Annotated in this window: 60 protein-coding genes and 1 pseudogene; 20 read left to right on the forward strand and 41 right to left on the reverse strand. The window is 55.6% G+C overall.

From position 1 onward, the window contains the following. The 16 genes and pseudogenes from JO226_RS05620 to JO226_RS05695 all read right to left on the reverse strand — a co-directional run. Positions 1 to 1,452: pseudogene (locus tag JO226_RS05620) on the reverse strand (hypothetical protein); the annotation flags it as partial. Between the two features lie 88 nt (positions 1,453 to 1,540). After that, the gene (locus JO226_RS05625; RefSeq protein WP_293494594.1) at positions 1,541 to 1,963 is read right to left on the reverse strand and encodes a hypothetical protein; all 423 of its coding nucleotides are present in this window, start codon (positions 1,961 to 1,963) and stop codon (positions 1,541 to 1,543) included. Continuing rightward, positions 1,960 to 2,373 (reverse strand): GPW/gp25 family protein, encoded by a 414-nt coding sequence (locus JO226_RS05630; protein WP_293494596.1) that lies wholly within the window; start codon positions 2,371 to 2,373, stop codon positions 1,960 to 1,962. The genes JO226_RS05625 and JO226_RS05630 overlap by 4 nt, the downstream gene beginning before the upstream one ends. 9 nt (positions 2,374 to 2,382) lie before the next feature. After that, positions 2,383 to 3,843, reverse strand: coding sequence for a phage baseplate assembly protein V (locus tag JO226_RS05635; protein WP_293494599.1), 1,461 nt, complete (start codon positions 3,841 to 3,843; stop codon positions 2,383 to 2,385). Then, complete coding sequence (locus JO226_RS05640; RefSeq protein ID WP_293494602.1) at positions 3,840 to 4,541, reverse strand: hypothetical protein; 702 nt, start codon at positions 4,539 to 4,541, stop codon at positions 3,840 to 3,842. The genes JO226_RS05635 and JO226_RS05640 overlap by 4 nt, the downstream gene beginning before the upstream one ends. Further along, positions 4,538 to 4,717 carry a DUF5908 family protein gene (locus tag JO226_RS05645; RefSeq protein WP_293494604.1) on the reverse strand — a complete coding sequence of 60 codons (180 nt, stop codon included), beginning with the start codon at positions 4,715 to 4,717 and terminating at the stop codon, positions 4,538 to 4,540. The genes JO226_RS05640 and JO226_RS05645 overlap by 4 nt, the downstream gene beginning before the upstream one ends. Then, on the reverse strand, positions 4,714 to 5,241 hold the full coding sequence (locus JO226_RS05650) for a phage tail protein (RefSeq protein WP_293494606.1): 528 nt from the start codon (positions 5,239 to 5,241) through the stop codon (positions 4,714 to 4,716). Before JO226_RS05650 ends, JO226_RS05645 begins: the two co-directional genes overlap by 4 nt. Positions 5,242 to 5,269: 28 nt before the next feature. Next, positions 5,270 to 6,424, reverse strand: coding sequence for a phage tail sheath C-terminal domain-containing protein (locus tag JO226_RS05655; RefSeq protein WP_293494609.1), 1,155 nt, complete (start codon positions 6,422 to 6,424; stop codon positions 5,270 to 5,272). Positions 6,425 to 6,496: 72 nt separating this feature from the next. Continuing rightward, the gene (locus JO226_RS05660) at positions 6,497 to 7,543 is read right to left on the reverse strand and encodes a phage tail sheath C-terminal domain-containing protein (protein WP_293494612.1); all 1,047 of its coding nucleotides are present in this window, start codon (positions 7,541 to 7,543) and stop codon (positions 6,497 to 6,499) included. Between the two features lie 123 nt (positions 7,544 to 7,666). Further along, positions 7,667 to 8,740, reverse strand: coding sequence for a phage tail sheath C-terminal domain-containing protein (locus JO226_RS05665; RefSeq protein WP_293494615.1), 1,074 nt, complete (start codon positions 8,738 to 8,740; stop codon positions 7,667 to 7,669). A gap of 36 nt (positions 8,741 to 8,776) precedes the next feature. Continuing rightward, complete coding sequence (locus JO226_RS05670) at positions 8,777 to 9,226, reverse strand: phage tail protein (protein WP_293494618.1); 450 nt, start codon at positions 9,224 to 9,226, stop codon at positions 8,777 to 8,779. Positions 9,227 to 9,350: 124 nt separating this feature from the next. Then, complete coding sequence (locus JO226_RS05675; RefSeq protein WP_293494621.1) at positions 9,351 to 9,845, reverse strand: transcription termination/antitermination NusG family protein; 495 nt, start codon at positions 9,843 to 9,845, stop codon at positions 9,351 to 9,353. Positions 9,846 to 10,135: 290 nt separating this feature from the next. Next, on the reverse strand, positions 10,136 to 10,576 hold the full coding sequence (locus JO226_RS05680; protein ID WP_293494624.1) for a lysozyme: 441 nt from the start codon (positions 10,574 to 10,576) through the stop codon (positions 10,136 to 10,138). Further along, positions 10,566 to 10,847: a phage holin family protein gene (locus JO226_RS05685; RefSeq protein ID WP_293494627.1), complete on the reverse strand. Its 282-nt coding sequence runs from the start codon at positions 10,845 to 10,847 to the stop codon at positions 10,566 to 10,568. The genes JO226_RS05680 and JO226_RS05685 overlap by 11 nt, the downstream gene beginning before the upstream one ends. Next, a complete protein-coding gene (locus JO226_RS05690; protein WP_293494630.1) occupies positions 10,844 to 11,218 on the reverse strand; it encodes a putative holin in 375 nt (124 codons plus the stop codon). The genes JO226_RS05685 and JO226_RS05690 overlap by 4 nt, the downstream gene beginning before the upstream one ends. Positions 11,219 to 11,257: 39 nt before the next feature. After that, positions 11,258 to 11,677, reverse strand: a complete 420-nt coding sequence (locus JO226_RS05695) for a hypothetical protein (RefSeq protein ID WP_293494633.1) — start codon at positions 11,675 to 11,677, stop codon at positions 11,258 to 11,260. Between the two features lie 487 nt (positions 11,678 to 12,164). Here JO226_RS05695 and JO226_RS05700 point away from each other — a divergent pair, with 487 nt between their 5' ends. The 3 genes from JO226_RS05700 to JO226_RS05710 all read left to right on the forward strand — a co-directional run bounded on the left by JO226_RS05700 (position 12,165) and on the right by JO226_RS05710 (position 12,865). Continuing rightward, a complete protein-coding gene (locus tag JO226_RS05700; protein ID WP_293534627.1) occupies positions 12,165 to 12,398 on the forward strand; it encodes a faeA-like family protein in 234 nt (77 codons plus the stop codon). Positions 12,399 to 12,486: 88 nt separating this feature from the next. Further along, positions 12,487 to 12,624: a hypothetical protein gene (locus JO226_RS05705; protein ID WP_293494636.1), complete on the forward strand. Its 138-nt coding sequence runs from the start codon at positions 12,487 to 12,489 to the stop codon at positions 12,622 to 12,624. A gap of 28 nt (positions 12,625 to 12,652) precedes the next feature. Beyond that, the gene (locus tag JO226_RS05710) at positions 12,653 to 12,865 is read left to right on the forward strand and encodes a hypothetical protein (RefSeq protein WP_293494638.1); all 213 of its coding nucleotides are present in this window, start codon (positions 12,653 to 12,655) and stop codon (positions 12,863 to 12,865) included. A 49-nt stretch (positions 12,866 to 12,914) separates the two neighbouring features. Here JO226_RS05710 and JO226_RS05715 read toward each other — a convergent pair whose 3' ends face one another. Together JO226_RS05715 and JO226_RS05720 are read right to left on the reverse strand one after the other, a co-directional pair. Next, the gene (locus JO226_RS05715) at positions 12,915 to 13,217 is read right to left on the reverse strand and encodes an adenylate cyclase (RefSeq protein ID WP_293494640.1); all 303 of its coding nucleotides are present in this window, start codon (positions 13,215 to 13,217) and stop codon (positions 12,915 to 12,917) included. A 181-nt stretch (positions 13,218 to 13,398) separates the two neighbouring features. Continuing rightward, positions 13,399 to 13,641, reverse strand: coding sequence for a hypothetical protein (locus tag JO226_RS05720; protein WP_293494643.1), 243 nt, complete (start codon positions 13,639 to 13,641; stop codon positions 13,399 to 13,401). A 282-nt stretch (positions 13,642 to 13,923) separates the two neighbouring features. Here JO226_RS05720 and uspF point away from each other — a divergent pair, with 282 nt between their 5' ends. Beyond that, complete coding sequence (gene uspF / locus JO226_RS05725) at positions 13,924 to 14,358, forward strand: universal stress protein UspF (protein ID WP_293494646.1); 435 nt, start codon at positions 13,924 to 13,926, stop codon at positions 14,356 to 14,358. Between the two features lie 107 nt (positions 14,359 to 14,465). Here uspF and icd read toward each other — a convergent pair whose 3' ends face one another. Beyond that, complete coding sequence (gene icd / locus JO226_RS05730; protein ID WP_013366640.1) at positions 14,466 to 15,716, reverse strand: NADP-dependent isocitrate dehydrogenase; 1,251 nt, start codon at positions 15,714 to 15,716, stop codon at positions 14,466 to 14,468. Between the two features lie 172 nt (positions 15,717 to 15,888). Here icd and rluE point away from each other — a divergent pair, with 172 nt between their 5' ends. The 8 genes from rluE (at position 15,889) to JO226_RS05770 (ending at position 23,701) form a co-directional block, all read left to right on the forward strand. Beyond that, a complete protein-coding gene (rluE, locus tag JO226_RS05735) occupies positions 15,889 to 16,536 on the forward strand; it encodes a 23S rRNA pseudouridine(2457) synthase RluE (protein WP_293494653.1) in 648 nt (215 codons plus the stop codon). A 14-nt stretch (positions 16,537 to 16,550) separates the two neighbouring features. Then, positions 16,551 to 17,024 carry an NUDIX hydrolase gene (locus JO226_RS05740; RefSeq protein WP_293494656.1) on the forward strand — a complete coding sequence of 158 codons (474 nt, stop codon included), beginning with the start codon at positions 16,551 to 16,553 and terminating at the stop codon, positions 17,022 to 17,024. 40 nt (positions 17,025 to 17,064) lie between these two features. Continuing rightward, entirely contained in the window at positions 17,065 to 18,174 is a 1,110-nt protein-coding gene (gene mnmA / locus JO226_RS05745; RefSeq protein WP_293494659.1) for a tRNA 2-thiouridine(34) synthase MnmA, read from the forward strand. A 44-nt stretch (positions 18,175 to 18,218) separates the two neighbouring features. Beyond that, positions 18,219 to 18,860: a high frequency lysogenization protein HflD gene (gene hflD, locus JO226_RS05750; RefSeq protein WP_293494661.1), complete on the forward strand. Its 642-nt coding sequence runs from the start codon at positions 18,219 to 18,221 to the stop codon at positions 18,858 to 18,860. A 3-nt stretch (positions 18,861 to 18,863) separates the two neighbouring features. Further along, positions 18,864 to 20,234: an adenylosuccinate lyase gene (gene purB, locus JO226_RS05755; RefSeq protein WP_293494663.1), complete on the forward strand. Its 1,371-nt coding sequence runs from the start codon at positions 18,864 to 18,866 to the stop codon at positions 20,232 to 20,234. 125 nt (positions 20,235 to 20,359) lie between these two features. After that, positions 20,360 to 21,034 (forward strand): two-component system response regulator PhoP, encoded by a 675-nt coding sequence (phoP, locus tag JO226_RS05760; RefSeq protein WP_293494664.1) that lies wholly within the window; start codon positions 20,360 to 20,362, stop codon positions 21,032 to 21,034. Then, on the forward strand, positions 21,031 to 22,494 hold the full coding sequence (gene phoQ, locus JO226_RS05765) for a two-component system sensor histidine kinase PhoQ (protein WP_293494665.1): 1,464 nt from the start codon (positions 21,031 to 21,033) through the stop codon (positions 22,492 to 22,494). The genes phoP and phoQ overlap by 4 nt, the downstream gene beginning before the upstream one ends. An 85-nt stretch (positions 22,495 to 22,579) precedes the next feature. After that, a complete protein-coding gene (locus JO226_RS05770; protein ID WP_293494666.1) occupies positions 22,580 to 23,701 on the forward strand; it encodes a cupin domain-containing protein in 1,122 nt (373 codons plus the stop codon). A 49-nt stretch (positions 23,702 to 23,750) separates the two neighbouring features. Here the strand turns inward: JO226_RS05770 and pepT are convergent, their stop codons facing one another. Next, positions 23,751 to 24,974 (reverse strand): peptidase T, encoded by a 1,224-nt coding sequence (gene pepT, locus JO226_RS05775; RefSeq protein ID WP_293494668.1) that lies wholly within the window; start codon positions 24,972 to 24,974, stop codon positions 23,751 to 23,753. Positions 24,975 to 25,217: 243 nt separating this feature from the next. On the opposite strand from pepT, the gene potA reads away from it, so the two are divergent. From potA to potD, 4 genes are read left to right on the forward strand one after another with little or no spacing between them, the layout of a single operon-like run. Then, entirely contained in the window at positions 25,218 to 26,354 is a 1,137-nt protein-coding gene (gene potA, locus JO226_RS05780; protein ID WP_293494671.1) for a spermidine/putrescine ABC transporter ATP-binding protein PotA, read from the forward strand. Then, entirely contained in the window at positions 26,338 to 27,195 is an 858-nt protein-coding gene (potB, locus tag JO226_RS05785; RefSeq protein WP_293494674.1) for a spermidine/putrescine ABC transporter permease PotB, read from the forward strand. The genes potA and potB overlap by 17 nt, the downstream gene beginning before the upstream one ends. Beyond that, the gene (gene potC / locus JO226_RS05790; RefSeq protein WP_293494677.1) at positions 27,192 to 27,983 is read left to right on the forward strand and encodes a spermidine/putrescine ABC transporter permease PotC; all 792 of its coding nucleotides are present in this window, start codon (positions 27,192 to 27,194) and stop codon (positions 27,981 to 27,983) included. Before potB ends, potC begins: the two co-directional genes overlap by 4 nt. Further along, entirely contained in the window at positions 27,980 to 29,014 is a 1,035-nt protein-coding gene (gene potD / locus JO226_RS05795) for a spermidine/putrescine ABC transporter substrate-binding protein PotD (RefSeq protein ID WP_293494680.1), read from the forward strand. Before potC ends, potD begins: the two co-directional genes overlap by 4 nt. Before the next feature lie 36 nt (positions 29,015 to 29,050). Here potD and cobB read toward each other — a convergent pair whose 3' ends face one another. From cobB to lolC, 5 genes are read right to left on the reverse strand one after another with little or no spacing between them, the layout of a single operon-like run. Next, positions 29,051 to 29,869, reverse strand: a complete 819-nt coding sequence (gene cobB / locus JO226_RS05800) for a Sir2 family NAD+-dependent deacetylase (RefSeq protein WP_293494683.1) — start codon at positions 29,867 to 29,869, stop codon at positions 29,051 to 29,053. A 13-nt stretch (positions 29,870 to 29,882) separates the two neighbouring features. Next, on the reverse strand, positions 29,883 to 30,794 hold the full coding sequence (gene nagK / locus JO226_RS05805; RefSeq protein ID WP_293494686.1) for an N-acetylglucosamine kinase: 912 nt from the start codon (positions 30,792 to 30,794) through the stop codon (positions 29,883 to 29,885). 46 nt (positions 30,795 to 30,840) lie between these two features. Then, a complete protein-coding gene (gene lolE, locus JO226_RS05810; RefSeq protein ID WP_293494688.1) occupies positions 30,841 to 32,085 on the reverse strand; it encodes a lipoprotein-releasing ABC transporter permease subunit LolE in 1,245 nt (414 codons plus the stop codon). Next, entirely contained in the window at positions 32,085 to 32,786 is a 702-nt protein-coding gene (gene lolD / locus JO226_RS05815) for a lipoprotein-releasing ABC transporter ATP-binding protein LolD (protein WP_293494691.1), read from the reverse strand. The genes lolE and lolD overlap by 1 nt, the downstream gene beginning before the upstream one ends. Then, positions 32,779 to 33,978: a lipoprotein-releasing ABC transporter permease subunit LolC gene (gene lolC, locus JO226_RS05820; RefSeq protein ID WP_293494694.1), complete on the reverse strand. Its 1,200-nt coding sequence runs from the start codon at positions 33,976 to 33,978 to the stop codon at positions 32,779 to 32,781. Before lolC ends, lolD begins: the two co-directional genes overlap by 8 nt. A 174-nt stretch (positions 33,979 to 34,152) precedes the next feature. Between lolC and JO226_RS05825 the strand changes: the two genes are divergently transcribed. Beyond that, a complete protein-coding gene (locus JO226_RS05825) occupies positions 34,153 to 34,785 on the forward strand; it encodes a DUF2238 domain-containing protein (protein WP_293494697.1) in 633 nt (210 codons plus the stop codon). A 60-nt stretch (positions 34,786 to 34,845) separates the two neighbouring features. Here the strand turns inward: JO226_RS05825 and melB are convergent, their stop codons facing one another. After that, entirely contained in the window at positions 34,846 to 36,267 is a 1,422-nt protein-coding gene (gene melB / locus JO226_RS05830; RefSeq protein ID WP_293494700.1) for a melibiose:sodium transporter MelB, read from the reverse strand. Positions 36,268 to 36,355: 88 nt separating this feature from the next. Then, on the reverse strand, positions 36,356 to 37,711 hold the full coding sequence (locus JO226_RS05835; RefSeq protein ID WP_293494703.1) for an alpha-glucosidase/alpha-galactosidase: 1,356 nt from the start codon (positions 37,709 to 37,711) through the stop codon (positions 36,356 to 36,358). Positions 37,712 to 37,981: 270 nt separating this feature from the next. Between JO226_RS05835 and melR the strand changes: the two genes are divergently transcribed. The 3 genes from melR (at position 37,982) to JO226_RS05850 (ending at position 43,582) form a co-directional block, all read left to right on the forward strand. Then, complete coding sequence (gene melR / locus JO226_RS05840) at positions 37,982 to 38,908, forward strand: transcriptional regulator MelR (protein ID WP_293494706.1); 927 nt, start codon at positions 37,982 to 37,984, stop codon at positions 38,906 to 38,908. A gap of 117 nt (positions 38,909 to 39,025) precedes the next feature. After that, positions 39,026 to 42,472 carry a transcription-repair coupling factor gene (gene mfd / locus JO226_RS05845; protein ID WP_293494709.1) on the forward strand — a complete coding sequence of 1,149 codons (3,447 nt, stop codon included), beginning with the start codon at positions 39,026 to 39,028 and terminating at the stop codon, positions 42,470 to 42,472. A gap of 144 nt (positions 42,473 to 42,616) precedes the next feature. Continuing rightward, a complete protein-coding gene (locus tag JO226_RS05850) occupies positions 42,617 to 43,582 on the forward strand; it encodes a L,D-transpeptidase family protein (RefSeq protein ID WP_293494712.1) in 966 nt (321 codons plus the stop codon). Positions 43,583 to 43,639: 57 nt separating this feature from the next. Here JO226_RS05850 and JO226_RS05855 read toward each other — a convergent pair whose 3' ends face one another. From JO226_RS05855 to pabC, 14 genes are all read right to left on the reverse strand, one after another. Beyond that, positions 43,640 to 44,179: a glycine zipper 2TM domain-containing protein gene (locus JO226_RS05855; protein WP_293494715.1), complete on the reverse strand. Its 540-nt coding sequence runs from the start codon at positions 44,177 to 44,179 to the stop codon at positions 43,640 to 43,642. 190 nt (positions 44,180 to 44,369) lie between these two features. Then, complete coding sequence (locus tag JO226_RS05860; RefSeq protein WP_293494718.1) at positions 44,370 to 45,674, reverse strand: NAD(P)/FAD-dependent oxidoreductase; 1,305 nt, start codon at positions 45,672 to 45,674, stop codon at positions 44,370 to 44,372. A 239-nt stretch (positions 45,675 to 45,913) separates the two neighbouring features. Beyond that, entirely contained in the window at positions 45,914 to 46,456 is a 543-nt protein-coding gene (gene ycfP, locus JO226_RS05865; RefSeq protein WP_293494721.1) for an alpha/beta hydrolase YcfP, read from the reverse strand. A gap of 39 nt (positions 46,457 to 46,495) precedes the next feature. Further along, positions 46,496 to 47,521 (reverse strand): beta-N-acetylhexosaminidase, encoded by a 1,026-nt coding sequence (gene nagZ / locus JO226_RS05870; protein ID WP_293534629.1) that lies wholly within the window; start codon positions 47,519 to 47,521, stop codon positions 46,496 to 46,498. Positions 47,522 to 47,523: 2 nt separating this feature from the next. Further along, positions 47,524 to 48,354, reverse strand: a complete 831-nt coding sequence (thiK, locus tag JO226_RS05875; protein WP_293494724.1) for a thiamine kinase — start codon at positions 48,352 to 48,354, stop codon at positions 47,524 to 47,526. Next, complete coding sequence (gene lpoB / locus JO226_RS05880; protein WP_293534632.1) at positions 48,335 to 48,961, reverse strand: penicillin-binding protein activator LpoB; 627 nt, start codon at positions 48,959 to 48,961, stop codon at positions 48,335 to 48,337. The genes thiK and lpoB overlap by 20 nt, the downstream gene beginning before the upstream one ends. Before the next feature lie 22 nt (positions 48,962 to 48,983). Beyond that, on the reverse strand, positions 48,984 to 49,358 hold the full coding sequence (locus tag JO226_RS05885) for a YcfL family protein (RefSeq protein ID WP_293494727.1): 375 nt from the start codon (positions 49,356 to 49,358) through the stop codon (positions 48,984 to 48,986). A gap of 4 nt (positions 49,359 to 49,362) precedes the next feature. After that, complete coding sequence (gene hinT / locus JO226_RS05890; RefSeq protein ID WP_293494730.1) at positions 49,363 to 49,719, reverse strand: purine nucleoside phosphoramidase; 357 nt, start codon at positions 49,717 to 49,719, stop codon at positions 49,363 to 49,365. 208 nt (positions 49,720 to 49,927) lie between these two features. Then, positions 49,928 to 51,361 carry a PTS glucose transporter subunit IIBC gene (gene ptsG / locus JO226_RS05895; RefSeq protein ID WP_293494733.1) on the reverse strand — a complete coding sequence of 478 codons (1,434 nt, stop codon included), beginning with the start codon at positions 51,359 to 51,361 and terminating at the stop codon, positions 49,928 to 49,930. A gap of 299 nt (positions 51,362 to 51,660) precedes the next feature. After that, entirely contained in the window at positions 51,661 to 52,455 is a 795-nt protein-coding gene (locus JO226_RS05900; protein ID WP_293494736.1) for a metal-dependent hydrolase, read from the reverse strand. A 10-nt stretch (positions 52,456 to 52,465) separates the two neighbouring features. Continuing rightward, a complete protein-coding gene (gene holB / locus JO226_RS05905) occupies positions 52,466 to 53,470 on the reverse strand; it encodes a DNA polymerase III subunit delta' (protein WP_293494739.1) in 1,005 nt (334 codons plus the stop codon). Next, a complete protein-coding gene (gene tmk / locus JO226_RS05910; RefSeq protein WP_293494742.1) occupies positions 53,467 to 54,108 on the reverse strand; it encodes a dTMP kinase in 642 nt (213 codons plus the stop codon). The genes holB and tmk overlap by 4 nt, the downstream gene beginning before the upstream one ends. Then, positions 54,098 to 55,126 carry a cell division protein YceG gene (gene yceG / locus JO226_RS05915; RefSeq protein ID WP_293494745.1) on the reverse strand — a complete coding sequence of 343 codons (1,029 nt, stop codon included), beginning with the start codon at positions 55,124 to 55,126 and terminating at the stop codon, positions 54,098 to 54,100. The genes tmk and yceG overlap by 11 nt, the downstream gene beginning before the upstream one ends. After that, complete coding sequence (gene pabC, locus JO226_RS05920; protein ID WP_293494748.1) at positions 55,123 to 55,938, reverse strand: aminodeoxychorismate lyase; 816 nt, start codon at positions 55,936 to 55,938, stop codon at positions 55,123 to 55,125. The genes yceG and pabC overlap by 4 nt, the downstream gene beginning before the upstream one ends. Positions 55,939 to 56,097 lie beyond the last annotated feature (159 nt).

The raw sequence follows: 56,097 nt of genomic DNA on the forward strand, positions 1-56,097 counted from the left end.
GGCGGGCAGAGGTTCTTCCACCACCTGGCTGTCCAGCGTCGTGACATTGAGCAGCGTGGCGGTCATCCCGTTGGTGATAAGCCCGTTCAGCCAGGGATAAACAGCACTCCGGCTCCCCCAAATCTGATGGACAGGGGTGATATTGGCCCGGAACCAGTAACGCCCGGGCGGCATCGCCTGGGCCTGATGACTGGCATCATCCGGTAGAACAGTCGACCAGAGGCCACTGTGAAACAACCCCTGTGTCTCGTCCGTCAGTTGCGCATCCAGCGCCTGCCACTGGTTGTTCACCGTCAGGTACTGCCAGGTGAGAGTCAGACGCTGCGGACTGTTCAGGTTCCAGAACAGAGATAACGCCTGTCCGGGCTGAATATCCCGAATCCCTAGAAAAAGCTGCACGCTGTTCACCGGTTGCTCAGTGTCTGCATAACCGAAAGGGGTCATGACCTGCTGAGCAAAATCGACAACACTCGCTTCCGTTCCCATGGTAAAACCGGTGACCACTGGTATCACTTCGCCATCCTCACGCCACAACCGCAGGACCGGAACGGTAAAGGGGCTTCCCGGCTGCCAGTCCGGCGGGTTGATTTCACCGCTGCCCGCAGGCAGGGTCAGGATCAGAATCTCGGCTGAGGCACCAGCTACCAGCGTCAGGGGTAACCATGTGTCACCGTCGCTGATATCTGCAGACAGTCCCGATAGCGATATATCTTCGGCAAACGTGAGCGTAAATGTTTGATCACTTTCAGGTTCGTTGGTCAGGTCCGCAGAGGTCAGTACCCGCCCGGTCAGGGTCTTTGTGTCCTGATCGGTGGGTGCGAAAAGCAACATCCCTTCCCCGGGCCAGCTGTCCGGCTCCTGGTACACCATCGCGGAAATACCGCCAGTATCATCTGCTCTTTCATCTGGCGGCAGGCACCAGTACAAATCGCTCCAGCGGCTGTGGTTGGCCAGCAGATCCTCGTCCAGACCATATTCAACGGGCGTACCCTCGCGGTCCTGCCCGGCCGGAAACCGCGTGCCAGCCGGGACTAACAGGTCCTGCGTCGTGCTGTCCGGAATCAGGGAAAGCGCCACCTGGGAGGGCTCTGCCGGACGCTCCTGCAATCCCAGCAGTTGCCGGTAGTAAAGATCACAGTGCGCATCCGGAAAATAGTTCGTAAATGCCTGGGGGGTTTCCAGCAGTTTCAGCATTGCCAGCAACATTGCCTGATGGGGAGGCAGCAGTCCGTCCGCCAGAGACGCATCCTGGTATAGCGCCGCCAGTTTTTCCGGCGTATTGCCGTTCATAAACAGATAATCAGCCCAGGTGGTAACGGCGTCATAAGGCACGTTACGGGCATACTGTTCGATAAATTGCAGGTGGGAGAGCGCGGTCCGGTTATCCAGCATAAACCCCGTATCAGGGACCACGCTGGCTAACGCGTCCTGCAGCGCAGAATTATCAGCCATTCGGTTACTCACTTTTGTTAAAGGCATGCCGCCGGGGCAATGCACAATGAGAAATAAAAGAAGAGGGTGTATCTGACGGGTCAGGACCTTAGCCGGCTCTCACCCAGCGCTGGCTGGGTCGGAGAAAACCTTTTCCTTCACTCGGAGTGGGTGAATCGGGCACCCCGGATATCGTCGCTAAAATTGTCGGCGTAAAGAGAGCACTGAATTTCGTCAGCAGAGGACCACGCGTGATGACGGGTGCATCGCTGGTACACCAGAGCATCACCTGTTCTTCATCCAGTTCTTTGATGGTTATTAATCCCTGTCCGGGGGTATAACCCGGAATAAGATATATCGCCGGGACAACCACGTTGCGCTCATCCCCCAGCACACACACCTTTTTACCGTCGATGGTGGCGTGACCGCTCCCCAGGATTTTTGCCGTTCCGGGAGGAGGGATGACCGTGCGGTGACCGAACAACGGGATAAACGTCAGCGTATCCCCGTCCACCATCACGGGCGATCTCATGGCGTGATTCCCCGTCCGTCGGCCATATCCAGCTGTCCCGTCAGCTGTTGCTGCAGATCGCTGCCGCGCAGACGGTAACTGACCTGCACCCCCAGATGGCCACCCGACATAGCACTGGTATCAAACGCCAGGCTGTTAATATGTGCCCGGGGTTCATAGCGCAGGACGCTGTCGCGGATCTGTGCCTCAATATCCGACATCAGAGCATCATTGATACTGAGAAACATAAACTGGTTGAGATCGCAGCCAAACTCCTCACGCATAATACGTTCGCCAGGCAGGGTGCTGAACAGGATCCACAGGCTCTGGCTGACATCGTCAGCACCTTCCGCCATTTTCACACCCGCAGTAGGAAACTCCGGCGGAAATGCCCAGCCCCGACCGAATACTTTTGTCAGTTGATCGCTCATAACGTATCCTTATAGCCCTTTGGGTTTTGTCAGGTTAATTTTTGGCCCCATTATCTCAATCCCAGTCTCACCTTTATCGACAGGACCGGTATCGACCAGTAGCCGGAGGTCCTGAGAATGAAACAACCAGCCCTTCTTATAATTTCCCTGACTCATCTGGGCCGCAGACATCGTTTTTGGATTGTGCATTGAGCCAACAATCACCGGATAATCGGGATCATTGTCAAAAAAACCTACGACGACTTCATCATCAAATTCCGGATAGCAGAGAAAACTGCCCTCTTTTGAGGCATAGGGCATGGCAAAACGCGCCCAGACCTCATTCTGCCTGTCGCCCAGCGTGTTAAGGCGAACTCTGATCCGGTCAAATCGCTGATATCCTTCACCAGGCTCACGAACCACAACCCCTGGCAGAAACCCACTCTGTTGAACTGGTGCAACAGGTATCAGTCCCCGCTCTCCGAGGACGAGCGTCGTTGTCCAGCGAGAAGGCGTAATGCTGTGCAAAACGGCAGTAATGATGCCGGTACCATCAAAATACTCACCATACCCGGAAACCTTCAGCGTCTGGCCGGGTTGATATTCCAGCGTTCCCTTTACGGTAAATTCCCCCTGTACGCGGCGCAGTTGCAGTTGCTGCAGCATGCTGTTGGCCTTTTGCTGCAGAACATCTCTGGAAGGCGACGTCCCATAACCCAGCTCCCATTTCATTTTGCTGAGCGTGTCTCCTCCTTGAGGATCCAGCGCCTCGTTACCAAGAGACACAGTTTTGGCGTCAACAGAAAGATCTGTCTGTGTCGCGATATCCCAGGAACGAAGACACAGTTCTTTCGGCTGGTCTGACGCACTGAACTGCCAGTGGGCGATTTCCATCGGCTGGCTTTTATTCGGCCTCAGGGTATGGTCCGGTTGGAGGGATAAGCCCGGGCGAAAAATTTTTACCCGGGAGGGTTCGGCAATCAACCATGCGCCATTCGCGTCCAGACACTGGCGTAGCATCTGCCAGTCCGTGCAACGAAACTGGATCCGCTGCTCGTACCGGGTATTCATCTGAGCATCCTTGTCAATATCAATGGGAACTCTTAACTGACAAAGTGACTTAACAATTTCTGCGTCTGTAATATCCGTAAAAACCTGCGAGCGAACCACACTATCCAGCTTGACCAACGAATGTTTCAGGGTCAGCGCTAACTCTGACCGCTCCCGGGACAACGTCAAATCGCTGGTGGTAATAATGCCGGAAAAAAATTCAATGGTTTCCCGTTCATTTTTTATTCCCACAGACAGCCATTTCCCTGGCTGGCAAAGCGCAATTTCGCGCTCCTTGCTGAGCTCCTCCAGCGCATTACCAGGAACCGATAAGGTCAGTCTGGCCGTTGGGATCCCATTCACACGAAGTTCAGTCCGGACATCAAGAAACTGGAGTTTTTCCAGCCTGTCGGGACCTGAAAATACTCTCACGACAGTCATAACTGATCCCCCGGTGCGGGCGCCATCAGCGTCTGGCCCGGCTCAATGGCGTTCAGGCTGTCCAGATCGTTACTGTCGGCCAGCGTCAGGTAGTCCATTCCCCCCTTTAGCATCGCACTGCTCTGGGCGGCCAGCGACGGCAATGAGCTGCCGTCCGTCACCGAAATCAAGCTCACCGGTGGCGATTTCAGATCCATAATGGCTCGTTGCAACACCAGACTGGCGTCCGCAATCAGGGCCAGGGAGACTGACGCCCTCAGCGGTGTACCGTTGCGGTCAAACGAGGTATAGTTGATGGCAAAATCCGTCGCCCTGCCGGTAAAATCACGCCCGTCGGCTCCTCCTATCGGCATCCTTCCCCATGACACAGAGAGAAAATGGGGTTCACCACTGGCGGGATCGACGCCGTAACACAGCTCCTGTAGCTCTTCCAGTTGCACCTGCAGAGGGCGATCGTTGTCTGGCATCCGGGCGTCAAAAACGAGCTCCAGATTCAGCCCTCCCGGGCTGCTCCCTACGTAAGTGCTGCTCTGCCGGTCGTCATTAATGAAGCTATTGGTGTCATACTGTGTCCGGTAGTTCAGCGACAGGGTATCCGGGTTATACATTGCTTCCACAACGCCTGCCCGCCGTTTCATCTCCCGGTCGTGGTAAGCGCGGATGGTCAGTTTTGCCAGCGACCTTTCCAGAACACTCATAAGTACCTCCCCCACTCTTCCCGCAACTGTTCCATCACCCGCTGGCTGATAAGCGCTATCCAGCGGGCTTCTTCATCCTTATCCCGGTCAGTACGACGTTCCCGCCAGGGCGCGGAGCTCCCGCTGGCATCGCTTACCCGAGCCTCAATCACCAGCTCTCGGATTTCAATGGTCATACTTTTACCCCCAGCCAGAACATTTCCTGGTAACGTAATTCGATGGTGTTAATCAGTACCTTACTGCTGCTGGCATCAAAGGTATCCGTCTTCCAGCTCACCGGCAGGGCATTACTGATCCCCCAGTTAGCTGCCACACGTTGCTCCCCCCGCAAATCCGGGCGTAGCCTATTCGTCGTTATTAAATGGATAAAAACATTACAGTAAACCGGAGTTCCGTTACGCATCATGTGTTCGAATTGCGCCGCCATGGGGGTGACTGTCATCACTCCTCGCTCCAGCACCAGAGAACCATGACGGACTTTTGTCGCCAGATAGTTGTTACGGCAGTTTTCCCCACCTTCACTGAGCGGGTCGACCCCCAGCTCCCGGCTCAGACCGGAAATATTCTGGAACGCCGCATCAACAACGAGGGAAATAGGGAAGGACAGATACCCCGCCAGATTCTTAAAAAAGAAGGTGACCCGGAAGTGGTTCGCCAGCGAGGGTTCAAGCAGACTCGGGGCATACAGGTCTTGTGACATTGTCGTTGTCTCCGTGAGTGCCGCCCGTTCAGGCGGCGTTTTCGCCATTCATCATGAACACCAGGCTTAATTCAATAAACTCAGCCGGAGCAAGCAGCGCCAGCCGGATGTTCATGATCATTTTCCCGGCCTGGATATCCTCCTGCGTCATGGTTTCCTCCAGCCCCAGCAGGACCTGATAGGCCTGCGGCTCCTGCTCCCCATACAGGCCCCCCTGCTGCCAGAGCTCACGCAACCACATGATGGTAAACCCTTTCAGTTTGTACCAGGTCAGCTCAGTATTGGGCTCAAAAACCAACATGCGTCCCAGGTTACTGATGTTGGTTTCGCACCAGGACATCAGCCGCCGGGCCTGGACATAACGAAAGGAGGACTGGTTGTCAGAAGTCAGTGTCCGGCAGCCCCAGATCCGGGTTCCCCGCCCGGGGAAACTGCGGATCAGGTTGATTGATGCCCCCTCCGGATTAAACAGATCGACCGCATCCAGCCAGGAATACGCCGGGCGGGTGACCTGCGCCAGGGAGACATTAGCCGGTGCAGACCAGACTCCCCGGGCACTGTCTGTCTGTTGCATGGCGGCCAGCACCGCCCCCGAAGGGGGCACCGTCACCGGGCTGTCGTTTTTCAGGTACGGCGTCACCAGGCGTGGCCACCATACGCCACCCCACTCGCTGTGCGTCCCGTTGTAACTCGTCAGACACTGCTTTGCGGCCTGTGGAGTATCCGGCGCATCCAGCACGGCAAACAGGCCCGGGCGAAGCTGACACAGGGACAGCATGCTTTGCCAGATGTCCTGCCACTGCTCACTTTCTCTATCCGCAACCATCACGCAGTCAGGAAAAGCCAACAGAGTGATACTTTGTTCTGCCTCAATCGCCCGGGACAACGCCGGTATATCTAGTGTTACAGGAGGGGGGGCATTGTAGGTCGACAGAGAATAAACAAAGCCCCCCTGACCATCGTTATCAAAAAAATGTCTGACGGTATAATACAGCACCGCATTGCCGTCATGCGGGCCACCAAACTGGGCTTCAAATTCCGCAAACGTGGTCACATACACTGGTAATGTGGCCGGTTGTTTCTCAGTAAACCCGATAAATAAAGGTACGGCACTTTCTGCCGCCAGCTTCGGCACAGCGAAAGTGCCGGGTGTCACGCTCACACCAGGTTGTTGGATCCCCATGGCATCATCCTTCCGGTAAAAATATGAGGACGGTCAGGAGCCCACATTCCGGTACTCCTGGCCTGCCAGAGGTTACTGCGCCACGTCCTGGGTGAACTGCAGAATGATAAATTCTGCCGGGCGAACCGCCGCCATCCCCACCTGCACAATCATTTTCCCGTCGTTGATGTCATCGGGGCTCATGGTCACATTCAGACCAATTTTCACAAAATAAGCCTCCTCCTCGCGGGCCCCCGCCAGCCCCCCCTGTCTCCAGAGACTGTACAGGTAGTTACTGATGGCTGAACGTGCTCGCTCCCAGGTGGGCTGGCTGTTGGGTTCATACATCAGGGTCTGCATCGTATCCCCGATGTCCTTCTCCGCACTGTTGAACAGGCGGCGAACCGGCACATAGCGCCATTCCTCTTCAGTAGCCGCCTTACTGGTTCTCGCTCCCCAGATAAGCGGACTGCCGTTGTTGAACTGGCGGATCATGTTCAGGGCCTTATCCCCGGTGGTATGAGCCCCCTGAAACGTATCCGACACCCGGTACTTTGGCAGCACTCCGCCCTGAAGCGCCATATTGGCCGGCGCCTTCCACACACCGCGGGATCGGTCGTTCAGGCAATAGGCTCCGGCAACCGCCGCGCTGGGGGGGATATCCACCGTCGTCCAGCTGGCCTGTAGCCAGGGATAATAGATGGCGGCATATTCGTTTGCTGTTCCCGTAATGGCTCCGACACTTGCTGGCGGCTGGGTAGGGCCATCGAGGATCGCGAACAGGTTTTTACCTTCTGTACAAAGGGCTGTAACCGCTGTTCCGATTTCCTGCCCGGCGGCAACCAGCAGCGTGGCATCATCCAGTTTCGGTACTTCCAGCTCCATACTGCCTGTCGGCACCAGGTAGCAGGGGCCACCGCCATTTTCAAAATAGGTCCGGATACAAGCATTCAGTGTTGGGTCGCTGAATTCAGGGGTACTCGTGAACTCCAGCCAGGAATGGATGCGGGTGACCGCAGCCGAAGACGAATCACCGGCAAACGCAAATACGGGTACCGCGGTGGCGTTTGCTGACACAGACAACGCCGTACTTGCCAGCTCTTCAATATATACGCCAGGGTAAGTTGTGGTGACAGGCATAATGACTCCTGAGTCTTTCAGTTTTTAAAGGGAAATGCGTGAGGAAAATACGGGAGATAACAAGTGCCCGGCTGGCAAGAAACGCACAATCGTTCGTTCCCGCCAGCCTGGCGGGTCATCAGGTTATTGCGCCACATCCTGGGTGAACTGCAGAATGATAAATTCTGCCGGGCGAACTGCCGCCATCCCCACCTGCACAATCATTTTCCCGTCATTGATGTCATCCGGGGTCATGGTCACATTCAGGCCGATTTTCACAAAATAGGCCTCTTCCTCACGGGCCCCCGCCAGCCCGCCCTGCTTCCACAGACCGAACAGATAGTTGCTGATGGCCGAACGCGCACGCTCCCAGGTGGGCTGGCTGTTGGGTTCATACATCAGGGTCTGCATCGTATCCTTAATATCCTTCTCCGCGCTGTTGAACAGCCGGCGGACCGGTACATAGCGCCATTCTTCATCGTCTGCCGCCGTGCTGGTTCTTGCCCCCCAGATAAGCGGACTGCCGTTATTGAACTGGCGGATCATGTTCAGGGCGTAACCCTCAGTGGTATGATCCCCCTGAAACGAATCCGACACCTTAAACAGCGGCAGTACCCCGCCCTGAAGCGCCATATTAGCCGGGGCCTTCCACACACCGCGGGATCGGTCATTCAGGCAATAGGCTCCGGCAACAGCTGCGCTGGGGGGGATGATGACGTCTACCGCCGTCCAGTCCGCTTTCAGCCAGGGGTAATAGATGGCGGCATATTCCGTCTCGTTATACAGAGCAGCCCAGTCAGATGCCAAGTCCTCATCCTCCGGGCCATCCAGAATAGCGAACAGGTTATTTCCCGTAACGCACAGTGTGGTGACGGCTGCCTGAATATTTTCTCCGGCAGCTACCAGCAGAGTGGCATCGTCCAGGGCCGGAACCTCCGTCACCAGTTTGTCCGCCTTCACCAGATAGCAGTAACCCCCGCCATTTTCAAAATAGGTCCGGATGGCAACATCCCGGTTACTTTTCGAATCAAACCCGACAGACCCCAGATGGCTGACATATTCCAGCCAGGAGTTGATACGGGTGGGAGTGTTGGGAAAAACAGCATCAGTATTAGCAATGGCAAACACCGGTACAGCCGTACTGCTGCCGGACACGGACAGTGCCGTACTTGCCAGCTCTTCGATATACACGCCTGGGTAAGTCGTAATGACAGGCATAATAACTCCTCAATTTTCTCAGGTACGGGAGGAAAATCAGTAGGTCTGCATCGTGACGCGATCGGCTTCCAGGGTCAGTTCCTGAATCGCCACTTCGCTGCTGGATGCATCAAAGGACGGCGCAGTGAGCCCGGTGGGAAATGCATTCAGCACATTCCAGGTGACCAGGATTTCACTGCCGGACTCGTCGGTAAGGCTGATCATCAGATCTTTCTTCTCCACCCGGTTCAGGGAAATACCGTTAATCCAGTCATAAAGCGCATTCTGGCCACGGAAAACGCCCTTGCTGAGCGTAATAGAGACTTTCTGTAACAAGCCCGGCATGTAAAACAGATTGCCGGTACCATCACGGTAGTCGACGGAGTCGTATTTAATATCCAGCCCGGAGACCGATTTAAATGGGATCTGCTCGTCACCAACGGAGACAACGAAGCGATAGACCGGTACCGGATATTCAGCTGCAACTTGATCAAAAGTGGTAGACATAATCACCCCTTCTCTTGGTTATTGATAAATTAAGATGTGCGGTAAGGAACTTTCTTAGAGAAACGAGAAAATCAGAACATGAAATCGGCTACCTCCACTATTTCATTTATATGACAGACGAGAATTATTCGAACACGGACTGCGCAAAGGCATAAAGCATGGTGCTGCGGGTCAGACCATCCTTTTCCGCCACCACATTCATGAGTTCATCATGTTGTACCGTTGTCAGTACCGTTTTATTTTTTTGCTCCATTCTTTTGTTTTTTCGCTCTTTAATGACAGGTGAATGTACACAAACAGGTAATTGCATAATCTCCTCAACGATGCTGTCATTCACTGGCTTAATGGTATCCGCAAAACGAACAAGATGACTTACTCCCGGGCAGGTGGAAATTTTCGATGTATGAGTAATCTCTGGGTCAAAACAGATAAACATATATCCAGGAAAAAGGGGTTCTATCATTTTTTTTAATTGACCTGGACGATCTGTTCGAGGCCGGTAGCTACATATTTGAGGAATAAACACCATCGCATCTATTTGCGGCTGAGACAGAAACATCTGCGCTTTAAAAGCGTTGTGCTTTCCTGCCTTATAGCAGGCAAGGTACCAGTTTTCCATATTGTTACTCTGATAATTTCCGGGATTTTACTGAATAAAATGTCTTGCCATACATGATTATGATGATCCTGTTTGGTCTGACACTTCTCCTAACTGAGGTCATTACTGCTTACTATCAAATTGGATTTAATAGTCAATATGATATAAAGAAGACATTTTTCACATTAGTTTTCAGAGGAATTCACTGAAAATAAACAAAGCGTTACACCCGATAATACACCAGGTGAAAAGATGTTAGTCCTCTCAACAAGAACCAGTCCACTACTGCATAAGAGATAACCATTTTGAACTCAGCTAAGAAACAACTTTTGCTCAGCAAGTCGACGGGACGTCAACCCAGCCAAAACAACACCCCCAGCTTTATTCCATCGGGGAAATTCCATAGCGGCTCCCGCGTAATCTTGCTGATTCAGTTTTTTCAGCAACGTTGAATCAGCAAGCGAACGGCATCCAAGGTTATAAACAAAGCTCACCAGCGCATCAAACTGTGATTGTGAAACAGGTACACTGACCAGCCCTCCCACTCCACTTTCGTACTCTCCTATACCTGAAAGCAGCAATCTGTCCGCCGTCAGCTGATCAATTTGCATTCCCGCGTGAATCACCACCCCATCCACAGACTGGGTCCACCCATACCCTATAGTCCAGACACCAACCACATCCTGATAAGCCTCCAGACGGCACCCTTCAAAATGTTTAATTAATGCCAGTCCCTGCTCACTAGTGACCATGCGAACTCCCTTGAATTAATTTTTTCATATCCCCACGACAGGCATACAACGCGATACAAAAAATCATGTTAACCACCGCCTCAGACGGATTGACTTGCCAATATTCCCCCGACAGCATACTGACAAAGACATCAAAGTACGCCACCGCCAGTAACCAGGTTATCATCGAAATTCCGGCATGCTGTACTGTTCTATTGCGATTAACAAATATCAGCCGGAAGACAATGAGAAAGCAACTCATGGCATTCATGACTAACAGCAGCACATTCATTGTGATTTCCCCCGGATGAGTTTTACAAAATTTTCTATCAACCCGAACGGATCTCTGGCGACGACTATCAGGAATCTGACAGATACAGCCGCCGACAGCAATGCTCCCACCCGGGGAGAAATAACCATTACATCTGGCGTGAGGTATGTCAGAATATCTCCAGCTAATGTGCAGGTAAAAACTCCAGTGATAAATGAAATAATAAAAATCACAGACTGCTTAAAATATGAAAAATCAGAAGATGACAAGACCGAAATAGCTGCCCCGGCAAAAGCGCCGGTCGCAATATCTTGAAGTTCCCTGCTAATAATACACCCACTCAGGGTTCCGAACGTTAAGACACAACTTTCGGCTGAAAGACCCGTTGCCATATGCCCTCCGGAATAAAAACAGATTTACCCTGTATCAACTCAATATGTCATCAATATGATAGATATATCATCCCTTTGTATATCCTCAAGGATGCGTGGATCATAGCTATCAGTAAAAAAATGCTCAGGACGTTCCAGATACTCCTTCCCCACTATTTCATCAGATTCATGCTTCCTCTTCATAAATTTTCTTCTTACCGCTCTGTGACATCCTTTTTTTGCACTGGCGAAAAACCAGCACCTCTGTTTAAGCGACATGAAACCTCCCCGGAATGAGTGGCACTCCAGTGGTAATTCCTCAAGTATAAATAAGATATTCAGGAGTAGACAGGTGAACTTGTCGCTGCAACCACGATCTTCCGGGCAAGCTCCGCCATTTTTATTCCCTGTTGGGTATAAATAAAATTGAGTAAATCTTTTTGCAGATATAAGAATACTGGAGTCATCCAGTAACAGCATGCCTCAACATGCGCTCTTGAGCATCCATAATAAATATCTGAGCCGTTGAGTTGAAATCAGTATTGCATATACACACCGCTCATAAAAGAGCATTTTCGATCTTTTAATCTGTTAAAAATAAATTAAATAGAATTTAATTCTTTAAAATTGACATTGAAACCCATTTTTTTAGAATAAAAAAGATGTTCAACACCCATGCGAACAATACTTTCGTAGAGAAACTATAAAAAAACAGAATATTCAACTACCGTGATAAACATAGCAATATTGGCTTCAGTGACTTAGCGTTCAACCACCAGGACGTCGTGGCCATCGCTGTCAACAGTCATCTTCCGCGCTGTATGCGAAAATGTGATGGCATCGGAACAGAATGCCACCCGATACGGACCTCATTGTTCTAAACTAAGAGCAGCGGGTTTTACGAAATGAGTGGCGGTATGCAGTGAACGGAAATGACCATATATGGTTCAGCAAAAAGCAGATGATGATGAAAGCGCTGTATTCGCTATGTCAAAACGTACACCCCCCCCCGCCAGATCCGATCCTATGGCCAAAAACACGCCAGTTGGCCGATGCCTGTAATGAAGATATTTATACCGCCCGACTACTGCTGCTTTCGCTGGAGAAGGATGGAAAAGTACTATGTTCACATCGTAGTGTTCAGAATTCGCTACGCTGGTACCCAGTCAGCCCATGTGACGCTGAGGCGGAACAAAGGTAGGGCTTTATAAAGTTTGCGCTAAGTTGCCTTTCTGTTTAACCCACTGTCCATAAAGTATCTGCCATCTTTCAATTCATGGAACATACTCATGGTCAGGGCACTGGTGATTATCGTAATCAGCCTCATCCTGTCGGCCATCGCGGCATTTATGGCCTATGACACTGCCGATCGCGCCAGGACGATGTTACCCGAGTGTCCGCTAAGTCCGTCGATCAACTGCATCTGAGACGCAAAGACGCTGCGGAGGTGCTGTAATGAAACACTTGATGGTCGTTTTCGTGATGGCGTTTTTACTGACAGGCTGCGCGACAGGCAGCCCGGACGACAACACCGACGCTAAAGAACAAAAGTACGAGGCATCACTGCCGGACTGCACCGAAGATGGCGCAACGATCGATTGTGACTGGAAAAACGTGAGCGATAAATGGTCGACGGTATCCAGAGCGGACTTCAACAGCACGCATTGAGACAATGTGTGCTGTTATTTTTAATACCCAGTACCAGGAGAGCGGGTTCTCACGGCTTATGCGATTGCTGGAAGCCAGCAACATCATACTGAGATACGCTCTTAGGATTGTTGGAGTTCTGGGGTTGAGTGCCAGCGTAGTGGGTGCCAGCATTTCCGTCTGGATTAAACGCCGAACCCGGTGCGCTACTGGCATGACCCGGCGTGACGCTGCCCGTCTGAACGCTGCCAATCGTCTGACTCGGCTGCCCTTTCATCCCGGTAACAGAATGAACATTAAGGGCAAATACCGTCGCAACGGGTACGGCGAACAAAATAACGCCAACGATTGGGAGATAAGAGATACGGAACATTTTACCCTCCTCGACATAGAAGCTGATGCGGCCTCTATTCTCTGATCAGTATAATCCTCCCCTGTCTTTCTATCTGCAGAATGAGGAATGTTCCTGGAACACGTGGGTAAAAACAGACAGAGGATGGGTGTGTTAAGGGGGGATATCCCCCCTCGAAAAACCGATCGATCACGACGTTACATCAGTACTTAATATCTCGGGCAGCGTCGCGTCCTTCCTGTTTGTTATCGCGGTGCTCCTGGCGGCAATCCGCGTTACCAACGACCCCTTCCCGGCATTCTTGTTTCGCGTCGCGAGAGTCCTGGCGCGTATCCTGACGGACATCACGAGCATCCCGGCGTTCAGCCGCCTGCTGAGTCGCCTGTGAAGGAATCGCAGTAAAAAGGGAAGCAGCAGCAATTAACATCCATACGGACTTTTTCATAATAAAGTTCTCAAAGCTTAAGTTCGTAAACACACTGCGCGGCAAAGAATAGCAATAAAATTTTCCCATTTTTTACCATATAGTGACCCAGAACGGTTCCTCTGGCGGTGATGCTTCGCTGATGCTGCTTTTTCCACCTAATCTGACCGTTTCCCACTCCCCCATGTGCAGATCGATGGAAGCGGAGCGCTGACAAACGAAATTTGCTGACAAACGCTCACTTTTCTTTTGGTTCGTCGTCCAGGATTAATTTGTACACAAAACAAACAGAGGCCTGCTCATATGTATAATTCAATTCTTGTCCCCATTGACATCTCAGAAGGTGACCTGACTCGACAGGTTATCTCTCATGTCCAGACTCACGCGGTAATGAATACGACCAAAGTTCATTTTCTTACGGTTATTCCCTCTTTACCTTACTATTCATCATTAGGTCTGGCGTATTCACTGGAAATGCCCAGGATGCAGGAGTTTCACCAGGAAGTGCTGGCAAAACTGGATGATATCGTTAAGCAGTTTAAAATACCCGCTAACAAGATTCAGACACACGTGACAACAGGATCGCCAAAAGATCAGATACTTAAGCTTGCCGATACCATGAGTACAGATTTAATCATTATTGCCTCACATCGCCCTGACATTTCGACGTACCTTTTGGGCTCTACGGCTGCTGCTGTCGTTCGGCATGCCAAATGTGCTGTCCTGGTTGTTCGCTAACCTGGCTGATGTGTGTTTGTTTGCCCGGCGAAGGAAAGCCGATAAAGTGCTAATAACAAAAAACGGGAACCCATCGGCTCCCGTTCTCGTTTAACCCAGAATCTGGATTACATGTTCGCGATAATCGCGTCGCCAAACTCTGAACATTTCAGCAGCTTAGCGCCATCCATCAGACGTTCGAAGTCATAGGTCACGGTTTTCGCGGCGATAGCGCCTTCCATTCCCTTAACAATTAAGTCAGCCGCTTCGAACCACTCCATGTGACGCAGCATCATTTCAGCGGAGAGGATAACGGAACCCGGGTTCACTTTATCCTGACCCGCGTACTTCGGCGCGGTGCCGTGGGTGGCTTCAAACAGCGCGCATTCATCGCCGATGTTGGCACCCGGGGCGATACCAATACCGCCGACCTGCGCCGCCAGGGCGTCGGAGATGTAGTCGCCGTTCAGGTTCATACAGGCGATAACGTCATACTCTGCCGGACGCAGCAGGATCTGCTGCAGGAACGCATCGGCGATGACATCCTTAATAATGATCTCTTTGCCAGTGCGCGGGTTTTTGATTTTCTGCCACGGGCCGCCATCGATCAGTTCGCCGCCGAACTCTTCACGCGCCAGCTGGTAACCCCAGTCTTTAAACGCGCCTTCGGTGAACTTCATGATGTTGCCTTTGTGCACCAGGGTCACAGAGTCACGATCGTTGGCGATAGCGTATTCGATAGCCGCGCGCACCAGACGCTTGGTGCCTTCTTCTGAGCACGGCTTGATGCCGATACCGCAGTGTTCCGGGAAGCGAATTTTCTTCACGCCCATTTCTTCGCGCAGGAACTTGATAACCTTCTCGGCATCCGCAGAGTCAGCTTTCCACTCGATACCTGCGTAAATGTCTTCCGCGTTTTCACGGAAGATAACCATATCGGTCAGTTCCGGGTGTTTCACCGGGCTTGGCGTGCCCTGGTAGTAACGTACCGGGCGCAGGCAGACGTACAGGTCCAGTTCCTGGCGCAGGGCAACGTTCAGGGAACGAATACCGCCGCCGACTGGCGTCGTCAGAGGGCCTTTAATGGCAACGCGGTATTCGCGAATCAGGTCCAGGGTTTCAGCTGGCAGCCAGACATCCTGGCCGTAAACGTGGGTAGATTTTTCGCCGGTATAGATTTCCATCCAGGAAATTTTACGCTCGCCCTTGTAGGCTTTTTCTACGGCGGCATTCACGACTTTGATCATCGGCGGGGTAACATCAACACCGATACCATCACCTTCGATGAACGGGATAATCGGGTTGTGAGGAACATTCAGTTTGCCGTTTTGCAGGGTAATCTTTTGGCCTTCCGCCGGAACAACTACTTTGCTTTCCATTAACCTCTCCTTCGAGCGCTTCTGGTGGTTGCTCGCTCTCCTTCACGTCCCCGGTGCGTTGCTACCGCAACGCGAATTAGGTTGAGCACTGTTTTTGTTAATGATTTGTAATGAACCTGTCAATATTACCTGAATGTTAGGTTTCATGAAAGGTGTTCGTAATTAGGCTATAATGCGGCAATTGATAAAGCCTGAAAATACCATGAGCAAAACTTCTTTTAGAAATCACCGCCTTGAGCGATTCAGCACGCGTCTTTCGACCAGACAACGTCAGGAAAACCTGCCAAAACGGGTAATTTTGTTCAATAAACCTTACGATGTTTTGCCGCAGTTTACCGATGAGGCCGGACGCAGCACCCTTAAAGACTATATTCCCGTCCAGGGCGTTTACGCCGCCGGACGTCTGGACCGTGACAGCGAAGGCCTGCTGGTGCTGACCAACGACGGGCCGCTGCAGGCGCGTCTGACTCAGCCGGGCAAGCGTACGGGTAAAATCTATTTTGTCCAGGTCGAGGGAGAACCCGGCGAAGAAGCGCTCGCCGCCTTGCGCAACGGCGTGACCTTAAACGATGGCCCTACCCTGCCCGCAGGCGTTGAGCGCGTGAGTGAGCCTGCATGGCTCTGGCCGCGCAACCCGCCTGTTCGCGAGAGAAAAGCCATCCCCACCAGCTGGCTTAAAATCACGCTTTATGAAGGACGCAACCGTCAGGTACGCCGGATGACGGCGCATGTGGGTTTCCCCACGCTGCGTCTTATCCGCTACGCCATGGGCGACTACTCGCTGGATAACCTCGCCAACGGCGAATGGCGCGACGCATAACATAAGGAGCCACAATGTTTAAACCCCATGTTACCGTCGCCTGTCTGGTGCATGCTGCAGGGAAATTTTTGATCGTTGAAGAGACAGTCAACGGTAAAGCCCTGTGGAACCAACCAGCCGGGCATCTGGAGGCTGATGAAACACTGCTGCAGGCCGCCGAGCGCGAGCTGTGGGAGGAGACCGGGATCCGTGCGACGCCGCAGCATTTCATCCGTCTGCATCAGTGGATAGCGCCGGACCACACGCCGTTCCTGCGTTTTTTATTCGCCATCGATCTTAGCGAAACGTGCGCGACAGAGCCTCACGACAGCGATATTGACCGCTGTCTGTGGGTCAGCGCGGAGGAGATCCTGCAGGCGAGTAACCTGCGCTCGCCGCTGGTTGCCGAGAGCATCCGCTGCTGGCAAACGGGCGTACGCTACCCGCTGTCGCTCATCGGTGAATTTAACTGGCCGTTTACAGAGGGTGTCAAGCACAGGTCTGCGTGATAGAATACGCCGCCTTGAAGTTCAATGTCGTGAGTATTCCATGTCAGATAACAGCCAGAAAAAAGTGATCGTCGGCATGTCCGGCGGTGTCGATTCCTCCGTTTCCGCTTACCTGCTGCAACAGCAAGGGTATCAGGTGGAAGGCCTGTTCATGAAGAACTGGGAAGAGGACGACGGCGAGGAATACTGTACTGCCGCTGCGGATCTGGCCGACGCCCAGGCCGTGTGCGATAAGCTCGGCATTGAGCTGCACACCGTTAACTTTGCCGCCGAATACTGGGATAACGTCTTCGAACTGTTCCTCGAAGAATATAAAGCAGGCCGCACGCCGAACCCGGATATCCTGTGCAACAAAGAGATCAAGTTTAAAGCCTTCCTCGAGTTCGCCGCAGAGGACCTTGGCGCTGACTATATCGCCACCGGGCACTACGTCAGACGCGCCGATGTCAACGGCAAAAGCCGGCTGCTGCGCGGGCTTGATAGCAACAAAGATCAGAGCTACTTCCTGTATACCTTAAGCCATGAGCAGATTGCCCAGAGCCTGTTCCCGGTCGGTGAACTGGAAAAACCGCAGGTGCGTAAAATCGCCGAAGAGCTCGACCTCATCACCGCGAAGAAAAAAGACTCCACCGGTATCTGCTTTATCGGCGAGCGCAAATTCCGCGAATTTCTCGGCCGCTACCTCCCGGCGCAACCGGGCAAAATCATCACCGTTGACGGTGATGAGATTGGCGAGCATCAGGGGCTGATGTACCACACCCTCGGCCAGCGTAAAGGGCTGGGTATTGGCGGTACGAAAGACGGCAGCGAAGATCCGTGGTACGTGGTCGATAAAGACGTTGAGAACAATATTCTGGTAGTGGCTCAGGGTCACGATCACCCACGCCTGATGTCGGTCGGCCTGATTGCCCAACAGCTGCACTGGGTCGATCGCGAGCCGGTAGCCGGTACCCTGCGCTGCACGGTGAAAACCCGCTACCGCCAGACCGATATCCCGTGCACCGTGACCGCGCTGGATGATTCCCGTATTGAGGTTCGCTTTGACGAGCCCGTTGCCGCCGTCACCCCAGGCCAGTCCGCCGTGTTCTATCTCGGCGAAGTGTGCCTCGGCGGCGGCATTATTGAGCAGCGCCTGCCGCTGCCGGTTTAACACACGCAATATGCGCCGAAAGGCGGGTAAAACAAGGAAAGCACGTGGCGAAGAACTATTACGACATCACTGTGGCGCTGGCGGGAATTTGCCAGTCCGCCCGACTGGTGCAACAGCTGGCTCATCAGGGGCACTGCGACAGCGATGCGCTGCACGTCTCCCTGAACAGCGTCATCGACTTAAACCCGGACTCCACGCTGGGCGTTTTCGGTGGCAGCGAGGCCAATCTTCGTCTCGGTTTAGAAACGCTGCTCGGCGTGCTGAACGCCAGCAGCCGTCAGGGGCTGAATGCCGAACTGACGCGCTATACGTTAAGCCTGATGGTGCTGGAGCGCAAACTTGCCAACAGCAAGGGGGCGATGGACACCCTCGGCAACCGCATTGCCGGTTTGCAGCGTCAGTTGGAGCATTTCGACCTGCAATCGGAAACGCTGCTGAGCGCGATGGCGGGCATCTACGTGGACGTTATCAGCCCGCTGGGGCCGCGTATTCAGGTCACCGGCTCCCCTGCCGTGCTGCAAAGCCCGCAGGTGCAGGCCAAAGTGCGCGCCAGCCTGCTGGCCGGGATCCGCGCCGCGGTGCTCTGGCACCAGGTCGGCGGCGGACGCCTTCAGCTCATGTTTTCTCGTAATCGCCTGTCCACACAGGCCAAACAAATTCTTGCTCATTTAACCCCGGAGTTGTGATCTATGGAATTATCCTCACTGACCGCCGTTTCCCCTGTCGACGGACGCTACGGCGATAAAGTCAGCGCGCTGCGCGGGATTTTCAGCGAATATGGTCTGCTGAAATTCCGCGTACAGGTTGAAGTACGCTGGCTGCAGAAACTGGCCGCGCACGCAGCGATTAAGGAAGTTCCTGCTTTTGCTGCCGACGCAATCGGTTTCCTCGATAAAATCGTCGCTGACTTTAACGAAGAAGATGCCGCACGGATTAAAACCATCGAGCGCACCACCAACCACGACGTCAAAGCGGTTGAGTACTTTCTGAAAGAGAAAGTAGCCGATGTGCCTGCGCTGCATGCGGTTTCCGAGTTCATCCACTTCGCCTGCACCTCAGAGGACATTAACAACCTCTCCCACGCGCTGATGCTGAAAACGGCCCGTGATGAGGTGATCCTGCCGTACTGGCGTAAGCTCATTGACGCGGTGAAGGACCTGGCGGTGCAGTACCGCGACATTCCGCTGCTCTCCCGTACCCACGGCCAACCGGCGACGCCGTCCACCATGGGCAAAGAGATGGCGAACGTGGCCTACCGTATGGAGCGTCAGTTCCGCCAGTTGGGTCAGGTGGAAATCCTCGGTAAAATCAACGGCGCCGTGGGTAACTACAACGCCCATATCGCCGCCTACCCGGAAGTGGACTGGCACCAGTTCAGTGAAGAATTCGTGACGTCGCTCGGCATCCAGTGGAACCCGTACACCACCCAGATTGAGCCGCACGACTATATCGCCGAGCTGTTCGACTGCGTGGCGCGCTTCAACACCATTCTTATCGACTTCGACCGCGACGTCTGGGGTTACATCGCCCTGAACCACTTCAAACAGAAGACGATCGCGGGTGAAATCGGTTCGTCCACCATGCCGCACAAGGTTAACCCGATCGATTTCGAAAACTCCGAAGGCAACCTCGGCCTCGCCAACGCGGTGATGCAGCACCTGGCAAGCAAACTGCCGGTTTCCCGCTGGCAGCGCGACCTGACGGACTCCACGGTTCTGCGCAACCTGGGCGTCGGCATCGGTTATGCGCTGATTGCCTACCAGTCCACCCTGAAAGGCGTCAGCAAGCTGGAAGTGAACCGCGACCGTCTGCTGGCGGAACTGGATAGTAACTGGGAAGTGCTGGCGGAGCCTATCCAGACCGTAATGCGCCGCTACGGCATTGAAAAACCGTACGAAAAACTCAAAGAGCTGACCCGCGGCAAGCGCGTGGATGCCGAAGGGATGAAGCAGTTTATCGACAGTCTGGCGCTGCCGGAAGACGAGAAAACGCGCCTGAAAGCCATGACGCCTGCCAACTACATTGGCCGCGCGACCACCATGGTCGACGAGCTGAAGTAAGCACCCGATACCCTCTTTCCGCCCGGAAAGAGGGTTCTCCCGCCCCGGTTTAATAAATGTTTATCCCCGCAGCAACATAATCAGCGTTAAACTACTCAAATCGAAAACGAAAAGGGAGAAAAGGTATGCGCGTACTCGTTGTTGAGGATAACGCCCTGCTCCGTCATCACCTGAAAGTACAGCTACAGGAATTAGGCCATCAGGTCGATGCGGCGGAAGACGCAAAGGAAGCGGATTACTACCTGGGCGAGCACGTACCGGATATCGCGATTGTCGATTTGGGTTTGCCGGACGAAGATGGGCTATCAATGATCCGCCGCTGGCGCAGTCACGACGTCTCGCTCCCGATTCTGGTGCTAACGGCCCGTGAAGGCTGGCAGGACAAAGTCGAGGTTCTCGGCGCGGGCGCCGACGACTATGTGACGAAACCGTTCCACATTGAAGAAGTGGCCGCGCGCATTCAGGCGCTGATGCGCCGTAACAGCGGGTTGGCTTCTCAGGTGATCACGATTTACCCTTTTCAGGTCGACCTCTCCCGTCGCGAGCTCTCCATCCATGACGAAGTCATTAAGCTTACGGCATTTGAATACACCATCATGGAGACGCTGATCCGCAATAGCGGGAAAGTGGTGAGTAAAGATTCCCTGATGCTGCAACTGTACCCGGATGCCGAACTGCGCGAGAGTCACACCATTGATGTGCTGATGGGTCGCCTGCGCAAAAAAATCCAGGCGCAGTATGCCCATGATGTGATTACGACGGTACGGGGCCAGGGCTACCTGTTCGAATTACGCGGATGAAAAAATTGCTCCGGCATATTCTGCCGCTCTCGCTGCGCGTTCGTTTTCTGCTGGCAACCGCCGCCGTTGTGCTGGTGCTTTCACTGGCTTACGGCGTGGTGGCGCTGGTCGGCTATAGCGTCAGCTTTGACAAAACGACCTTCCGCCTGTTGCGTGGGGAAAGCAACCTGTTTTATACCCTGGCGAAGTGGGAAAATAATCAGGTCACGGTCGAACTCCCGGAAAACCTTAATCTGCAAAGCCCGACCATGGCGCTGATTTACGATCAGAACGGCAAACTGCTGTGGATGCAGCGCGATGTGCCGTGGCTGCTGAAAAGCATCAGTCCGGACTGGCTGAAGACCAACGGTTTCCATGAAGTCGAAGCCGATATTAATGCTTCAAAAATGCTGCTGCATAACGATCATAAAATTCAGCAACAGTTGCAGGATCTGCATCAGCAGGACGAAGAGTCTGAGATGACGCACTCGGTGGCGGTGAATATCTATCCGGCGACATCACGCATGCCGCAACTCACCATTGTGGTCGTCGACACCATTCCTATCGAACTGAAACGCTCCTACATGGTGTGGAGCTGGTTTATCTATGTGCTGGCGGCCAATCTGCTGCTGGTGATTCCGCTGCTGTGGGTGGCGGCCTGGTGGAGCCTGCGGCCCATTGAGGCTCTGTCAAAAGAGGTGCGCGAACTGGAAGAGCACCACCGTGACACGCTGAACCCGGAAACCACCCGCGAGCTGACCAACCTGGTGGAAAACCTGAACCGCCTGCTGAAAAGCGAGCGCGACCGCTACGACAAATACCGCACCACCCTCACCGACCTGACCCACAGTCTGAAGACGCCGCTGGCGGTGCTGCAAAGCACGCTGCGCTCTCTGCGCAGCAATAAGCTCACCGTCGACGATGCCGAGCCGGTGATGCTTGAGCAAATCAGCCGTATTTCGCAGCAAATTGGCTATTACCTGCATCGGGCAAGCATGCGCAGCGGCAGCTCGCTGCTGAGCAGGGAACTGCATCCAGTCGCCCCGTTGCTGGATAACCTGACCTCGGCGTTGAATAAGGTCTATCAGCGCAAAGGCGTCAATATTACCCTCGATATTTCGCCGGAAATCAGCTTTGTCGGCGAACAAAACGACTTTATGGAAGTGCTGGGCAATGTGCTGGATAACGCCTGCAAGTATTGCCTGGAGTTTGTCGAGGTCTCCGCCCGCCAGACCGACGATCACCTGCACATTTTCGTTGATGACGACGGTCCGGGGATCCCGCAAAGCAAACGCGACCTCGTGTTTGACCGCGGTCAGCGAGCCGATACCCTGCGCCCGGGTCAGGGGGTGGGGTTATCCGTCGCCAGAGACATCGTCGATCAGTACGAAGGGAAAATCATTCCCGGCGACAGCCCGCTCGGCGGCGCCAAAATGGAAGTCATCTTTGGTCGCCAGCATCCTGACAGCAAAGAGACTTAAGCCCGCAATTTTCTCCACCGCCTGCACCGCAAGGCGGTGGTATCCGTTATAATCCCAACAGAACCTGCCTGTGGAATATAACATTATGGATTATCACTTAACGCTCAACTGGCCCGACTTTATCGAACGCTACTGGCAAAAACGCCCGGTAGTGTTGAAGCGAGGCTTTAACAATTTTGTCGACCCACTGACCCCTGACGAACTGGCGGGGTTGGCGATGGAAAATGAAGTCGACAGCCGACTGGTCAGCCACCTCGACGGTAAATGGCAGGTGAGCCATGGCCCCTTTGAAAGCTACGATCACCTGGGTGAAAACAACTGGTCGCTGCTGGTGCAGGCGGTAGACCACTGGCATGAGCCAACGGCAGCGCTAATGCGCCCGTTCCGCGCCCTGCCGGACTGGCGTATCGACGATCTGATGGTCTCCTTCTCCGTTCCTGGCGGCGGCGTTGGCCCGCATCTCGATCAATATGATGTCTTTATCATCCAGGGAACCGGCCGCCGTCGCTGGCGCGTGGGCGAAAAGGCGCCGCTCAAGCAGCACTGTCCGCACCCGGACCTGCTACAGGTCGACCCGTTTGACGCCATCATCGACGAAGAGATGGAGCCAGGCGATATCCTCTATATTCCACCGGGATTCCCGCACGAAGGCTATTCGCTGGAGAACTCGCTCAACTACTCCGTCGGTTTCCGCGCGCCGAGCGGTAAAGAGCTTATCAGCGGCTTTGCCGACTACGTGCTACAGCGCGAGCTCGGCACCCACCGCTATAGCGACCCGGACGTCCCCTCCCGCGAACACCCGGCGGATATCCTGCCTCAGGAGCTGGATCGCCTGCGCGATATGATGCTGGGGTTAATCAAGGAGCCGGAACAGTTTAAACAGTGGTTTGGCGAATTTGTCAGCCAGTCTCGCCACGAGCTCGACGTTGCGCCGCCGGAGCCGCCGTACCAGCCCGATGAAATTTATGACGTGCTCAAGCAAGGCGACAAGCTGGTGCGCCTCGGCGGTCTGCGCGTGCTGCGCATTGCTGATGATGTCTTCGTCAACGGCGAAAAAATCGACTCTCCGCACCGCCCGGCGCTGGAAGCGTTGGCCTGCCATATCGTGCTGAGCGAAGCGCACTTCGGCGATGCGCTGGAAGACCCGTCGTTCCTCGCCATGCTTGCCGCGCTGGTCAACAGCGGCTACTGGTTCTTTGAGGATTAATATACGTGCTGTTGCCGGGCGGCACTGTGCTTGCCCGGCCTACAAAGAACTACTGCTTTGCCGTCAGCGCGGCGATTCGCACGATCACCTGAACGGCTTTTTCCATCCCTTCCAGGGTCACGAATTCGTGTTTGCCGTGGTAGTTATAGCCACCGGTAAACAGATTCGGGCACGGTACTCCCATAAAGGAAAGCTGCGCGCCGTCGGTGCCGCCGCGAATTGGTTTTAACTGCGGTTCAATGTCGCAGTCGCGCATCGCCTGCTGGGCGATGTCGAGAATATGCGGATACTCCATCACCTTTTCGCGCATATTGTAGTAGCTGTCTTCGATGATAAGCTCAATATAGCAGTCCGGGTGCAGCCCTTTACCGACCTTTTTGGCAATCTCCATCATCTTGCGTTTGCGGGCTTCGAACTGTTTGCGGTCGAAATCGCGGATGATGTAGTGCATCTCCGCCCGATCGACGCTGCCCTTAATACTGGTCAGATGGAAGAAGCCTTCATAGCCCTCCGTATGCTCCGGGCTCTCTTCAACCGGAACTTCCGCATGAATGCGGGAGGCCAGCGACAGCGCATTGACCATCACCCCCTTCGCCGTGCCGGGATGCACATTATTACCGACTATCTTGATGGTGACCGACGCGGCATTGAAGTTCTCATACTCCAGTTCGCCAACGCCGCCGCCATCAACGGTGTACGCCCAGCGCGCGTCAAACGCCTCAACGTCGAAATGCTTCGCCCCCTTGCCAACCTCTTCGTCCGGGGTAAAGGCCACGCGAATGTCGCCATGGGGAATCTTCTTCGCTTTCAGTACCGCCAGCGCGGTCATGATTTCGGCGACGCCGGCCTTATCGTCAGCGCCGAGCAGCGTTTTACCGTCGGTGGTGATAAGCGTCTGTCCTAACAGCTGATGCAGCACCGGGAACATCACCGGCGAGAGCACTTCATCGCCAATACCCAGCGCGATATCGCCGCCGCGGTAGTTCTCGACGATCTGCGGATTAACATTTTTACCGCTGAAATCCGGTGAGGTATCGACATGAGAAATAAAGCCAATGGCCGGAATATCCTCCGCGACGTTGGCGGGCAGCGTCGCCATCACCGTGCCTTTCTCACTCAGAGTGACATTCACCAGCCCCATATCTTCCAGCTGGTCTTTGAGCAAACGTAACAGTTTCCATTGCCCCTCGGTGCTCGGCACCTGGCGGACGCCCGGCTTCGACTGCGTATCCAGAGAAACGTACTGCAAAAAACGCTCAAGTAATTTATCCATGTAGCCACCCTCACTTTTTGTGACAACATTATCAATAAGCGCGAAAGCACAAATATTGCGTCAGGTCACTTTTAGCCCGGCAAACGGGAATTATTTTGTCGCGAGTTTTAAAGGTAGTGCATCAGGGTTCACAAAGATTGGCGATTTCAGAGGATTGCCGTAAAATGCCTGCCCTTAATATGTGCCAAACCCAAAAGGTGGTTAAACACAAACCCCGTAACGGCAGCCATCCGTTGCGTCTACATGGGACAGAGTAATAAATTGAATACACAACCGCGTTCGCTTTCACCGCTGGTGCAACTGGCGGGGATTCGTAAAGGCTTTGATGGTAAAACGGTGATTTCCGATCTCAATCTGACCATCAAGAACGGCGAATTCCTCACGCTGCTTGGCCCTTCTGGCTGCGGTAAAACAACCGTTTTGCGCCTTATCGCCGGGCTTGATAATGCCGATACGGGACGCATTCATCTCGAAGAGCAGGACATTACCGATGTCCCCGCTGAACACCGTCACGTGAATACCGTTTTTCAAAGCTACGCCCTGTTTCCGCACATGACGGTGTTCGAGAACGTCGCTTTTGGCCTGCGGATGCAAAAAACGCCCGCCGCCGACATCACGCCGCGCGTCACCGACGCCCTGAAAATGGTACAGCTGGAAGCCTTCGCCCAGCGAAAACCGCACCAGCTTTCCGGCGGTCAGCAGCAGCGTGTGGCCATCGCCCGCGCCGTGGTCAACAAACCGCGCCTGCTGCTGCTGGATGAGTCGCTGTCAGCGCTCGACTACAAACTGCGAAAGCAGATGCAAAACGAGCTGAAAGCGCTGCAGCGTAAGCTTGGCATTACCTTCGTCTTCGTCACCCACGACCAGGAAGAAGCGCTGACGATGTCGGACCGCATTGTGGTCATGCGCGACGGCAAAATCGAGCAGGACGGCACACCGCGCGAGATTTACGAAGAGCCGAAAAACCTGTTTGTCGCAAGCTTCATCGGCGAGATTAACATCTTCAGCGCCACGGTCATCGAACGCCTGGACGACCAACGCGTGCGCGCTAACGTCGAAGGCCGCGAGTGCAATATCTACGTAAACTTTGCGGTCGAAAAAGGCCAGCGGCTCAATGTGCTGCTGCGCCCGGAAGATCTGCGCGTCGACGAGATCCACGACAGCGCCGACGCGGAAGGCCTCATCGGCTATATCCGCGAGCGCAACTATAAAGGGATGACCCTTGAGTCAGTCGTTGAGCTGGAAAACGGCAAGATGGTGATGGTCAGCGAGTTCTTCAACGAAGATGACCCTGACTTCGACCACTCCCTCAATCAGAAAATGGTCATCAACTGGGTAGAAAGCTGGGAGGTTGTGCTGGCTGATGAAGAACACAAGTAAATTCCAGAATGTGGTGATCGCCACGATCGTCGGTTGGCTTGTGTTGTTCGTTTTTTTGCCCAACCTGATGATCATCGCCACCAGCTTCCTGACCCGCGATGACGCGAGCTTCGTTACGCTGGTTTTCACGCTGGAAAACTACACGCGCCTGCTCGATCCGCTCTATTTTGAAGTGCTGCTGCACTCACTCAATATGGCGCTAGTGGCAACGTTCGCCTGCCTGGCGCTCGGCTATCCTTTCGCCTGGTTTCTGGCAAGGCTGCCGCAAAAGGTGCGACCGCTGCTGCTGTTTCTGCTGATAGTCCCCTTCTGGACCAACTCGCTTATCCGCATCTACGGGCTGAAGATTTTTCTCAGCACCAAGGGATACCTGAATGCGTTTCTGCTGTGGCTTGGCGTGATTGATACGCCAATTCGCATCATGTTCACGCCCGGCGCGGTGATTGTCGGCCTGGTGTACATCCTGCTGCCGTTTATGGTGATGCCGCTCTACTCCAGCATTGAGAAGCTGGATAAACCGCTGCTGGAGGCCGCCAAAGACCTGGGCGCCAGTAAGTTCCAGACCTTTACGCGCATTATCATTCCGCTGACGATGCCAGGGATTGTCGCGGGCTGTCTGCTGGTGATGTTACCGGCAATGGGGTTGTTCTACGTCTCGGACCTGATGGGCGGCGCCAAGAACCTGCTCATCGGCAACGTGATTAAAAGCCAGTTCCTCAATATTCGCGACTGGCCGTTTGGCGCGGCGACCAGCATCACCCTGACCGTGGTCATGGGCCTGATGCTGCTGGTGTACTGGCGCGCCTCGCGATTGCTGAATAAAAAGGTGGAACTCGAATGATCGGTCGACTGCTTCGCGGCGGTTTTATGACCGCCATTTACGCGTACCTGTACATCCCAATCATTATTTTGATCGTTAACTCCTTTAACAGCTCGCGGTTCGGCATCAACTGGCAGGGGTTTACCACCCACTGGTACAGCCTGCTGATGAACAACGATAGCCTGCTGCAGGCAGCGCAGCATTCGCTGACGATGGCCATATTTTCCGCGACGTTCGCCACCCTGATCGGCTCACTCACCGCCGTGGCGCTCTATCGTTACCGCTTTCGCGGTAAGCCGTTCGTCAGCGGGATGCTGTTTGTGGTCATGATGTCGCCGGATATCGTGATGGCTATCTCCCTGCTGGTGCTGTTTATGCTGCTTGGCGTTCAGCTCGGCTTCTGGTCACTGCTATTTTCGCATATTACCTTCTGCCTGCCGTTTGTGGTGGTGACGGTCTATTCCCGCCTGAAAGGGTTCGACGTGCGAATGCTGGAAGCGGCAAAAGATCTGGGCGCCAGCGAGATAACCATTCTGCGTAAAATCATTCTGCCGCTGGCAATGCCAGCGGTGGCCGCCGGGTGGCTGCTGAGCTTTACCCTGTCGATGGATGATGTGGTGGTTTCCTCTTTCGTCACCGGCCCTGGTTATGAAATCCTGCCGCTGAAAATTTACTCTATGGTCAAGGTCGGCGTTTCGCCTGAGGTGAACGCGCTGGCGACCATTCTGCTGGTGCTGTCGCTGGTTATGGTGATTGTCAGCCAACTTGTTGCTCGTGATAAAACGAAATCTCAGGGGACATCGAAATGAAAAAAATGCTTGCCGCTGCGGCGCTGGTGCTCGGTATGAGCGCGGCACACGCCGATGACAGCAAAACGCTCTACTTCTACAACTGGACAGAGTATGTGCCGCCCGGACTGCTGGAACAGTTCACCAAAGAGACCGGTATCAAAGTGATCTACTCGACCTATGAGTCGAATGAAACCATGTACGCCAAGCTCAAAACCTACAAAGAAGGCGCCTACGATCTGGTGGTGCCGTCCACCTACTTTGTCGATAAAATGCGCAAAGAGGGGATGATTCAAAAAATAGACAAGAGCAAACTCAGCAACTTCAGCAATCTCGACCCGGAGATGCTCAATAAGCCGTTTGACCCGAATAACGACTACTCCATTCCGTATATCTGGGGCGCGACGGCCATCGGCGTGAACAGCGACGCCATCGACCCAAAAAGCGTGACCCGCTGGGCCGACCTGTGGAAACCGGAGTACAAAGGCAGCCTGCTGCTGACCGACGACGCGCGTGAAGTGTTCCAGATGGCGCTACGTAAGCTGGGTTATTCAGGCAACACCACCGACCCGAAAGAGATTGAAGCGGCGTATAAAGAACTGCAAAAGCTGATGCCTAACGTTGCGGCGTTCAACTCGGATAACCCGGCTAACCCGTATATGGAAGGGGAAGTTAACCTCGGCATGGTGTGGAACGGCTCGGCGTTTGTGGCCCGTCAGGCCGGAACGCCGCTGGCGGTCGTGTGGCCGGAGGAAGGCGGGATTTTCTGGATGGACAGCCTGGCTATCCCGGCGAATGCGAAGAACGTCGACGGCGCCCTGAAGCTGATTAACTTCCTGTTGCGCCCGGATGTCGCGAAACAGGTGGCGGAAACCATCGGCTACCCGACGCCAAACCTGGCGGCGCGCAAGCTGCTTGACCCGAAAATCGCCAACGATAAATCGCTGTATCCGGATGCCGACACCATCAAGCACGGCGAGTGGCAAAACGACGTCGGTGATGCCAGTCGCATCTATGAAGACTATTACCAGAAGTTGAAAGCCGGACGGTAACAGACAAAAGCGGAGCCACCAGGCTCCGCTTTTCTATTACAGCTCCTGCAGGAGCTTATCGACAAAGGCTGGCACCACTTCACTGGCCAGACCGTAGTGCTTCTCTTCAAATTCACTGCCGACCTGGCTTGGCTCCAGGTTCAGCTCCACCGTATGCGCGCCGTGCAGCCTGGCTTCATGAACAAACCCGGCGGCGGGATAAACATGGCCCGAGGTGCCGATAGCGATAAAAATATCGGCCATCGCCAGCGCGCTGTAGATGTCGTCCATGCCCAGCGGCATTTCGCCAAACCAGACCACGTGCGGGCGCAGCGGCGCAGGGAACTGACAGCAGTGGCAGCGGTCATCCGTCGTGACATCCCCCGTCCATTCCAGCACTTGCCCGCTCCAGGAGCAGCGCACCTTCAGCAACTCGCCGTGCATGTGAATGATGCGCTGATTACCGGCCCGCTCATGCAGGTTATCAATGTTTTGCGTCACCAGCAGGAAATGGTCACCCAGCGCCGCTTCTAGCCGCGCCAGCGCCTGATGCGCAGGGTTAGGCGCGATCTCCGGTCGCTGGAGCTGGCGACGGCGCTCGTTATAGAAGGCCTGCACCAGCGCCGGATCGCGGGCAAAGCCCTCCGGCGTTGCCACATCCTCTACCAGATGCTCTTCCCACAGGCCATCCGCCGCGCGGAAGGTACGGATCCCGGATTCGGCCGAGATCCCGGCCCCTGTCAGCACGACGACTCTGGGCTTATCGAGCGTCTCCGGCACCCGGTCTCTGAAAAAAATCCGCTGGCGAAGACGTTCACGCAGCCGACGTTTATTACGGCGAAAACGACTGAGTCGATGTTGGCGGCGCGACAGCATATTAGCCCCTTTATTAGTCAGTAAGGTGAAGGAACGCAGCGCCGCGCATTCCTCCGGCATCGCCATGACGCGCTCGCTCAATACGAGGAACGCGCGCGACGGATAACAGATGGCGCGGCAGCCGTCCCGACAGCCCGTCGGTTATTGCACTAAAATTAGACAAACCGCCGCCGATCACCACTAAATCCGGATCGACAATGGTCAGGATATTACCCAGGCACACGGCAAGTAAATCAAGATAGCGTTCAACGTGCTCCCGGGCCTTCGCATCGCCCTGCTCCCAGAGCGCGACTATCTCCGGCGATGACAGGGACTGCTGGTAATAGTGTTCATACAACCAGGCGAAACCGCGGCCAGACAGGTAGTTCTCAATACAGCCCAACTGTCCGCAGCCGCAGCGGGTCAGCGGAAAATCACGTCCCACCACCTCCAGCGCATCGACCGGCAGGCGAATATGGCCAAACTCGCCGGTAATATAGCTATGACCGGTAATCGATTTTCCCTTCAGCACGATACCGCCGCCGACGCCCGTGCCCAGAATCAGCCCCATCACCAGCGGATAGCGGGTGAACTCGTCATCCCAGGCTTCCGACAGCGCAAAGCAGTTGGCATCGTTATCCAGGCGGACATCGCGCCCGAGACGGGCGCTGAGGTCGGCGCGCAGCGGTTTGCCGCTGGCGGCAGGAACATTGGCGGCATACAGCGTGCCGTCGGCGGTTTCCGGCATCCCCGGAATACCAATGCCGACGCTCCCCTGCACGCCGAAGCGTTCATCCGCTTCGCCGACAAGGCCCACGACGGCCTGCAGGAACGATTCGTAGCTGTCGCGCGGCGTGGGAATACGTTTTTCCCACTGTAAACGCCGTTGCCCATCAAACACGCCCAGGGCAATTTTGCTGCCGCCAATATCAAATCCGTAGTACATAACAGTAATTCCTCTTTACCGGCTGGCACTCAGCCGTGACGATAAATTACTGGCCGCTCAGCACCCTTGCGGGGTCGATACGGCTGGCGCGGCGGGCAGGATACCAGCTTGCCAGCAGGCTCAACACCAGTGCTGTGACCAGCACATAAATAACATCCAGCCAGTGCAGTTCAGACGGCAGGAAGTCAATAAAATAGATATCACCCGACAGGAACTGATGACCAATCAGGTGCTCAATACCTTTGATAATCGGGGTTAACTGCAGCGCGCAGATAACGCCAATCACAACGCCGCACAGGCTGCCGAACAGCCCGGCCAGCAACCCGTACCAGACAAATATCGCGCGGATGAGGCCATCTTTCGCCCCCAGAGTACGCAGCACCGCGATATCGCCGCTCTTGTCTTTCACCGCCATCACCAGCGTAGAAACAATATTGAAACAGGCTACGCCTATCACCAGCACCATCGCCAGATACATAATGGCGCGAATCATCTGGATATCACGATACATATAACCATAAGTGCCAATCCAGCTTTTGATATAGACGTAGCTGTTGGTCACCTCTCCGGCATCGCGGACCAGCTTATTGGCGTTAAACACGTCGTTCACTTTGATGGCGATACCGGTCACGCTGCTTCCCATGTCCAGATACTGCTGAGCGTCCGCCATCGGGATCATCGCGAAGCTGTGATCGAGCTGGCCGCTGAGCTGTAAAATTCCGGCGACATGCAGGCGCACGCGTTTCGGCTGCAGTAGCTGATGCTCTGCGTCAGAGTTCGGAATCATGATAGAGACCCAGTCGCCCTGTTTAACCTTCAGCGCGTCGGCAACGCCTTTACCCAGAATGATTTGCTGCCTGCCAGCTTTAAAATCGGCCCAGGCGTTGTTCTGCACGTATTTCGGCAGCGCGCTGAGCTGCATCTCCTCCACCGGATCAACGCCCTTGACCTGAATTGCGCGCAGGTTGCTGCCGCTCTCAATCAGCCCGGTAAAATTGATGTACGGCGCGGCGGCGGCAATGCCTTTCACCTTCTGCACCTTCGCCAGCGCATCGCGCCAGTTATTCCACGGCTGATTGACCGGCTCAATCTCCCCGTGCGGCACCACCGCCAGAATACGGTTATTCAGCTCGCGTTCGAAGCCGTTCATCGCGCTAAGACCGACGATCAGCACCGCGACGCCGAGCGCGATCCCTACAGTCGAGATCACAGAAATCAGCGACACCATGCCGCCACGTCGCCGCCCACGGCTAAAACGCAGACCGATCAGCAAAGATAACGGAGAAGCCATCAATCAGCCCCCATCAGGGTCATATCAGCGCTCAGATGACCATCGCGCATCTCCAACTGGCGGTTCATACGTTTCGCCAGTTGCAGGTCATGGGTTACGACCAAAAACGCAGTGCCCTGCTGCGAATTCAGCTCGCCCAGCAGTTGGAAAATGCTATCGGCATTGCGGGCGTCGAGGTTGCCGGTCGGCTCATCGGCCAGCACCAGACGCGGGTTATTCACCAGCGCGCGGGCAATCGCGACGCGCTGACGCTCGCCGCCGGACAGCTCTGACGGGCGATGGCTGCGGCGGTGATCCAGCCCAACCGCGTTAAGCATCGCCCGGGCGCGTGCCTGAATTTCACTGGGTTTCTTTTTGCCGATCAGCAACGGCATCGCCACGTTTTCCTCTGCGGTAAAATCCGGCAGCAGGTGGTGGAACTGATAGATAAACCCCAGCTCGCGATTACGTAATTCGGCTTTCGCGCCCAGCGACATCGAACTCAGCGCGGTACCGCTAAAAATAACGTCGCCGGAGGTCGGCGTATCCAGCCCCCCCAGCAGATGCAGCAGCGTACTCTTGCCGGAACCGGAGCTGCCGACAATCGCCATCATCTCGCCTTCATCAATGCTGAAACTGACGTTGTGCAGAACGTCGGTCTGCACGTTGCCTTCCTGATAGCGTTTGCACAGGTTGTCGCATTGCAACAGGATCTTATTCATAACGTAAAGCCTCAGCGGGTTGGGTGGCGGCAGCGCGCCATGAAGGATAAAGCGTAGAAAGCAGCGCCAGCAGCATCGCCACCAGCGCGATAACGATCACCTGCAGCGGCTCGATAGCCACCGGCAGCGCGCCGCCATCAATAAAGGCGCCGAGGATCGGCATCAGGTTATTCAGTTGGCTCGCCAGCAGTACGCCAAGTGCGGCACCCAGCAGCGCGCCAATCACGCCCGCGCTGGCGCCCTGCACCATAAAGACCGCCATGATCTGGCGCGGGGTCAGCCCCTGAGTCTGCAATATGGCGACTTCGCCCTGCTTCTCCATCACCATCAGCCCCAGCGAGGTGATGATGTTAAAAGCGGCCACGGCGACGATCAGGCTCAGCAGCAGCCCCATCATATTTTTTTCCATACGGACAGCCTGGAACAGCTCGCCCTTACGCTCGCGCCAGTCCTGCCATTGGGTGCCCTGCGGCAGCGTCTGCTGGCTCAGGGTATCCACCTGCAGCGGTTTGTCCAGCCACAAACGCCAGCCGGTGATGTTGCCTGCCGGGTAGCGCATCAGGCGCGAGGCGTCCTGGATATTGACCAGCATCTGGTAGCCATCCACTTCGCTGTTGGCGGCAAACGTACCGATGACGTTGAAAAGGCGCTGGCTCGGAATACGGCCCATCGGCGTGAACTGGCTTGCCGACGGCACCATGACGCGGATCTGATCGCCGCGATTAACGCCAAGCTGTCCGGCAAGCTGCTCGCCGAGGATCACATTGTACTGCCCGGCGTCGAGGTCGGTTTGCTTAACGTTGACCAGGTACGGCGTCAGCGGATCGTTTTTCGTCGGGTCAATCCCCAGCATGACGCCAACCGCCACGCTGCGTGCGCTTTGCAGCACCACATCGCCAGTGGTCAGCGGCGCGACGCGATCTACGCCCTGCAACTTAAGCGCGCTGGCGGGTAACTGCTGCGGGTTAATCGAGCCCTGCTCTGAACTGATGATGGCCTGCGGCATCAGCCCCAGGATATTGTTTTGCAGCTCGCGTTCAAAGCCGTTCATGACCGACAGTACGGTCACCAGCGCCATCACGCCAAGCGTAATGCCGATAGTCGACAGCCAGGAGACAAAGCGACCGAAGCGGTCGGCTGCGCGCCCACGCATATAGCGCAGACCAATGAATAGTGCGACAGGTTGGTACATGTAATCCGTCTGGTTGCTGATAGCAGAAGCACGAGTATATAAGCGAAAGGGGGATGGGTAAATGACTGAACCGTAAGCGCAAGCCTGACAATTCGCTGCGAGGCGGCGCGAATGTTGAAATTTTTGTCGCGGCGGTTAATAGTGATGTTTTCCTCAACGCTTCACGAATTTATAATGAATCGCACCGTTAACCCCCTGATATTACGCGCTGGCGCCCTGCTGCTGGCCCTGTTTCTGGTATACACCGGCGTGAGCGCCGCTGAAAAAGTGACCTGGCTGATGGAGGTCACCCCGGTGATCATCCTCGTCCCGCTGCTGCTTTTCACTACGCAACGCTATCCGCTGACCCCGCTGCTTTATGCGCTGATTTTCTGCCACGCCATTATCCTGATGGTCGGCGGTCAGTATACCTACGCTAAAGTACCCATTGGCTTTGACGTGCAGGAATGGTTAAACCTGAGCCGCAACCCGTATGACAAGCTGGGCCACTTCTTCCAGGGACTGGTTCCGGCGCTGGCGGCGCGTGAAATTCTGCTGCGCGGGGGCATCGTGCAGGGCCGCAAAATGCTGGCATTTCTGGTGTGCTGCGTGGCGCTGGCGATCAGCGCCACCTATGAGCTAATCGAGTGGTGGGCCGCGCTGGCGATGGGGCAAGGCGCGGATGATTTCCTCGGCACCCAGGGTGACCCGTGGGATACGCAATCGGATATGTTTTGTGCATTGCTGGGGGCGTTAACCACGGTGATTGCGCTGGCGCGTCCGCATTGTCGTCAGTTGCGACGTTATGGCGCGCTCCCCGCAGTCTGATGCCGGATGGCGCTAACGCTTATCCGGCCTACAGGCAGGCCGGATAAGCCATCCACGAAATTACGCCTTCACGCTACCCTCCGCCCCGAGCGGGATGGCGGGATTTTCCGGCGAAAAAGCAGGCTGCGGCGCTTTGCGATACTTATCCAGCAGGTGAGTCTGTATCTTACGTAACGTGTCGTCGTTCAGGCGGTAGAAGCGGAAATACAGCACCAGCGTGACGATGAAAAACAGCACCGGCAGCACGACCATGATGAACTGCATGCCCTGAACGGTTTGCGCGGACTGCGCCACGTTTGGGGTATAGCCAATAATCCCGAGCACGACGGCGATAAAAAACGCCGCAAACGCCGAGCCGCCTTTCACCACCATGGTCTGAACAGAGTAGGCAATACTTTCACAGCGGACATTGAGCTTAAATTCGCCGTAATCGACGGTATCCGCCACCATAATGACCTGCAACACCCAGAACAACGCCGTGCCGACGTTTAAGAACACCCCCGCCAGCACAATCAGAGGCGCGTTGTGATAACCCGCTAACGCCATCGCAAACAGCCCCGCGCAGCTTAAAACCGGCAGAATCGAAGCGCCAGCCCACAAAATACGCCGCGACAGGATATTCACCAGACGAGGGAAAAAGACCAGCGTCAGTAAATTCGCCGCCCCGGCATAAGAGAGGTAATACGGGAACAGCGCCGCATCGCCAATCACGTAGGTAAAATAGTAGATTGCGAAGCCGGTAATAATGTTCGAGGCGATATTGTAAGCCAGCGCCATCCCGAGCAGGCAGGAAAGCTGGTCGTTTTTGTAGATCAGGGCGACTATTGATTTCAGGGTCAGGCGCGAGGCGTCATCGCTGTCAGAGGAAAAGACCTCATGAACTTTTCGTAGCGTAACAATGGTCGATGCGATAAAGAAGGCGATCAGCACCAACGTAAACATCTGAAAGCCAAAGCCGCGATCCCCGCCGCCGACAGACTCGACAAACGGTAGCGTGATCCCCGCCGTCACGAATCCTGACAGGCTGGCGAAGAAGCGCGGATACGGCACCAGCTGTTCGCGTTCGCGTTTATCGAGGGTAATGGTCGGCACCAGCGACCAGAACGGGATATCCATAATGGTGTAGGTCATGCCCCACAGAATGTATGTGACGCAGACAAACACCACCTGCGCAGTGCCTTCAAACAGATGGGCGCTGAACAGCAAAAACAAAATCAGCGAATTGGCGAGCGTGCCGATGAGGATCCACGGTTTAAATTTTCCCCACCGGGAGCGGGTAGCGTTGACTATCCATCCCATGATCGGGTCGTTGATCGCATCCCAGATGCGCGCGACCAGAAAGAGCGTACCAACGAGGCCAACCGACAGCCCCACCACATCGGTGTAGTAATACATCAGGTACATGTAAACGATGCCGATGGCGAAATCCTTACCAAACGCACCGAATCCGTAACTTAGTTTTGTTGTCAGAGATATGCTCATAGGGTACCCGGTCGCTGTTACCAGCGCCCGCCTTCTGTAGAGTAATAAGAGGTAACGCGCCGGATACATTGCCCGGCGCAGTATCATATTAGCGGTGTAGCCAGGCTGGCAGCCAGTCGCCGTGGGCGGCGATCAGGTCATCCACCAGCGCATAGATCTCCTCGATGCCCAGTACGGCGGCAGTATGCGGGTCCATCATCGCCGCGTGATAAACGCGATCGCGGTTTTCGGTGAGAATCGCCTCGGTCAGCAACGTCTGTACGTTGATGTTAGTCTGCATCATCGCCGCCAGATGGGCCGGAATCGCCCCGACTTTAGTCGGTTGAATGCCGTTGGCGTCGACCAGACAGGCCACTTCCACGCAGCTTCCCTGCGGCAGGTTGTCAATCAGGCCGTCGTTGCGCACGTTGCCGTAAATCACGCTGGGTTCGCCGGTCCAGATGGCGTTCATAATGGTGCTGGCGTACTCTTTAGACGGTTTAATGTCGATACGCTCGTCGACCTTGTACTCCTCCAGCTCTTTATGCCAGTTCGCCAACTGTTCAACGCAGCGTTTCGGGTACTCATCCAGCGGCACTTTGTAGCGTTCAATCAGATCTTCGCGTCCCGGCTTGATAAACCACGGCGTGTACTCGGCGAAATGCTCGGACGACTCGGTAACGAAATAGCCCAGCTTTTTGAACATTTCATAACGCACGATGTTCTGGCAGCGCGTATTACCGTGAGTATTCGGCTTCGGCGCCTGGCCTGCATCGAATGCCGCCAGCAGTTCCGGGTACAGATTCACATAGCTGCCGTCGGCGGTTTTGCGCTCCAACTCGAGATAAAACGCCATATGGTTAATCCCGGCGCAACGGTAGCGCAGCAACGCCGGGTCAAGGTCGAGATCGCGCGCCAGCTCTGCCGCCGTCCCCTGCACCGAATGGCATAGGCCTACCTGCTTAATATGCGGATAGCGGGCGTACATCGCCCAGGTATTCATCGCCATCGGGTTGACGTAGTTGAGCATCGTCGCGTTCGGGCACAGCTCGGTCATATCCTCGCAAATCCGCCACAGATGCGGGATGGTGCGCAGCGCACGCATAATGCCGCCGGGGCCGAGCGTATCGGCGATGGTCTGTTCCAGGCCGTGTCGCTTACAGACCTCAAAATCGGTGACGGTACATGGCTCATAGCCGCCAATCTGGAAGGCGACCACCACAAAGTCGGCGCCCTGTAGCGCCGTCCGCTGGTCGGTATGGCAGGTAATGTAGCCAGAGGCGCCAGCGGAATCCATCAGCTTGCGAACCACACTATTCGACTCTTCAAGCCGCGTTTCGTCGATATCCATCAGCGCGATATGCGCGGATTTCAGCGCCTCGCGGTGAAAAACGTCGCCGAGGATATTTTTCACAAAAATCGTGGAACCGGCGCCGATAAACGTAATTTTTGGTGCTGTCATCATGACTCTCCAGAACAGTATTGAACAAGGTCATGGTGGCACGCGACGCGGGGGAAAACCTCCGCCTTCCATGATGAGGATTCCCATAAACTCAGATCTGCTTACTGAACAGAGAAAGATCTGAGCTTTTGGGAATAAATAAGCGAAAAAGTAGAGTATCTGGCCTCTTTTACCGTCTACGCTTAGCCACAAGCGGAGGATTTTGCGGCCAACTTCCCGGTTTAAAATCCGCCGCTGTGCCATGATTCTGATAATTCAGGAAATGGAGCCACCATGAGCAGCGAGCCGATATTCTATCTCCCTCCCGACCCCCATATGTGCAACGGCGACGAAAAACAGACCCGCAGCCCGCTGTCGCTCTATTCTGAATATCAGCGTCTCGACGTTGAGCTACGCCCGCCGCACGCGATGCCATCCAGCCACTGGCACGGCCAGGTCGAGGTTAACGTGCCGTTCGACGGCGACGTGGAGTACCTGATTAACAACGAGGTCGTGCAGATAAAACAGGGCCATATCACGCTGTTCTGGGCCTGTACACCGCATCAGTTGACCCGTCCCGGCAGCTGCAAACAGATGGCGATATTCAACCTGCCGATGCACCTGTTCCTTTCCTGGCCGCTGGACCGGGAACTGGTCAACCACGTCACCCACGGCATGGTGATAAAATCCCTGGCCACCCAGCAGTTGAGTACCTTTGAAGTGCTGCGCTGGCAGCAGGAAATCAGCAGCCCGAACGAGCAAATCCGCCAGTTGGCGATCGATGAAATCTGCCTGATGCTCAAGCGTTTTAGCCTTTCCGGCTGGCAACCTGTTCTGCTCAATAAAACCTCGCGCACCCACAAAAACAGCGTCTCGCGCCACGCCCAGTTTTACGTCAGCCAGATGCTGGGATTTATTGCCGATAACTACGATCAGGCGTTAACCATCAACGATGTGGCCGACCACGTGAAACTCAACGCCAACTACGCGATGGGTATTTTTCAGCGCGTCATGCAATTGACGTTAAAACAGTACATTACCACGATGCGCATCAACCACGTCCGGGCGCTGCTGAGCGATACCGATAAAACGATCATCGACGTGGCAATGACCGCCGGGTTCCGTTCCAGCAGCCGTTTTTACAGCACGTTCGGCAAATTCGTCGGTATGTCGCCGCAGCAGTACCGCAAGCTCAGCCAGCAGAGGCGGCAGAAAATCTGACGCAAACGCCCGGTGCATTTTCAGCGGTTGCACTCCCGCCGCCATCACGGATAATAAGTACAGCAAATTTATATTATTACCGTGAAATCACGGCTTTCTGGAGAACGTGCGTCGACTATGCCTGAACAAGTTCGTTATGCCCTACCGACCAAACCCGGCGAACAGCGCCTGCTCGGCGAACTGACCGGCGCCGCCTGCGCAACGGAAGTGGCGGAAATCGTCGAACGCCACCGTGGCCCGGTGGTGCTGGTGACGCCAGATATGCAAAATGCCCTGCGCCTGCTTGATGAGGTAGGGCAGTTTACCGACCAGATGGTGATGAACCTTGCGGACTGGGAAACGCTCCCGTACGACAGCTTCTCCCCACATCAGGAAATTATCTCCTCGCGCCTGTCGACGCTCTATCAGTTGCCCGCAATGCAGCGCGGCGTGCTGATTGTCCCAGTCAATACGCTGATGCAGCGGGTCTGCCCGCACAGCTACCTGCACGGTCATGCGTTGGTGATGAAAAAAGGCCAGCAACTGTCCCGGGACGCGCTGCGCGCCCAGCTCGACAGCGCCGGGTATCGTCACGTCGACCAGGTGATGGAGCATGGCGAATACGCCACCCGCGGCGCGCTGCTGGACCTCTTCCCGATGGGCAGCGAGCAGCCCTACCGCCTGGATTTCTTCGACGACGAAATCGACAGCCTGCGCCTGTTTGATGCCGACACCCAGCGAACGCTGGAGGAAGTCGACGCCATCAACCTGCTGCCAGCCCACGAATTTCCGACCGACAAAACCGCCATTGAGCTGTTCCGCAGCGCATGGCGCGACAAGTTTGACGTCAAACGCGATGCCGAACACATCTATCAGCAGGTCAGTAAAGGCACCCTGCCGACCGGCATCGAATACTGGCAGCCGCTGTTTTTCAGCGAACCGCTGCCAGCCTTGTTCAGCTATTTCCCGGCGAATACGCTGATTGTCACCACCGGCGATACCGAGGCCAGCGCGGAACGCTTCCAGGCGGACACCCGCGCGCGTTTTGAAAGCCGCGGCGTGGATCCAATGCGTCCGCTGCTGCCGCCGGAGCAGCTGTGGCTTAAGCGCGATGAGCTATTAGGCGAACTGAAACACTGGCCGCGCGTGCAGCTCAAAACTGAACAGCTGAGCGACAAGGCAGCTAACGTGAATCTGGGCTACCGGACGCTGCCGGACGTGGCCGTGCAGGCGCAGCAGAAAGCGCCGCTCGACAGCCTGCGTCGTTTCCTTGAATCATTTGACGGCCCGGTGGTGTTCTCCGTCGAAAGCGAAGGTCGCCGCGAATCGCTGGGCGAGCTGCTGTCCCGCATTAAGCTCGCGCCAAAGCGCCTCCAGCGTCTCGATGACGCCAGCGGTAACGGCCGCTATCTGATGATCGGTGCCGCAGAGCATGGCTATATAGATACCCTGCGCAACCGGGCGCTGATTTGTGAAAGCGATCTGCTGGGCGAACGCGTCGCCCGCCGTCGCCAGGATACCCGCCGGACAATCAACCCGGATACACTTATCCGCAACCTGGCGGAACTGCACCCGGGCCAGCCGGTGGTGCACCTTGAGCACGGCGTCGGGCGTTATGCCGGAATGACCACGCTTGAAGCGGGTGGCATCAAAGGCGAGTACCTGATGCTGACCTACGCCAGCGATGCGAAACTGTACGTGCCAGTCTCGTCGCTGCACCTGATAAGCCGCTACGCGGGCGGCGCTGAAGAGAATGCGCCGCTGCACAAACTCGGCGGTGACGCCTGGGCCCGCGCGCGGCAGAAAGCGGCTGAGAAGGTTCGCGACGTGGCGGCCGAGCTGCTGGATATTTATGCCCAACGCGCCGCCAAAGAGGGCTATGCCTTTAAACACGATCGTGAACAGTATCAGTTGTTCTGCGATAGCTTCCCGTTTGAAACAACGCCGGATCAGGCGCAGGCCATTAACGCCGTACTGAGCGATATGTGCCAGCCGCTGGCCATGGACCGACTGGTGTGCGGCGACGTCGGCTTCGGCAAAACCGAAGTCGCCATGCGCGCCGCCTTCCTCGCAGCGGAAAACAACAAGCAGGTGGCGGTGCTGGTACCGACTACCCTGCTCGCCCAGCAGCATTACGACAACTTCCGCGACCGTTTCGCCAACTGGCCGGTACGCATTGAGATGCTGTCGCGCTTTCGCAGCGCCAAAGAGCACTCGCAGATTCTTGAGCAGGCAAGCGTTGGCAAAATCGATATTCTTATCGGCACCCATAAGCTGCTGCAAAGCGACGTGAAGTGGAAAGATTTAGGTCTGCTTATCGTCGATGAAGAACACCGCTTCGGCGTGCGCCACAAAGAGCGCATCAAGGCGATGCGCGCCGACGTCGATATTCTGACACTGACCGCCACGCCTATCCCGCGTACCCTGAATATGGCGATGAGCGGTATGCGCGATCTGTCGATTATCGCCACACCACCGGCGCGTCGACTGGCGGTAAAAACCTTCGTACGCGAATACGACAGCCTGGTGGTGCGCGAGGCGATGCTGCGTGAAATTCTCCGCGGCGGTCAGGTCTATTATCTGTACAACGACGTCGAAAATATCCAGAAAGCGGCGGATCGGCTGGCAGAGCTGGTGCCGGAAGCGCGGATCGCCATCGGCCACGGGCAGATGCGCGAGCGCGAGCTGGAACGAGTGATGAACGATTTCCACCACCAGCGTTTTAACGTGCTGGTGTGCACCACCATTATCGAAACTGGTATCGATATCCCGACCGCCAATACCATTATCATCGAGCGGGCGGATCACTTCGGCCTGGCGCAGTTGCACCAGTTGCGCGGACGCGTGGGGCGCTCTCACCACCAGGCCTATGCCTGGCTGCTGACGCCGCACCCGAAAGCGATGACCACCGATGCGCAAAAACGTCTTGAAGCCATCGCCTCGCTTGAAGATCTCGGCGCGGGCTTCGCGCTGGCCACCCACGACCTGGAGATCCGTGGCGCGGGCGAACTGCTTGGCGAGGATCAGAGCGGCCAGATGGAGACTGTCGGCTTTTCGCTGTATATGGAGCTGCTGGAAAACGCCGTCGACGCCCTCAAGGCCGGGCGCGAACCGTCGCTCGAAGATCTCACCAGCCAGCAAACCGAAGTAGAGCTACGGATGCCGTCGCTGCTGCCGGACGACTTCATTCCGGACGTCAACACCCGTCTGTCGTTCTACAAACGCATCGCCAGCGCGAAGCGCGAACAAGAGCTGGACGAGATCAAAGTCGAACTCATTGACCGCTTTGGCCTGCTGCCGGATGCCGCCCGCAACCTGCTGGATATCGCCCGCCTTCGCCAGCAGGCGCAGAAGTTGGGGATCCGCAAGCTCGAAGGGAATGAAAAAGGCGGTGTCATTGAGTTTGGTGAGAAAAATCATGTCAACCCGACATGGCTCATCGGCCTGCTGCAAAAACAGCCTCAGCACTTCCGTCTCGACGGGCCGACACGGCTCAAATTCTTCCAGGAGCTTGGCGAGCGGAAGACCCGGATGGACTGGGTGCGCAACTTCATGCAGCAGTTGGAAGAGAACGCCATCGCCTGATGCACCCTGCCCCGGCGGTTACGTGTCCGCCGGGGCCAGATTTACAAACTCTTTGCAATTCATCGAAGTATCCCGACGTGGCGCGACGTCATAATGGCCGTTTATTGATATATATAGAAACACTCACGGTGATGGATTTCGGTGATGATAACAATGACGCGTTTTTCTCGCTGGCTGGCGCTGCTTGCGCTTGCCGCAACGGTTGCGCTGGCACTGCCAGCGCGCGCCAATACCTGGCCTCTTCCTCCCGCTGGTAGTCGTCTGGTGGGTGAAAACCGTTTTCATGTGGTTGAAGATAACGGCGGCTCGCTGGAAGAAATCGCCAAGAAATACAACGTCGGCTTCCTGGCGCTGCTACAGGCGAACCCCGGTGTTGACCCTTACGTTCCGCGTGCGGGCAGCGTCCTGACCATTCCGCTGCAAACGCTGCTGCCGGACGTGCCGCGCGAAGGCATCGTCATTAACCTGGCGGAGCTGCGCCTCTACTACTACCCGCCGGGGCAAAACAGCGTCACGGTATACCCCATCGGGATTGGCCAACTCGGCGGCGATACGCTGACCCCAACCATGGTAACAACCGTTTCCGATAAGCGCGCCAACCCCACCTGGACGCCGACGGCCAACATCCGCGCCCGCTATAAGGCCAACGGCGTCGAGCTGCCTGCGGTGGTGCCTGCCGGGCCGGATAACCCAATGGGCCATCATGCAATTCGTCTGGCGGCCTATGGCGGCGTCTATCTGCTGCACGGGACCAATGCGGATTTCGGCATCGGTATGCGCGTCAGCTCCGGCTGCATTCGCCTGCGTGACGGTGATATCGAGACCCTGTTTAAACAGGTTTCGCCAGGCACCAAAGTGAACATCATCAATACGCCGATCAAGGCCTCGATCGAACCGGGCGGCGTCCACCTTGTCGAGGTTCATCAGCCGCTGTCTCAGCAGTTGAACGACGACCCGCAGCGTCTGCCTGTCGTACTCAACGCCGATATGCAGGCGTTCAAAGAGGCGCCACAGACGGACGGCATGGTGATGGAAAAAGTGATGGCGGCGCGTTCAGGCATGCCGGTCGATGTTACCCGCCACGGCGAGGCGCCCGCACAAACCTTGTAAGAAAAAAAGCCCCTCAGCCTGAGCGAATGAGGGGCTAATATGCAGATAACTGCTGTTTTATACTTTGTTATTCAGAATCAGCTGACCATTGCTGTCCAGTGGGATCTGGTTGCCGGGGTCTTTATCCATGCGGATTTTCCCCTGCTGATCGCCGATTTTATAGGTCACGTCGTAACCGAGCATTTTTTCCGACTTGTCATACACGGTTTTGCAGCGCTGCTGCGTGGTGGTGTAGGTATCGTTATCCTGCATTGAGCCCTGGATCTGATTACCGGCATAGCCGCCGCCCAGCGCGCCGACGACGGTTGCGACATCACGACCGCGACCACCGCCAAACTGGTGGCCAATCACCCCACCGGCTACCGCGCCGAGGACCGAACCAGCGATACGATTCTCATCCTGTACCGGACGGCGATGCGTCACGGCGACATTGCGGCACTCCTGACGCGGCGACTTCACGGTTTCTTTAATAGGTGTTGCTGACACGACTTGCGCATATTGCGGGCCACGTTCGAACGCGTTCAGACTGGCCACCGCCGCCACACCCAGCGCAGCAGCTACGCCAATCCCTATACCCGCCAACATCGATTTATTCACGGGGTTTCCTCCTTTGTTGCTGTTGGTAACAATTCTGCAACTGGAACAGGGATTCTGCAAATCAGAATGGGGATGAAAAATGCGGGAACGTGCTGCAATATGCGCTGATTCGGAGGAATCCGAACCATGACAGGCGCATATTTAGCAGAATTATCTGAAAAAGGCCCGGCAACTGCCGGGCCGGGGAAGATCAGTGCAGCTTCAGACGAGGACGGATCACACGGTTAATGCTGCCGACCAGCATCATCAGGCCCGTTTTAAAGTAGCCGTGCAACGCAATCTGATGCATACGGTAGAGCGAGATGTATACAAAGCGCGCAATACGCCCTTCAACCATCATTGAGCCGCGCATCAGGTTGCCCATCAGGCTGCCGACGGTGGAGTAGTTCGACAGCGAGACCAGAGAGCCGTGATCCTTATAGGCGTAGGCCTTCAGCGGTTTGCCTTTGGTCTGCGCCAGAATGTTATTCAACGCGGTGGTCGCCATCTGGTGAGCGGCCTGAGCGCGTGGCGGCACAAAGCCCCCTTCCGGACGCGCGCAGGAGGCGCAGTCGCCGATAGCGTAGATATCGGCGTCGCGGGTCGTCTGCAGCGTCGGCTCGACCACCAGCTGGTTGATGCGGTTGGTTTCCAGCCCACCGATGTCTTTCATGAAGTCCGGCGCTTTAATCCCTGCCGCCCACACCATCAGATCCGCCTTGATGTACTCGCCGTCTTTGGTATGCAGGCCGCCTTCATCCGCGCTGGTCACCATGGTCTGGGTCAGGACGCGTACGCCCATTTTGGTCAGTTCACTGTGCGCGGCGCCGGAAATGCGCGGCGGCAGCGCAGGCAGAATGCGTTCGCCCGCCTCGACCAGCGTCACGTTCAGGGCATCGTTGGTCAGCCCTTTATAGCCGTAGCTGTGCAGCTGTTTCACCGCGTTATGCAGCTCTGCGGAGAGCTCAACGCCCGTCGCGCCGCCGCCGACTATCGCGATATTCACCTTCCCGTTCATCCCAAGGTTGCTGGAATGCTTGAGGAACAGGTTCAGCATTTCCTGATGGAAACGGCGTGCCTGGTGCGGGTTATCAAGGAAAATACAGTTCTCTTTAACGCCCGGGGTATTGAAGTCGTTGGAGGTACTGCCCAGCGCCATCACCAGCGTGTCGTACGGCAGCTTGCGCTCAGGCACCAGCAGCTCGCCCTTCTCGTCGCGCAGCTCGGCCAGGGTTATCGTTTTGGCTTCACGGTTGATATCCACCACCGAGCCCAGCTGGAACTGGAATCCGTGGTTACGGGCATGCGCCAGGTAGCTCAGCGCGTCAACGCCCTCATCCAGCGAACCGGTCGCCACTTCATGCAGCAGCGGCTTCCACAGATGACTGTGGTTACGATCCACCAGCGTCACTTTCGCTTTTTTACCGCGGCCCAGCTTTCTACCCAACTGAGTAGCCAGTTCCAGCCCGCCAGCACCACCACCCACAATCACAATCTTTTTCAATGGCGTAGTCAACGTGACCCCCTCAAAATATTAACCAATTGTTAATTAAAAGTTATTCAAATAGCCTTTAGTTAACAACAAGTTACTGACACGAAACCCTTCATCGGCAGGGAGAATACCACGTTCGGTGCATTGGTCATACCAAAATTGACATGGGTCAAGTTTTGCTGCTTTAATTTTGAGCAATGGTAGTAGGAAAAGTCAAAAAACGCCCCGGGCGGCATGACGCCGCCGGGTGACAAGGAGGGGGATTAGCCTAAGGTTTTAAACGCTTTGATGCGCTGCAGGTGCGGCGAGATATTCTTGAATTTATGGGTCTGCACTTCGTCCCAGATAATCTCATAGTAGTGATGCAGCAGCTCAGCCGAACGCTGGCTGTTCAGGGTTTCATCCTTGCGGGACAAAATCGCCAGGCAGCGATCGCGGTTTTTCTCACGGAAGTTGCTGACGCATTTGGTGGCGATATCTGCATACTCTTCCGGGCGATCGATTTTCCCATCCATGTTCTCATAAGGGAACAGATTCGGGTTAAACATCACCTGGCGGACATCGCATAAGAAACCGATGCGCTCAGCCCAGTAGCCGCCCAGTCCGACGCCGCAAATTAGCGGTCTTTCGTCGTCGGTCAGTTGCAGCATTTTATCGACCTCTTTGAGGAGGTGCTGCATATCGTGCTTCGGATGAAGCGTACTGTAGCTGATGAGCCGGACATCGGGATCGATAAACTGCAGTTGCAGCACCTTCTCGTGATTTCCCGGGCTGTTTGAGTCGAAACCGTGCAAATAAATGATCATCAAAACCTCACAACACTGCCAATCCCGATGCGGGAGGGTTTAAAGAGCGGCTTTGTGCGCCTGCCAACGCTCGTGGAGTTCGTTCAACTGCGCGCTAACGCTTTTCCAGCGGGAGGAGTCCCGCAACGCCTGACGCGTAAATGAACCTTTATGATACAATTTCGTAACACGTTCTGCTTTGATCGGCGACAGGTTATCCAGCACGCTGACGGCACCATTACGATTATTGCAGACGAGGATCATATCGCAACCTGCATCCAGCGACGCCTGGCCGCGCTCCGCATAGCTTCCCATGATTGCCGCGCCCTCCATCGACAGATCGTCGGAAAAAATCACGCCGTCAAAACCTAACTCGCCGCGCAGCACCGTTTTTAACCAGTGCGCAGAGCCGCTGGCCGGTCGAGAGTCAACGTCCGTATAAATCACGTGCGCGGGCATAATGGCATCCAGCCGGTTTTCCGTAATCAGGCTGCGAAAAACCGACATATCTTTCGCCCGAATCTCCGCTTCCGGGCGCGAGTCGTGCGGCGTCTCTTTATGGGAGTCTGCGGTTACCGCGCCATGCCCCGGGAAATGTTTACCCGTGGTTTTCATACCCGCGCCATGCATCCCGTCAATGAAATAACGGGCCATCGTCAGCGCCTTTTGCGGATCGGCATGGTAGGAACGTTCGCCAATCGCCGCGCTGATATGGCCGACGTCAAGCACCGGCGCAAAGCTGATGTCGATATCCATGGCGATCATTTCGCTCGCCATCAGCCAGCCCGCTTCCTGCGCCAGTTTACCGCCCTCTTCCATCCCCAGCAGTTCGGCAAAAGACTGAGCGGCTGGCAGGCGGGTAAACCCGTCGCGAAAACGCTGAACGCGACCGCCCTCCTGGTCTACCGCAATAACAAGATGGTTGCGCGAAGCGCTGCGGATCTGGCGCACCAGCTCACGCAACTGCAGCGGGTCATGATAGTTGCGGGTAAAGAGAATCAAACCGCCCACCAGGGGATGCGCCAGAATGTCGCGCTCTTCCGCATCCAGCTCATACCCCTCAACATCCAACATTACCGGACCCACATTCACCTCTCTTGTCCTTTTGTTTTTAACTGTCGCCATGCGTCATCCGCCAGCGCACAAAATTGGCGATCGCCGGTTTGCTGCCAGCGATACTCATACCAGCCCGCCATCAGCATCAACACCCACCGCCGCCAGCGCCGAACGTGGCGAGTCAGTGGGACAGGGTCGAGATGGGCAAGCCGGGCATAATCATTGATAATCTGCTGACGTTGGGTATGATTTTCCGACCACACGGCCGCCAGCTCCAGGGCGATATCGCCGTCTCCGGCATACTCCCAGTCGATAAGTCGCAATCCCTGTTCGGTGAGAACGATATTGCCTGCGTGAATATCCATATGCAAGGGCGCCAGCCGCATCGCCTTCGGCTCTCCCTGGCGGCGTAAACATTTGAGCTCTCGCAGCCAGAACGGCGTCCGGCGGGTCGGATCGCAACACTGCCAGTAACGCTCCAACAGCGGCAGCACCGGAACCCGCCAGCCAAAACGACGCTGTTGGTGCAGGTGGTGCAGCAGTTCGGCAAGCCTGCCGCTTTGCGGTAACGCCGGGGCCGTCTCGCCATGGAGATACTCCACGGCCATCCAACCGGGGAAAAACCCCTGCGGACGCGGCGCAAGCGTGGAAGGAAGCTGGTTGAGGGCATGGTACTGGCGACGGAAATGACTGCGCGGCGCGTCGGGATCGTGGTGCTGGCGCAGAACCAGCCGCTGTCCGTCACGTTCAATAATACAGCTTCCGCCGCTCAGGCCGACAAGACCCGCGCTGGCGACGGAGTAACGCGGAAAAAAGCGTGACAGCAGCGCGTCACGCGAAAGATTACTGTTGTTGAACGGCACCTTTACCTGACCAGATAATCTCGCCAGTCTGGACCAGCATCAGTTGCATTTGCAGGGTCGGCGTATTGACGTTGCCGGTAGCGCTGGAGTACAGCACATACTGGGCGCCGACATTACGGGCAATGCCGATCGCTTTGTTGCGCGAACCCAGGCTATCCTGCGCCGAAATCCCCAGTTGCTGCTTGGCCACGGCTAACTGCTGCACAGAAACCAGCGTAAATTTGCTGTTGCCGCCGAGGGCGTTACGCAGCGCCGTCGTGGCTTCGGCAGGGTTCAGCGAGCCGTTGGTGCGGTTATTCACGCTATCCACCAGCAAAATGCTCCCGGCGTTCACCCCGCTTGCCTGCAGCATCTGCCCTACCAGCGGCTGTACGGCGCTATTCCAGTCATAATGACGAACGCGCGGCGCAGGTTGCGCTGGCTGCTCGCCATGCTCAATGGGCCCCGGCTGCGCCGGAATCGTCGGCACCACAGGTACGGTCGTTGTCGGCGGCTGCGGCTGCTCTGGCGTCGGTTTCGCTTCTTCTACCGGCGCCGGTTTTTCCCGTTGCGCGACGCACCCTGAGAGAAATATCGCCACGGCGGTGATGAATGCATAGCGACTCAGTTTGCTCATTACTATTTACCCCTTACAGATAAAGATAAAGTCGGACTTTATGCGCGCCGAGGCTGTTTGCGCTACCGTACAGCGTCACCGAAGAGTTTGCCGGGACGATGATAGTGCGGGCAGTCTCAAGCGGATGCATTTCCAGTCCTCTGGAGTCATACCAGTAAAAACGGTAGTGCACCGTTATCGGCACCTTACGTTCGTTAAACAACCGGGATGTGGCAGTCGCCTGGATTTCAGACGTTGTCAGTTCGGGCTTATCCGCGCTGATCCCGGCGGCAAGCACATTTGCTTCCATGACCAGCGTTTGCTGTTCGCCAAAGGGAATTTCCGGGCGCGAGAAGCACCCTGCCAGCGTCAGCGCCGCCAGCAACACTGCGAAACGACCGCCTTTCATACCGTTAACCTTTGTGCGTCAGCATGGGACCCAGCGGGCGACCGCCCAACAGATGCATATGGATATGGTAAACCTCCTGGCCCCCGTGGCGGTTGCAGTTGAGGATCAGGCGGTAGCCGTCATCGGCAATGCCTTCGTCACGGGCGATTTTCGCAGCCACAGTCACCAGACGCCCCAACGCCTGCTCGTGCTCAGCCGTCACGTCATTCACCGTTGGAATCAGGGTATTCGGCACAATCAGAATATGGGTGGGCGCCTGCGGAGAGATATCGCGAAAGGCGGTGACCAGCTCGTCCTGATAAACAATGTCCGACGGGATCTCGCGGCGGATGATCTTGCTGAAAATCGTTTCTTCTGCCATGACTTTTTCCTTTTTGATTATTACCGTACGGTAACCTGTTACCAGGCAACAACGTAAGAGTATGAGCGACTTATTCCCCCACTTTCAACCCAATCGCTCTTTTTCTTATTCTGAAATCCGTCTGGTCGCTGCTTGCTTAACCATTTGCCGACGCTGAATGTAAAAAAGGCAGCCATTCGGCTGCCTTAGTCTCCCCATCTTTTATCACTTAGTGATTGCGGATGTACTCATCCATCTCGGTTTTCAGGTTATCGGACTTGGTGCCGAAAATAGCCTGAACGCCGGAACCCGCAACGACTACGCCCGCCGCGCCCAGTTTCTTCAGACCAGGCTGATCCACTTTAGCGACATCGGCGACGCTGACGCGCAGACGGGTGATACAGGCATCGAGGTTGGTGATGTTTTCTTTACCACCGAACGCCGCCACCAGGGCCGGAGCCATTTCGCTGGTCTCGCCGACTTTCGTATCTTCTGTTGCATCTTCACGACCCGGTGTTTTCAGGTCCAGCACTTTAATCAGTACGCGGAAGATGGTGTAGTAAACGATCGCATAGCAGATACCGACAATCGGGAACAGCCACAGCTTGCTGCTGTTGCCGGACAGAACGATAAAGTCGATCAGACCATGAGAGAACGACGTACCGTCACGCATACCCAGCAGGATACAGATCGGGAACGCCAGACCTGCCAGAATTGCGTGGATAACGTACAGGATCGGCGCAACGAACATGAAGGAGAACTCGATCGGCTCGGTGATACCGGTCAGGAACGAGGTCAGCGCTGCGGAGATCATGATACCGCCCACTTTTGCACGGTTCTCTGGTTTAGCAGAGTGCCAGATGGCAATCGCAGCAGCCGGCAGACCGTACATTTTGAACAGGAAGCCGCCAGACAGTTTGCCTGCAGTCGGGTCGCCTGCCATGTAACGCGGGATATCGCCGTGGAACACCTGGCCCGCAGCGTTGGTGAATTCACCAATCTGCATCTGGAAAGGTACGTTCCAGATGTGGTGCAGACCGAACGGCACCAGGCAGCGTTCAACAAAGCCGTAGATACCGAACGCCACAACCGGGTTCTGGTAAGCCGCCCACTGGGAGAATGTCTGAATCGCGGAACCAATCGGTGGCCAGATAAAGGACAGGATCACGCCCAGAATAATCGCCGCCAGACCGGAGATGATCGGCACAAAACGCTTGCCCGCGAAGAAACCCAGATACTCAGGCAGCTTGATGCGGTAGAAGCGGTTGAACATATAGGCTGCAATCGCACCGGAGATAATACCGCCGAGCACGCCGGTATCCGCCAGGTGTTTAGCCGCAATCTCTTCAGCAGGTAAATGCAGAACCAAAGGTGCAACAACCGCCATGGTTTTCACCATGATGCCGTAAGCCACAACCGACGCCAGTGCGGAAACACCGTCGTTGTTGGTGAAGCCAAGCGCAACACCGATAGCAAAGATAAGCGGCATGTTAGCAAATACAGAACCGCCTGCTTCCGCCATTACGTGGGAAACAACGGCTGGCAGCCAGCTGAAGTTTGCAGAACCGACGCCCAGCAGGATACCTGCGATAGGCAGTACGGATACTGGCAGCATCAGCGATTTACCGACCTTCTGCAGGTTAGCAAATGCATTCTTAAACATAATTGAGAGTGCTCCTGAGTATTTGTGCTTTTTTTTACGTATTCACGCATTGGCGAGGGGGGAGAGCCCCGCCGTGGACAGGCATCTAAGCGCCTTTTTATTTATTACACAGAGTAAAATAAATCCCGACTCTGTTGTTTGACGGCCATCACGTTTCGCTTAGCGCCCCACGAAAAACTTTCAGTAATTTACAAAACATGTGTCCGTATGTTACATGAAAGCCCTTCACCGCCACTTTCGCGGCGGTGAACTCTACTCGCTTTACCTATTAATTACGAGCTTTAAAATAAGCTGTCAGATCAGGTAGATTGCAGTCTGGCGGGGTCGATGTGGAACAGTCTGGCGAAGTTTTCGGTGGTCTGCAAAGCAAGCTGCTCCAGCGACACCCCCTTCAGGACAGCCATGTACTCCGCAACGTCGCGGACCATTGCAGGCTGGTTCTCTTTACCACGGTGCGGCACCGGCGCCAGGTACGGGGAATCAGTTTCCACCAACAGCCTGTCGAGCGGCACATAACGGGCGGCATCACGAAGTTGTTCAGCATTGCGGAACGTCACGATACCGGAGAACGAGATATAAAAGCCCAGATCCAGTAATTTACCCGCCGTTTCTCTGTCTTCTGTGAAACAGTGTAGTACGCCGCCGCAATCCGTCACTTTTTCGTCGCGCAGAATCGCCAGCGTGTCTTCCCGCGCATCACGGGTGTGTACGATAACCGGCTTGTTCAGCTCTCGACCGATACGGATATGATGGGCAAACGAGGTCTGCTGGCGGGCTTTTGTTTCCGGGGTGTAATAATAGTCCAGTCCGGTTTCGCCCAGCGCCACCACCCCATCCTCTGCGGCCAGCTGGCGCAGGGTTTCAGGATCGTACTCTTCGTCCTGGTTGAGCGGATGCACGCCGCAGGAGAACACCACGTTCGGACGCTCCCCAACCAGCGCCCGCATTGAGCGATAGCCCGGAAGCGTCGTGGCGACCGCCAGGCAAAATTTCACGTCCCGCGCGGCGGCTTTCGCCAGCACGTCATCCACATTTTTATGCAGCGATTGATAATCCAGACCATCGAAATGGCAGTGCGAGTCGACTAAAAACATGATGTCTCTCTTACAGGTGTGAAACCGGGAGGCTGGCGCCAGGCTGCAGCCAGTGCTCCCAGCGTAATAAACGTTCGCAGAGCGTCAGCTCGCGGTTGAGTCCGATAACGCTCAGCAACTGCTCGCGACACTCGGCGGCATCGCGCGCAATCGCCTGCAGCGTGGAGGGAGGAAGGTGTTGCGCCAGACGCGCGACGAGCGGTTGCGCGTCGACGTTGCTCAGCAGGGAGATCCCTTGCTGGAGCTTGAGGGCGTCAAGCAGCAGCGCCGACAGCCAGTACAGGCGCTCGGCGACGCTATCGTGGTTGAATACCGCCAGCAGAGACAGCCAGTCGCCGCTGTGCAGCGCGCCATCAAGCGCCTCGCAGAGCTGCTGTCGGGCGCTTTGCGACGCGCCCTGCAGCAGCGCCAGCGCCGCAGCTGGCGCCCCGGACGTCAGGCGCAGCGCCGTCAACGCCGAAGCTTGTGACACCGTCACTTCTCGCTGAAGCCACGCCAGACCATAGGCTTCGCCCGGCGGCGCAAGGTGATATAAACGACAGCGGCTGCGTAATGTCGCCAGCAAGCGTGCGGGTTCCTGACAGGCAAGAAAGAACCAGGTGTTTTCCGGCGGTTCTTCAAGGGTTTTCAACAACGCATTCGCGGCAGCTTCGGTCAACTGCGCGGCGTCGCTTATCCACACTACCTTTGCGCCGCCAAGCCGGGCGCGTTCGTACAGCTTTTCCGTCACGGCGCGAACGGCGTCGATACCCAGCGTGTTTTTGCCTTTCTCCGGCTGCACGAGGTAGTAATCCGGGTGAGTGCCTGCCTGCATCAGCTGGCAGCTATGGCACTGACCGCAGCTTTTCTGCCCCTCCGGCTGATGGCACATTAAAAACCGACACAACGCATAGATAAGCGCGTCATCGCCCATCCCGGGTAGTGCCTGAACAAGTAACGCATGGTGGCCGCGGCCAGACTGATAGCTGGCAACCAGCGCCTCAAATGGCGGTCTCAGCCACGGATACCATTTCATGCGCCCTGCTCCTGCACCCAGCGGGTCACGGTGTCGCGAATCGCGCGCATCACGTCGTCAAGCGGCTGGGTCGCGTCGATGGTATGAATGGAGGCATCCTGCGCCGCCAGTTCAAGGTAGCGCGCACGGGTGCGATTGAAGAAATACAGCGACTCCTGCTCGATGCGGTCGAGATCGCCGCGGGCGCGGGCGCGCCCAAGCCCCACTTCCGGGGTCACATCGAGATAAAGCGTCAGGTCGGGGCGAAAATCGCCGAGCACCGCGTCGCGCAGAGTGGCAAGCATCTGCGGGTCAATACCGCGGCCGCCGCCCTGATAGGCCTGAGTGGAGAGATCATGACGATCGCCGATAACCCATTTCCCCGCCGCCAGCGCGGGCTTAATGACCGTCTCGACCAGTTGAACGCGGGCAGCATAGAACATCAGCACTTCGGCTTTATCGGTAATGATTTCATCGCCCACTGACTTAATGTCCAGCACCAGGCTGCGGAGCTTTTCCGCCAGAATGGTACCGCCTGGCTCGCGGGTGAACAGCAGATCGCGAAACCCCATCTGCTCCAGCGTCTCCACCACGACGTTACGCGCCGTGGTTTTACCGGCGCCTTCCAGGCCCTCAATGACGATATACTTACTGTGCATTTTTTTCCTTAAGTGCTTTCAGGTAATCCTGTACGGAGCGGTTGTGGCTGGCAAGATTCGTATTAAACGTGTGCCCGCCTTTTCCATCCGCAACGAAATAGAGATACGGGGTTTTCGCCGGATGCGCCGCCGCATTAAGCGATGCTTCGCCCGGTATCGCAATCGGCCCCGGCGGCAGTCCGGCTATCACGTAGGTATTGTACGGCGTTGGCGTTTCGAGATCCTTACGCGACAGTTTACCGTTGTAGCTCTCCCCCATCCCGTAGATGACTGTCGGGTCAGTCTGCAGGCGCATACCGATGCGCAGACGGTTAATGAACACCGAAGCGACCTGATCGCGCTCACTGGCGACAGCGGTCTCTTTTTCAATAATCGAGGCCATGGTCACCAGCGCATTTTGATCTTTATAAGGCAGATTATCCGCCCGGCCTTCCCAGGCGGTATCAACGGCTTTCACCATCTTCTGATGCGCACGCTTAAGAATAGAGAGATCCGTCGTATTCGCGGTATACATCCAGGTATCCGGCCAGAACCAGCCTTCAACCCACTCCGGATGCTCAAGCTTAAGCGCTTTGGCCAGCGTCTCATAGCGGTCATCCGCCAGCGTATGCTTCACATATGGCGCATCACGCAGCTGCTTCAGATAATCGCTGACCCGCATCCCTTCGACAAAGCGCAGCGGGAACTGCGCCTCTTTGCCGCTGGCCAGTAGTTGCAGCATCTCGCGCACCGTCATCTGCGGCGTAAAGCGGTAGGTCCCCGCTTTAAAGTGCGACAGTTCAGGCTCAACGCGCAGCAGCCACTGGAAAACCCGCGGGCGGTTAATGACTTTGTCACCGTAAAGCTGTTCGCCCAGCGCGCTACGCCCGGTACCCGCTTTAAGCGTAAAAACCAGATCCTCGTTAATCAGGATTTTGCTGTCTGCCAGTTGGCGAACTTTCCACATCCCGATGCCAGCGGCAATGCCAAGCACGACCAGCAGCAGCAGCAGCAGGAAAAACCGTAACATTTTCTTCATGACGTCGTCGTCTGCTCACACAGTGGGGCCAGATAATCAAACAGTTCACGCGAGCGGTAGTGAACCTCTGCAAACGTCCTGACGGGGATCACCGGCATTAAAGCATTGCAGATCACGACTTCATCCGCCTGCCGGACGGATTCTACGCGCGCATTGACTTCGACAACGCGAAAGCGGCTTTGTGCCAGATGTGACATGCAGTGTCGACGCATAATTCCGTCCACGCCCGCCTGATCGAGGCGCGGGGTAAACACCACATCCCCCGCCCGCCAGAACAAATTAGCCGCACAGCATTCCGTAACCCACCCGTCGCTGTCAAGAACCAGAGCCTCGTCGGCGTCCGTCTGTTCAAGATGCGTGCGGATAAGCACTTGCTCAAGGCGATTAAGGTGTTTAAGACCGGCAAGATGAGGGTTGCGCCCAAGCCTTATCGGGCTGAGCCCGAGGGTAACCCCCTCCTCTTGCCAGCGGGGATAGTGAGAAGGACTCGCAAAGACGCTCAGGATGCGCGTAGGCTGCAGACAGCCAGCGGCGCTGTAGCCGCGCCCACCAGCGCCACGGGTGATTATCACTTTTAACACACCGTTCTGGCTTTCTCGCGCAACCTGGCGCATTTCATCGGCCAACAGTACCCAGTGCGCAAAAGGAATGAACAAGCGCTGACAGGCATCCTGTAGGCGATGCAGATGCTGATCCAAAAAAGCAATCTGCCCTGCAACCACTCGCGCGGTTGTGAAGCAACCATCACCAAACTGTACGCTTCGATCGTTTACTGGCAGGACGTTACATTCTGCACCATTAATTAGATACATTTCGCCTCCATATTGTTGCCACCAAGCGTATTCGTTTAATGAATTTTTTTCTACCTTTTTACGGCTAAAATATCGCCCTCTGTTATTTAGTCATCTTTAGCATCAATAAATTCGGTTAAAATAAACACAAAAACGTCATATAACAAGCAATCACATTTT

It is taken from the genome of Pluralibacter sp., from assembly GCF_019237635.1.
Lineage (GTDB): Bacteria > Pseudomonadota > Gammaproteobacteria > Enterobacterales > Enterobacteriaceae > Enterobacter_B.

Coding starts and splice junctions, on each gene's coding strand:
- ycfP (WP_293494721.1), bottom strand. CDS start 46,456: ATGATCATTTATTTGCACGGTTTCGACTCAAACAGCCCGGGAAATCAC.
- yceG (WP_293494745.1), bottom strand. CDS start 55,126: ATGAAGAAAATGTTACGGTTTTTCCTGCTGCTGCTGCTGCTGGTCGTG.
- JO226_RS05695 (WP_293494633.1), bottom strand. CDS start 11,677: ATGCTGTTACTGGATGACTCCAGTATTCTTATATCTGCAAAAAGATTT.
- melR (WP_293494706.1), top strand. CDS start 37,982: ATGAGCAGCGAGCCGATATTCTATCTCCCTCCCGACCCCCATATGTGC.
- JO226_RS05625 (WP_293494594.1), bottom strand. CDS start 1,963: ATGAGATCGCCCGTGATGGTGGACGGGGATACGCTGACGTTTATCCCG.
- lolC (WP_293494694.1), bottom strand. CDS start 33,978: ATGTACCAACCTGTCGCACTATTCATTGGTCTGCGCTATATGCGTGGG.
- JO226_RS05835 (WP_293494703.1), bottom strand. CDS start 37,711: ATGATGACAGCACCAAAAATTACGTTTATCGGCGCCGGTTCCACGATT.
- JO226_RS05675 (WP_293494621.1), bottom strand. CDS start 9,845: ATGGAAAACTGGTACCTTGCCTGCTATAAGGCAGGAAAGCACAACGCT.
- cobB (WP_293494683.1), bottom strand. CDS start 29,869: ATGCTGTCGCGCCGCCAACATCGACTCAGTCGTTTTCGCCGTAATAAA.
- JO226_RS05645 (WP_293494604.1), bottom strand. CDS start 4,717: ATGACCATTGAAATCCGAGAGCTGGTGATTGAGGCTCGGGTAAGCGAT.
- JO226_RS05770 (WP_293494666.1), top strand. CDS start 22,580: ATGGATTATCACTTAACGCTCAACTGGCCCGACTTTATCGAACGCTAC.
- potB (WP_293494674.1), top strand. CDS start 26,338: ATGAAGAACACAAGTAAATTCCAGAATGTGGTGATCGCCACGATCGTC.
- JO226_RS05825 (WP_293494697.1), top strand. CDS start 34,153: ATGAATCGCACCGTTAACCCCCTGATATTACGCGCTGGCGCCCTGCTG.
- JO226_RS05630 (WP_293494596.1), bottom strand. CDS start 2,373: ATGAGCGATCAACTGACAAAAGTATTCGGTCGGGGCTGGGCATTTCCG.
- lolE (WP_293494688.1), bottom strand. CDS start 32,085: ATGGCTTCTCCGTTATCTTTGCTGATCGGTCTGCGTTTTAGCCGTGGG.
- melB (WP_293494700.1), bottom strand. CDS start 36,267: ATGAGCATATCTCTGACAACAAAACTAAGTTACGGATTCGGTGCGTTT.
- JO226_RS05680 (WP_293494624.1), bottom strand. CDS start 10,576: ATGGTCACTAGTGAGCAGGGACTGGCATTAATTAAACATTTTGAAGGG.
- phoQ (WP_293494665.1), top strand. CDS start 21,031: ATGAAAAAATTGCTCCGGCATATTCTGCCGCTCTCGCTGCGCGTTCGT.
- rluE (WP_293494653.1), top strand. CDS start 15,889: ATGCGGCAATTGATAAAGCCTGAAAATACCATGAGCAAAACTTCTTTT.
- JO226_RS05885 (WP_293494727.1), bottom strand. CDS start 49,358: ATGAAAGGCGGTCGTTTCGCAGTGTTGCTGGCGGCGCTGACGCTGGCA.
- JO226_RS05685 (WP_293494627.1), bottom strand. CDS start 10,847: ATGAATGTGCTGCTGTTAGTCATGAATGCCATGAGTTGCTTTCTCATT.
- JO226_RS05635 (WP_293494599.1), bottom strand. CDS start 3,843: ATGACTGTCGTGAGAGTATTTTCAGGTCCCGACAGGCTGGAAAAACTC.
- phoP (WP_293494664.1), top strand. CDS start 20,360: ATGCGCGTACTCGTTGTTGAGGATAACGCCCTGCTCCGTCATCACCTG.
- JO226_RS05690 (WP_293494630.1), bottom strand. CDS start 11,218: ATGGCAACGGGTCTTTCAGCCGAAAGTTGTGTCTTAACGTTCGGAACC.
- JO226_RS05650 (WP_293494606.1), bottom strand. CDS start 5,241: ATGTCACAAGACCTGTATGCCCCGAGTCTGCTTGAACCCTCGCTGGCG.
- holB (WP_293494739.1), bottom strand. CDS start 53,470: ATGAAATGGTATCCGTGGCTGAGACCGCCATTTGAGGCGCTGGTTGCC.
- JO226_RS05850 (WP_293494712.1), top strand. CDS start 42,617: ATGATAACAATGACGCGTTTTTCTCGCTGGCTGGCGCTGCTTGCGCTT.
- potD (WP_293494680.1), top strand. CDS start 27,980: ATGAAAAAAATGCTTGCCGCTGCGGCGCTGGTGCTCGGTATGAGCGCG.
- icd (WP_013366640.1), bottom strand. CDS start 15,716: ATGGAAAGCAAAGTAGTTGTTCCGGCGGAAGGCCAAAAGATTACCCTG.
- JO226_RS05660 (WP_293494612.1), bottom strand. CDS start 7,543: ATGCCTGTCACCACAACTTACCCTGGCGTATATATTGAAGAGCTGGCA.
- uspF (WP_293494646.1), top strand. CDS start 13,924: ATGTATAATTCAATTCTTGTCCCCATTGACATCTCAGAAGGTGACCTG.
- JO226_RS05705 (WP_293494636.1), top strand. CDS start 12,487: ATGGTCAGGGCACTGGTGATTATCGTAATCAGCCTCATCCTGTCGGCC.
- JO226_RS05700 (WP_293534627.1), top strand. CDS start 12,165: ATGAAAGCGCTGTATTCGCTATGTCAAAACGTACACCCCCCCCCGCCA.
- mfd (WP_293494709.1), top strand. CDS start 39,026: ATGCCTGAACAAGTTCGTTATGCCCTACCGACCAAACCCGGCGAACAG.
- potA (WP_293494671.1), top strand. CDS start 25,218: ATGGGACAGAGTAATAAATTGAATACACAACCGCGTTCGCTTTCACCG.
- JO226_RS05715 (WP_293494640.1), bottom strand. CDS start 13,217: ATGTTCCGTATCTCTTATCTCCCAATCGTTGGCGTTATTTTGTTCGCC.
- JO226_RS05670 (WP_293494618.1), bottom strand. CDS start 9,226: ATGTCTACCACTTTTGATCAAGTTGCAGCTGAATATCCGGTACCGGTC.
- ptsG (WP_293494733.1), bottom strand. CDS start 51,361: ATGTTTAAGAATGCATTTGCTAACCTGCAGAAGGTCGGTAAATCGCTG.
- lolD (WP_293494691.1), bottom strand. CDS start 32,786: ATGAATAAGATCCTGTTGCAATGCGACAACCTGTGCAAACGCTATCAG.
- JO226_RS05900 (WP_293494736.1), bottom strand. CDS start 52,455: ATGTTTTTAGTCGACTCGCACTGCCATTTCGATGGTCTGGATTATCAA.
- tmk (WP_293494742.1), bottom strand. CDS start 54,108: ATGCACAGTAAGTATATCGTCATTGAGGGCCTGGAAGGCGCCGGTAAA.
- JO226_RS05640 (WP_293494602.1), bottom strand. CDS start 4,541: ATGAGTGTTCTGGAAAGGTCGCTGGCAAAACTGACCATCCGCGCTTAC.
- JO226_RS05720 (WP_293494643.1), bottom strand. CDS start 13,641: ATGAAAAAGTCCGTATGGATGTTAATTGCTGCTGCTTCCCTTTTTACT.
- JO226_RS05655 (WP_293494609.1), bottom strand. CDS start 6,424: ATGGGGATCCAACAACCTGGTGTGAGCGTGACACCCGGCACTTTCGCT.
- purB (WP_293494663.1), top strand. CDS start 18,864: ATGGAATTATCCTCACTGACCGCCGTTTCCCCTGTCGACGGACGCTAC.
- pepT (WP_293494668.1), bottom strand. CDS start 24,974: ATGGATAAATTACTTGAGCGTTTTTTGCAGTACGTTTCTCTGGATACG.
- JO226_RS05665 (WP_293494615.1), bottom strand. CDS start 8,740: ATGCCTGTCATTACGACTTACCCAGGCGTGTATATCGAAGAGCTGGCA.
- nagK (WP_293494686.1), bottom strand. CDS start 30,794: ATGTACTACGGATTTGATATTGGCGGCAGCAAAATTGCCCTGGGCGTG.
- JO226_RS05710 (WP_293494638.1), top strand. CDS start 12,653: ATGAAACACTTGATGGTCGTTTTCGTGATGGCGTTTTTACTGACAGGC.
- pabC (WP_293494748.1), bottom strand. CDS start 55,938: ATGTATCTAATTAATGGTGCAGAATGTAACGTCCTGCCAGTAAACGAT.
- JO226_RS05740 (WP_293494656.1), top strand. CDS start 16,551: ATGTTTAAACCCCATGTTACCGTCGCCTGTCTGGTGCATGCTGCAGGG.
- potC (WP_293494677.1), top strand. CDS start 27,192: ATGATCGGTCGACTGCTTCGCGGCGGTTTTATGACCGCCATTTACGCG.
- hinT (WP_293494730.1), bottom strand. CDS start 49,719: ATGGCAGAAGAAACGATTTTCAGCAAGATCATCCGCCGCGAGATCCCG.
- mnmA (WP_293494659.1), top strand. CDS start 17,065: ATGTCAGATAACAGCCAGAAAAAAGTGATCGTCGGCATGTCCGGCGGT.